Raw genomic sequence first — 56,279 nt, 5'->3', positions numbered from 1 at the left:
CACCAGCACCAGCGCGTGGAACCACTCCACGTTGAGGCCCTTGTCCGCCACCCCGTGGAAGTACGACATGTGCGCCACCCACAGCAGGGCGTCGAACACCATCCACGGCACCAGCACCCTCGCCCGCGGCACCGCGAGCACCGCCAGCGGCACGAGCCACAGCGAGTACTGCGGGCTCCACACCTTGTTGGTGAGCAGGAACACCGCCACCACGAGAAAGGCGAGTTGTGCCACGCGCGGCGTGCGCGGGGCGGTGAGTCCTATGGCGAGGACGGCCAGGCAGCCCGCCGCGAAGAGCGCCAGCGAAACAGCATTGAGCGTGGCCGGCGCCTCGCCCGCCGCCCGGCCGGCGTCGAAGCCGGCCCAGCCGGTGAGGGTCTGCAGGACCGCGTAGATGCTCTCCGGGTTGGCGGGCCGGTCGGTGTTGAGCCGGAAGAACTCGCGCCAGCCCTGCGGGAACGGGATCATCACCGGCAGGTTGATCGCGAGCCACACCAGCACCGCCGCGGCGGCCGCCCTACCCAGCTCCACGAGCCGCCGTCGGCGCAGCGCCACCACGAGCAGGGCGCCGAAGAGGAACAGCGGGTAGAGCTTGGTGGCCACCCCGACGCCCAGCACCACGCCCGCCCACACCGGGCGGCGCCGCGCCCAGAGCAGCAGCGCGACCGACGCCAGCGCTACCGCCAGGGTGTCGTAGTTGGTGAAGGCCTGAAAGACGACGATCGGGCTCGCCGCCATGAACAGCGTGTCCCAGGGTCGGCGCCCGGCCGACCGGTAGGTGGCCCACACCGCGACCATCCACGCGAACGCCAGCACCACCACACCCAGGACGAAGTACTTGCCCACCTCGACGAGGCCGCCCGGGGTGAGGGCGTGCCAGGCCTGCGCGCCCTGCGCCATGACGTACTGGAACATTCCGGAGACCACCGGGTACTCCATGTAACGGACGCCGCCGTCGTCCTCGACCCACAGGTACTTGTACGGCAGCGCCCCCTGCTGCAGCCCCTCGATGCTGTACAGCGGGATCGGGTCGGCGTAGCACGCCTTGAAGTACTGGCGGCCGTCCCACCGCAAGCTCGGCGCCGACCCGTCGGTGGGGTGGGTGGTCTCGAGACACGCGGCCTTGGAGAAGAACCCGAAGGACAGGAAGACGACGGCGAAGAGCATGACGACCCGCAGGGGCGTCCAGAAGCGCTGGCGCCCCACCACCGCGTGCCGCCCGACCGGTCCACCCCAGGCGGCCACCACGTCGGCGCCCGGCCCGGACCCGTCGCCGGGCCGGACCCGCTCCCGCGGCCGCAGGGCGCGCGGGTCGGGGTCGAGAGGCAGCGGGGAGCGGCGGGCGGGGCTCGGCACGCTCACACCCTAGGGGGCCACGCGGGCGTCACCCGCCGTCGGCCCCGCCGGCGCCGTCACCGGCCCCACCGCCACCGTTTCCGCCGCCTCCACCCGGCGCGGGCTGCTCGGGGGGCTGCTGGGCGGGCGGCGCGCCGGCCCCGGGGATGACGATCTCCGGCAGGCCGGGGACGGTGAGCGTGAGCGGGCCCGGTTCCTGGGGCGCCGGGGCGGGCGCCTGCGGGGCCGGAGCGTCCGTCTCCTGCTGCACCGGCGCCTGCTGCTGCGTAATGGCCGTGGAACCGGTGCCGGTGCCCGCGCTCTCCCACTGGCTGGCACCGGCCGAGCCACCGATGTAGCCGGGCGAGGGGAAGCTCTCCCAGTCCGTCCCGCTGAGCGCGGAGTCCATGGCGGATTTCCAGATATCGGCGGGGACCATCGCGCCGTACATCGTTCCGCCCCAGGCGTTGAACAGCGGTTCGTTGTCGTCCGTACCCACCCACACGGCGGTCGCTATGGACGGCGTGTAGCCCACGAACCAGGCGTCCTTGTTGTAGCCGGTGTCGCCGAGCTGGGTGGTGCCGGACTTGGACGCCGACGGCCGGCCGCCGGCCAGGGCGTGGCCGTTGGAGTACGCGGCGATCGGCATCATGGCCGAGGAGAGGTTGTTGGCCACGTCCTCGTCGACGACCTGCTCGCCCTCGACCGAGCTGTTGTCCAGCAGCACCTCGCCTTCGGCCGTCTCGACCTTCTGGATGAAGTGGGTGGGGCGGTGCACGCCCTCCGCGGCGAAGGTCGCCAGGCCGGTGGCCATGTCGCGCACGCGGATCGGGTACTGGCCCAGGATGATGCCGTCGTAGGGGTCCTCGCCGTTCTCCGACAGCGTCTCCACCGGCAGCCCGGGGATCTGCTTGGCGACGCCCACGCGGTGCGCCATGTCCCGGACGTCGTTCGCTCCGTTCTCCAGCATGTTCTGCAGGCGGATGAAGGACGTGTTGAGCGACATCTTGAGCGCGAGCGAGATCGAGCAGGTGCCGCAGCTCTGCCCGCCGACGTTGGTCACCGTGACGTTGCCGGTGGTCACCGGGGCCGACGAGATCTGCGTGCCCAGGCCGATCCCCTGGTCCAGGGCGGCGGCCACGCCGAAGATCTTGAACGTGGAGCCGGTCTGCAGCGGCGCGTTGGCGTAGTCCCAGCCCTCGGCCTCCTCGCCGCCGTAGTAGCCGATCACCCCGCCGGTCTTGGGGTTGATCGACACGACGGCCGCCCGGTTCTTCTCGCTCTCTCCCTGCATGTTGGTGCGGGCGGCGTCCACCACGGCCTGCTGCGTCTTGGGGTCGATGGTCGTGGTGATCTTGAGGCCGCGCGTGTTGAGCATCTGCTCGTCGATGCCCGACTGGGTCAGCTCCGCGAGCACCTGGCGGCGGATGGCGCCGTTGGTCGGGTCGCCCACGTTCTGCTCGACGGCCTGCGGGTCCTCGACGATCTGGGGGAACGTCGCCATGCCGCGCTGCTGGGCGTCGATCGCCCCCATGTCGCGCATGCCGTCCATGACGTAGTTCCAGCGCCCCTCTGAAGCCGGCCGGTTGTTGAGCGGGTCGAGGGCCGAGGGCGACTGGATGATGCCCGCGAGCAGCGCCCCCTCCTCGATGGTCAGCGCCTCGACCGGCTTGTTGAAGTAGGCGTTGGCCGCCGACGAGATGCCGTACGCGCCGCGGCCGAAGTAGATGGTGTTGAGGTACGCCGCGAGGATCTGGTCCTTGGACCAGTCGTTGGTCATCTTGGCGGCGATGAGGATCTCCTTGGCCTTGCGCTCGTAGGTGCGCTCGTCGCCGACCAGCGTGTTCTTGACGTACTGCTGGGTGATCGTGGAGCCGCCGCCCGCGCTGGCCTCACCCGTGACCTGCCCGATCACCGCGCGGGCGATGCCGGTCGGGTCGAAGCCCTCGTTGGTGTAGAAGCTGCGGTCCTCCGCCGCGATGACCGCGTTGCGCACGTGCACCGGGACCGCGTCGAGCTCCACGATGGTGCGGTTGCCCTCCGGCGGGACGATCCGGCCGATCATCGTGGTGCCGTCGCTCTGGTAGATCTCGGAGATCTGCTCGGTCAGCACGTCCTCCGGGCCCGGCACGTCGATGCGGTTGTACCAGATCGCCACCACCGCCAGGGGGATCACGAGCAGGACCACCGCGACCAGGATCACGCCCGTCCAGACCGGGTGCCGACGGAACCAGCCGCGGCCGTCCGCGGCCCCGTCAGCGTCGTCGGTCGACCGTCGCGTCCTGTCGCTGTTCGTCATGCTCTACCCTCCTGCGAGCGGATCCGCGCGTGCGCGGGAGACCCCCGGCCGCGGCGCTCTGGCGTCCATTGTGTACGAAAACGCGCCCGGGCCCGAACCGGCGCCGCCCGCGATCCCCACCACAGCGGGTCTCAGCCGCGCCGACGCAACTCCCGCGCGGCCCGACGGACGCGCCGTCCCGACCCCTCCGGCAGACCCACCTCGTACGACTCCACGAGGTGGTTCCACGAGCAGCTCCGGCACACCTCCACCACGTGGACGGTGAACGCGTCGTGGGTCAGCGCGAGCTGCGTGATCTCCTCCTCGCCGCGCGCCGAGCCGGACGCCGGGCCGAGGTCGTCGCCGAACACCCACGACACCTCGGTGAGGTTCTCCTTGCGGCACACCGGGCACAGCGTCTCGGTGACCACGCCGTGGAAGCCCGCCGCCCGCTGGAGGTAGACGTCGGCGTCGCACACCTCGCGCAACGAGAGCCGGCCGTCACGCAACTCCGCGAGCACGCCGCGCCGGCGCAGCGAGAAGTCCACCACCCGGCGGCGCCGCAACGCCGCACGGCCGGTGGGAGTCTCCGGCCCCGGTGCGGGGCCGGGCCGCGGAGCGCGGAAATCGGCCTGGTCCACGTGTCCAGCGTACGACGCCGGCCTCGGCAGCGGCACGAACCCGGTACCGGCACGTCGACCCGATGCCCCGGGCCGGTATATCGGTCCGATACATCAGAAGGTGTACGATCGGTGACCGCCGCGGAAATCCGCGGGCGGGTCCGCGTGCGCGGGCGCGGAGACGAAGGCGGACACGGCGTGGCACGGGAAGGAGGCACGGTGCTCGATCTGGCGATCCTCGGGCTCCTCGACGAGCGGCCCATGCACGGCTACGAGCTGCGCAAGCGCCTCTCCGAGATGTTCGGCACCGTGCGGACCGTCTCCTTCGGCTCCCTCTACCCCACCCTGCGGCGTCTCCAGCAGGCCGGGCACATCGTCGAGGACGCCTCCGCCGCCACCGCCACGCGCCCCCCGGCCACCGCGCGCCGCGGCCGCAAGACCTACCGGATCACCGACGACGGCCGGACCGCTCTCGCCGAGCTCCTCGACGAGCCGGGCGCCGCCTCGTTCGGCGACGACGGCTTCGGCGTCCACCTGGCCTTCTTCGACCGCACCCCCGGGCCCGCCCGGATCCGCCTCCTCGAGGGCCGCCGCCGCGTCCTCGAGGAACGCCGCGAGGGCCAGCGCGACGCCGCCGGCCGCGCCGGCCCCACCGAACTGCGCTACGCCCGCCAGCTCACCCTGCTGGGCCTCGAGACCAGCGAGCGCGAACTGCGCTGGATCAACGAACTCATCCGGACAGAGAACCCACTACAAGGAGAACCCCACCATGACTGACAAGAAGGTGCGCGTCGCGATCGTCGGAGTCGGCAACTGCGCGTCGGCGCTCGTGCAGGGCGTCGAGTACTACAAGGACGCCCGCATCGAGGACACCGTCCCGGGCCTCATGCACGTCAAGTTCGGCGACTACCACGTGCGCGACGTCGAGTTCGTCGCCGCGTTCGACGTCGACGGCAAGAAGGTCGGCATGGACCTCGCCGAGGCGATCACCGCGTCCGAGAACAACACCCTGACCCTCTGCGAGGTGCCGCCCACCGGCGTCACCGTGCAGCGCGGCCCCACCCTCGACGGCCTGGGCAAGTACTACAAGGAGACCATCGAGGAGTCCGACGCCGCGCCCGTCGACGTTGTGCAGGCGCTGCGCGACGCCGAGGTCGACGTGGTGGTTTCCTACCTCCCCGTGGGTTCCGAGGAGGCCGACAAGTTCTACGCGCAGTGTTGCATCGACGCCGGCGTGGCGTTCGTCAACGCTCTGCCGGTCTTCATCGCCTCCGACCCCGAGTGGGCCGAGAAGTTCCGCGCCGCGGGCGTGGCGATCGTCGGCGACGACATCAAGTCGCAGGTCGGCGCCACCATCACCCACCGCGTCATGGCCAAGCTCTTCGAGGACCGCGGCGTCGCCCTGGACCGCACCTACCAGCTCAACGTGGGCGGCAACATGGACTTCAAGAACATGCTCGAGCGCGAGCGCCTGGAGTCCAAGAAGATCTCCAAGACCCAGGCCGTCACCTCTAACCTCGAGGGCTCACTCAAGGGCAAGATCCACGACCGTAACGTTCACATCGGCCCGTCGGACTACGTCGAGTGGCTCGACGACCGCAAGTGGGCCTACGTCCGGCTCGAGGGCCGCGCCTTCGGCGACGCTCCCCTGAACCTCGAGTATAAGCTCGAGGTGTGGGACTCGCCCAACTCGGCGGGCATCATCATCGACGCCGTCCGCGCCGCCAAGATCGCGAAGGACCGCGGCATCGGCGGACCGATCCTGCCCGCCTCGGCGTACCTCATGAAGTCGCCGCCGGAGCAGATGGCCGACGATACCGCGCGCGCCGAGTTGGAGGCGTTCATCATCGGGGCCTGACGCTCCACCTGTCGTTCCCGGACGGCGGGGACGGTCCCGGCGGACTCTACCGGCGGTAGGCCTCGGGCTGAAGGTCCCACTCGACCTCCAGTGACACGGGACCCCGCAGGGCCGTGCCCACCCGGCTCGTGGGCGCGGCACCGGCGAGGGCCTCCGCGCCGGGACGCAACCTCAGGTTCGGCAGCCGCCCGACCAGCGCCACGAGCGCGGCCTCCATCTCGGCCAGCGCGAGCCAGTTGCCGAGGCAGCTGTGCGCCCCCTGGCCGAAGGAGATCGTGGCCGTGTCCTCTCTGGTGATGTCGAACCTGTCCGGCTCCGGCCACTGCCGCGGGTCGCGGTTTGCGGCGGTGACGGCGAAGACGACGAGAGTCCCCGCCGCCAGGTCGAGCCCCCGCCACGTGGTGGCCTCGGGGCAGATCCGGGGCAGGATGCCGACCGGCGGCTCGTAGCGCAGTCCCTCCCATACGGCGCCGAGCGCGCGACCCTCGAGATCCTCACGCAGCAGTCCGAGCTGCTCCGGGTGTTGCAGCAGGGCCGAGAGGATGTTGCCGGTCCCGAGCATCGTCGTGTCGACCCCCGCCGGGAAGAGGAGCCGGACAAAGGCGAGAACCTCCTCGTCGGTGAGGGCGAAGGGGCCGAGTTCGGGGTCATCGGAGGTCGCGGCGGCGAGTTCGGAGAGCAGGTCGTCGCCGGGGTCGGTGCGGCGCTCGGCCAGCAGCGGGAGGACGAACTCGGTGAGCTCGCGCGAAGCAGTCTTCGCCGCCTCCGGGTCCATCGGGTACGTGAAGAGGTGCTGTGCCCACGCGAACAGACGGTCCTCGTCCCGGTCCGGCAGCCCGAGCAGCCGGCAGATCACGCGCACCGGGTAGCGCTCGGTGAACTCGACGACGAGATCGGCGTGGCCACGGTCGGCGAACTCGTCTACGAGCTCGACCGCGACGGGTTCGAGGATGGCCGAGACGTACTCGGTGATCCGACTACGCCGGAACTTGGGGGCGATGATCGACCTGTTCCTGCGGTGCTCCACCCCGTCCATGCACTGAATCGTGTGGCCGAGGACCGGCCCCGTGGTGTGGGGGTAGATCGCCGAAGCCGGGAAGGTCTCCGCATCCTTGAAGGCGGCGGTGACGAGGTCGTGGGTGAGCAGGACCACAGCGTTCTGGCCGGCGTACGGGACGACCGCGAAGTCCCGCCGGTCGCGCAGATCGGCAAAGACCCGGTGGATGTCGGGTTGATCGTCGAGACCGAAGTCGGGGGCCGGGACATCTAGCGTTCCGGTGTCGACGGGTGTGCCCATTCCCACTCCTCGGTACGAGAATCCGTTCTGTGCGACACGGTTGGTCGTGATACCGAGAACTCTAGCCGGACACCGCCCCCGAGGCGGACCGATCCGAACTCACGGACACACTCGAGCACATCCGCGCCCACGGCTGCGCGGCCCGCCGCTGAGTTACGTACTGGCCCCGGTCGAGTCCGCGGCCTGACGGTGCGGTTCCGGCTTCCCGGCGGGCACGAGCGGGGTCAGCATCAGGGTGAGGACCGCCAACCCGGCCGCCGCGGCGAGCGCGTAGGTGCCACCGCGTCCGAGGTCTGGCGCATCCCCCGCGGCCACGCCCAGAGCCGCCCCCCACGAGAGCACCGAGATCATCGCGGCGGTGCCGGCCGCGCCGCCGACCTGCTGCAGCGTCGCGAGGATGGCCGAACCGTGCGAGTACAGCCCCGGCGGCAGGTCGGACAGGCTCGCGGTGAAGATCGGGGTGAACACCAACGCCAGGCCCACGCCCACGACGCCCACCACGAGCCCGATCGCCCAGATGGGCGCCCACGTGACGGTCCAGGCGAGCCCCGCGATGCCGGCGGCCACGAGCGCCGCGCCGGGCACGATGAGCGGGCGGGCGCCGCGCGCGTCGAACCACGTGCCGACGGTCGGCCCGAGCAGACCCATGAGCAGCCCGGACGGCATGAGCACCAGCCCGGCGACGAGCACCGACGTGCCGCGCACCTGCTGCAGCACGAGCGGCAGGACGATCATCACGCCGAGAAACGCGCCAAAGGCGACGGTCATCACGGTGACGCCGGCGGCGAAGCCGCGATGCCGCAGGGCGGTGACGTCGAGCAGCGGCTCGCGTCCGGCCCGCCGCAGCCGCAGCTGCCGCACCACGAGCAGCGCGATGCCCGCGAGGCCCACGGCGACGGCCACCCACGGCGGCACGATCGGCGAGGCGGACCGGTCGGAGGCGCCCTCACCGATGCCGGCCAGCCCCCACACGAGACCGCCGAAGCCGATCGCCGAGAGCGCCACGCCGAGCACGTCGATGCGCCCGACACCAGCGGCGACGTCGCGCGGCAGCAGCCGCACGCCGACCACGGACACCACCACGGCCACCGGCAGCACGAGACCGAACAGCCAGCGCCACGAGAGGAACTCCAGGATCACACCCGACAGCACAGGCCCGGTCGCGGGCGCCACCGAGATCGCCAGCGTCACCGATCCCATCACGCGACCGCGGAACTGCTCGGGGATGACCGTCATGAGGGTGGTCATGAGCAGCGGCACCATGATCGCGGTGCCCATCGCCTGCACCACCCGTGCGAGCAGGAGCACGGCGAACGTCAGCGCGAGCACCGCGGCGAGCGTGCCGGCGCAGAACAGACCCATCGCCACGATCAGCGTGCTGCGTGTGCCGAGTCGGTTGAGGATCCAGCCGGTCACGGGGATCGTCACGGCCATCGTGAGCAGGAACGCGGTGGAGAGCCACTGCGCGCTGGTGGGTGTCACGTCGAAGACGCGCATCATCACCGGCACGGCGTTGGCCATGATCGTCTCGTTGAGGATCACGATGAACGCCGCCGCCGTGAGGACGCGCACCAGCAGCAGCGCCTGCGGCGGTGGGCCGTCGGCGGGTCCGCGGGTCTGGTTGGTGGGCACGGCAGGAGTCAACATCGTAGCGACGCGGATATTCCCCCGGGGACCGGTTGATCGGTTACCCCTTCCCGGCGACCGATTAGGGTGACCCCCGTCAGGTGAGGCAAGGACGACACAGACCCGCACGGAGGCGAGATGCAGAACGCGTGGCAAGTGTTCCGTCGCGACGTCGGGCGGCTCGCTCGGGTCCGCAAGGCGTGGATCATCCTCATCGGCATGATGATCACGCCCTCGCTCTACGCGTGGCTGAATATCGCGGGTTTCTGGGACCCCTACAGCAGAACCCAGAACATCGACATCGCCGTCGCCAATCTCGACAGGGGCGCCTCGTCCGAGCTGACCGGTGACATCGACGTGGGGGCGCGGATCGTCGACGCACTCCGCGAGAACGACCAGCTCGGCTGGCACTTCGTCGGCCGGGACGAGGCGATGGAGTCCGTCCACTCCGGCACCAGTTTCGCCGCCTTCGTGATCCCACCGGACTTCAGTAGGAGCCTCACGGGCATCACCTCCGGCGAGACCGACGGGCCGAAGCTCGAGTACTACGTCAACGAGAAGATCAACGCAGTCTCGCCGAAGATCACCGACGTGGGCGCCACCACACTCGAGAGGCAGATCAACGACGAGTTCGTCTCCGTCGTCTCCCGGACCGTGGCTGAAGAACTGCGGAGTACGGGCACCGACGCGCGGCGTCGACTGAACAATGCGCAGGGCGAGACGATCGACTCCCTGTCCGAGGCGACCGCCGGCGTCGGGTCCGCGCGGCAGAGCCTCGCCCGGCTGCGGGAATCACTCACCGGAGCCCAGGACCGGGTCGACTCGGCGAAGGGCACCCTCGGGAAGGTCGACGGCACGCTGGGCGAGGTCCGGAGCGCCGTCGACCAGGCCCAGGACATCGCGGACGAGGCCCGGGGGGAACTACTGGCCGTCGCCGATTCGGTGACCGGCGCCTACACCTCGGGAGCCACGCTGATCGCCGAGGCGTCGGCGCGGCTCGGCGGGTCGGTGACCGAGATCTCCTCAGGGGTGCGGCAGGCCTCGGCCGGGGTCGACTCCGGTCTCGCCGACACCGAGGCACTGGTCCGGTCCAGATCGCAGGCCCTCACGGAATTGCGCTCGCTCCGTGACGCCGTCGGCGCGGGATCCGACGTCGGCCGACGCCTCGACAGCGTGATCGGAGCCCTGGAGGCACGCCTGGCAGACGACGGGACGGTGCTGTCCGAACTCCGCCGCCTGGACGGTGACATCGCGGCCACGACCTCGGCCCTCGAACGTTCAGCGAACGCTGTCGACTCCGCGGTACGCCAGGCGTCCGCCTCGACCGGTTCCCTCCGAGGGGCCGTGGACCAGACCGTCCCCGAGCTCAACCGGGGCATGTCGACCCTCTCGGCGAGCGCTGGAGGGCTGAAGGCGGGCCTCGACGCCCAGCGCACCCAGCTGGCGCAGGCCCAGAACCTGCTCACCGGCCTGGGCGAACAACTCCGGGCCACCACCTCCGCGCTCGATGCGTTCGACGGCAACCTCGCCGGCGCCCAGTCCGGCCTCGACGAGGTGCGGACCGACGTCACCGCCCTGGGCACCGCAAACGTCTGGAACCAGCTTCGCACTGTGACCGGACTGCACCCGGACGAGATCGGCGAGTTCCTCGCCTCCCCGATCGAGGTGCGGGACCACCCCGTCTTCCCCGTCGCCTCCTACGGCTCGGCCATGGCACCGCTGTTCGTCAACCTCGCGCTCTGGATTGCCGGATTCGTCCTCGTGGTGCTGCTCAAGCTCGAGGTCGATATCGAGGGGGTCGAACGGGTCACCGCGCGGCAGGCGTACCTCGGGCGCTGGCTGCTCCTGGCGGTGATCAACGTCGTCCAGTCACTTTTCGTGACCATAGGTTCCCTCGCGATCGGGGTGCAGACGGCCGATGCCGTAGCCTTTGTGGGCACCGGCGTACTGCTGGGCCTGGCCTATCTCAGCATCATCTACGCCCTCGCCGTCACCTTCGGCTTCGTCGGCAAGGGGCTGGCCGTCCTGCTGGTGATCATGCAGATCCCCGGGGCGTCCGGGCTCTATCCGATCGAGGTGATGCCCGGCTTCTTCCGAGCTTTCTACCGCGTCCTACCGTTCACGTACGGGATCGACGCGATACGCGAGACGATCGCCGGGTTCTACGGCGGCCGCCTTCTGCAGTGTCTGCTGGTCCTGGCCGTGTACGTCGCCGCGGCGTTCGCGCTCGGCCTGATCCTGCGGCCGCTTCTGGGCAACGTCATCCTGCTGTTCAACCGGCGGCTCGCCGAAACGGGGGTGTTCGTCAGCGAAGACGTCCAGATCGCCGCCGGCCGGCAGCGGTTGACAAGACTCGTTGACGCCCTGGTGGCCCACGACGAGTACCGACACCGGATCGCTCGCCGCAGGGAGTGCCTCACACGTCGCTACCCCACCCTGCTGCGCCTGACAGCGCTCGCCGCCGTGGCGGGTATCGGGGTGATCGCGCTCCTCGGACTCTGGTCCCCGCTCGGCAAGTCCTCGGTACTCGGACTCTCGGTGCTGTGGGCACTCCTGGTCGCGGCAGTCCTCGTCTCGCTCGAGTACGCACGCTGGAGCGTGGAGCGGGCCACCGAGGTGGGACACATGTCCGAGGCCGCGCTGCACCGGGCGCTGGCACAGGCCCGCGCCCACGATGAACGCACGAACGAGCCCGCCGAGACGGAGCCCGAGGAGCGGGGCCTGCGGGGTGGGGACCGATGAGGACCATCTGGCACCTGGCCCGTCACGACCTTCGACGGGCGACCGGAAATGTCATGTCGGTGATCGTCCTGGTCGGCCTCGTCGCCCTCCCGTCGCTGTTCACCTGGTTCAACGTCATCTCCAGCTGGGACCCGTTCGCCAACACGCAGAAGCTCACAGTCGCGGTGGCCAACACCGACGAGGGGTACAAGAGCGACCTGGTACCCCTGCGCGTCAACGTCGGCGAGCAGGTGCTCTCCGAGCTCCGCGCGAACCACCAGCTGGACTGGGTGATCACCTCCGAGGAGGACGCCGTCGACGGGGTGAGATCCGAGGAGTACTACGCCGCGATCGTCCTGCCGCCCACGTTGAGCCGCGACATGATGACGTTCTACTCCGGCGACTCCCCACGGATCGGGATCGACTACTACGTCAACGAGAAGAAGAACGCCCTCTCCCCGAAGATCACCGACCAGGGGGCGGGCCAGCTGGCCACCCGGATCAACAAGACCTTCGCGGCGACCCTCGGCGAGGCCGGGATGAACATCATCACCTCGCTCTCGACGTACCTCGACGACGCCGACACCCAGGTACTCCTGTCCCGGCTGCAGGCACGTGCCGACTCGATGGCGGCGCAGATGCGCGCCGGGGCGGACACCGCGACGATGTTCACCTCTCTGATCGCCTCGAGCAGGCCGTTGGTCTCCGGCGCCTCTGACACCGCGCTCGCGTCGGGCCGGGCGATCGGAGACGCCGGCGAGGCGATCGGCGGCGGTGTACAGGCCGCGTCCTCGCTCAAGGAGACCCTGGATGCTGCGACGACATCGCTGGGCGCCGCCCTCGCCACGAGCACCGAGGCCTACCCGGAGCTGTCGGCGCGAACCGACGAAGTGCTCCGTTCCCTCGACTCCGGGTCCGCGACCACGGCCGAGGCGCTCCGCACCCTCGCCGCCCGGGTGCAGACACAGACCGACCAGTACCGGCAGGTGCGCGACGGCCTGATCCGGACGGTGGGGCCGGTTGCCCCGGAGGCCACCCGGGGCGCTGTCGACCTGGTCGTCTCCAGGCTCGACGCCGCAATCGCCCGGCAGCAGGCTCTGGCCGAGGGCCTGAACTCCGCCGCCACGCGGGTGACCGACGACGCCGCCGACCTAGGGAACACCCGGCGCGAGGTGAGCGACCTGATCGAGCAGGCCAGGGCCGCGGTCCGGGGTGCGCAGGACGCGTACTCCGGCAACCTCAAGCCGAAACTCGATCGGCTCGCCGCGACGCTCTCCTCCGTCGACGACGGCATCTCGGCGATCGGGGCGGACCTGTCCGACGCCACGTCGACCTTGTCCTCGGACACCGATTCCCTGCTCGCGGCCCTCGACCGGGCGGAGTCGACCACCGCCTCCATATCGGATTCGCTCACCGACTCCGCCCGGCGATTCGAGGAGGTCTCCTCCGCGCTGTCCCGTGCTCTCGACTCCGGCGATCTCGACGCGCTCAGCCGCATGATCGGACCGGATCCGCAGGTGCTGGCGGCCACCCTGGCCGCCCCGGTGCACCTCGACCGCAACCCCGTGTATCCGGTCGTGAGCTTCGGCGCGGCGATGGCACCCTTCTATACGGTGCTGGGGCTGTGGGTGGGGGCGCTGCTGATCGTCGTGTCGATCCGCTACGACGTGCCGGAGGGCGCGGTACCCGGGAGCCCGTCGTTCACTCCGACACAGGCCTACCTCGGCCGCTACGGCATCGTCGCCGTGATCGGCTTCCTCCAGAGCTCCCTGGTCAGCCTGGGCAACATAGTCTTCGTCGGAGTCCAGCCCGCCCACCCGTTCCTGCTCATCGTGGCGGCGTGGCTGACCTCGCTGGTGTTCACGCTGCTCATCTACTCGTTCGTCGCGGCGTTCGGAAATGCCGGGAAGGCGCTCGGCGTCCTACTCCTCGTGATCCAGATCTCCGCCTCGGGCGGGTCGTACCCGCTGCCTCTGCTTCCCCAGTGGTTCCAGGACATCAGTTCGTGGTTGCCCGCGACGCACGCCATCAACGCGACGCGCGCGGCCCTCGCCGGGATCCACTCCGGGGACTACTGGTGGGATCTGGCCCACCTGGCGCTGTTCCTCGTGCCCGCGCTCCTGCTCGGGCTGGGGCTCCGCCGGTCGTTGATGGGCTACAACCGCAACCTCATGCAGGCGCTGGAGTCCACCAAGCTCATGTGATCCGGTCCAGCCGCGCGAAGGTCTCGAAGATCCGGGCGCCGTGGATCAGCGCGGCCTCGTCGAGCCGGAACCTCGGGTGGTGCAGGTCGGTCTCCTCGCTCCGGCCGTCCCACACGCCGAGGCGCAGGTAGACGCCGGGGACCTCCTCGGTGTACCAGGCGAAGTCCTCACCGCCGCTGGACTGCTCGGCGGGGCCGACGCCCTCGGGGCCCAGCACGGACTCGACGGCGCGCGCGGCGAGGTCGGCGCACTCGTCGTCGTTGACCACGGGAGGCACCCCCTGCGTGTACTCGAGCTCCACGCCCACGCCGTACGGCGCGGCGAGCTGGTCCACGGCCTCGCGGACCAGCGGCTCGACCTCGGCCCATACGTCACGGTCGGCGCTGCGCAGGGTGCCGAGTAGCTCGCCGGAGTCGGGGATGACGTTGGGGGCCTCGCCGCCGGCGGAGATCGCGCCCCAGGTGAGCACGGTTCCGCTGCGCGGGTCGACGCGGCGGCTGAGCACGGCCGGCAGGCCCGCGGCGACGGTGGCCAGGGCGTGGACGACGTCCTGCGTCTCGTGCGGCCGGGCGGTGTGCCCGCCGGCGCCGGTCAGGCGGAGACGGAGCTTGGCGTTGGACGAGGTGATGCCGCCGGCGGTCACGCCCACCTCGCCGACCTTCCGGTGCGGATCGCAGTGCAGCGCGAGGATCCGGTCCACGCCCTCCACGACGCCCTCGCGCACGCAGTCGAGGGCCCCGCCGGGCATGGTCTCCTCGGCGGGCTGGAAGATCAGGCGCACCGGACGCGGCGGCGGGTCGGCGACCAGCATCTCGGCGGCGCCGAGCAGCATGGCGGTGTGGCCGTCGTGGCCGCAGGTATGGCTCACGCCCTCGACGGTGGAGGCGAAGTCGAGGCCGGAGTCCTCGTCCATGGGCAGCGCGTCGATGTCCGCGCGCAGGCCCACCACGTCGGTGGCGGAGGCCCCCTTCGCGGCCGGGACGTCACACCACAGGCCGGTGCCCAGGTCGAACCGGCGGGGCTTCAGGCCCAGGTCGCGGAGCCGGGCCTCCACGTAGTCGGTGGTCTCGTGCTCCTCGTAGGACAGCTCGGGGTGGGCGTGGAGGTGGCGCCGCCACGCGATGATCCGCCCCTCGAGGTCGCCCGCCTCGTCGTCATTGCGGTTCTTACGTCCCAACACCCAGGACCTCCTGACAGAATTCCACCACCCGGTCCCCGAGCAGCTGCCGGTTGGCCAGTTTCACGAACTCATGACCCTCGTCCTGGAACAGCAGGATGTCCACCGGTACGCCCCGGCGGCGCAGGGCCTCGGCGGCCTGCTCGGTCTCGCTGAGCGGCACGTTGGTGTCGTGCACGCCGTGGACGAACAGCACGGGGACGTCGATGTGGTGGAAGCGGCGCAGCGGCGAGGCCTCGCGGAGCAGCTCGCGCTCCTGGAGGGGGTTGCCGTACTTGGGGTAGGCGGCCGCGGCGATCCACGGCTCGGTGGTGCGGTAGAAGCTCTGCAGGTCGCTCATCCCGCAGGCCGCGATCCCGCCCTGCCACCGGCCGGCGTGGCGGACCAGGCTCGCGTTGACCAGGTAGCCGCCGTAGGACCGGCCGGAGATGATCGCCTGGGCTGGGTCGGTGACCTCCTCCTCGACGAGGTGGAGCAGGGCGTCCTCGACGTCGTCGATCCCGGCGAAGCGGCCGTACCGGTCGTCGGCATGGCTGAAGAACCGCCCGGCGCCGGTGGAACCGCGCACGTTGGGCAGGAAGTAGTTGACGCCCACGTCGAGGCAGCGGCGGGCGATGTCGTCGTAGCCGGGGCGCGACTGGCCCTCCGGGCCGCCGTGGAGGTGGACGACGGTGGGCCCGGGACCGGCGTCGGGGTCGGCGCGGTAGAGCCAGCCGGTCAGCTCGAGCCCGTCGCGGGCCGTGAAGCGCAGGAGCTCGGGGGCCGGGTCGGGCTGGGCGGGCGGCTCGCCGATCCACCGGCGGCGGCGCACGTCGAACACCGCGACACGTGGCGGCTGGTCGAGGCTCTGGACGGTGATCGCGAGCAGGCGACCGTCGGCGGTGAGCGAGGGCGAGGAGGCCACCACCTCGGGCAGCGGCGGCCGGGCGATCACGCGGGGCCGGCGCCGCGTGAGGTCGAGGACCTCGATCTCCGACAGTCCGCCGTGCACGTTCCACAGCAGAACCGCGGTGCGCCGGTCCAGGCTCACCTCCACCTGGTCGAGGTCGGCGTCCGCGCGGTAGGCGAGCTTCCACGACTCGGTGCCGCCCTCGTCGGCCCGCACCTCGAGCAGGCCCATCCGCTCGGCCGAGTGGTCGCTGCGTACCAGCACCCGCATGGGCCGGCCGTCGCCGCCGGCGTCGAGGATCACGCCGGCGTCGGTGGTGGATCCGGTGTCGACGGGCAGCAACGGCCACCAGCGGCCGTCGGGCACGATCCGCAGCAGCTCGCGCTGGCCGCGGGCGCCCACCCGGAACAGCGCGGCGCCGTCGCGGGCATGGACCAGCGCCCCGCCCATCCGGCTGTCGACCACCGTGGACTCGCCGGTCTCCGGGTCCACGAGCCGGCCCTCGGCCAGGCCCTCGGAGTCGAAGGCGGTCACCGCGAGCAGGTCGCCGTCCCAGCACACGATCCGCTCAGTGGCGCCGCGGTTGTTGGGGACCGGGTAGCAGCCTTCGTCCTCGGGGTCGGTGGTGACCAGCCAGATGCGCTCGCGCTCACCGCCGTCGGGAGCCACCTCGCAGGCGAGCCACCTGCCGCTGGGCGAGTAGGCGACGCGGCGGACGGGGCCGTCGACCGGCAGGACCACGTCGCGCTCGGGCCCGGCCCCCTCGAACCCGCCGGGCCCGAGCGGCCGCTGCACGGCGCGCGGGAACCCGGTGCGTTCGGTCACCACGCAGGCGAGCAGCGAGCCGTCCGGGGACAGGCAGGGGGAGGTCGTGTGCCGGACCTCCAGCGGCCCGCCGGCCGCGTCGTCGGGTGGCCCCGCGGTGTCGCGGGATTCGGCCTCCTCGGTGACCTCGGTCGTGTCAGGCACGGTGAATCCAGGTGTCCTTTCCACCGCCTCCGCTCGAGGCGTTGACCACCATGGTGCCCGCCGGGGCCACGCGCGTCAGCGCGACGGGCGGAGCCGAGGCGAGGATCTCCCCGTTGGCGCCGGGCCGGAGCATGACGAAGGCGCGCATGTCGACGTGCCGACGCTGCAGCTCACGGCCGTCGAACGTGGGCAGCGTGGACAGGGGCTGCACCTCCTGCGCCACGAACCGCTCGCCGTGGCGGCGTAGCTCCTCGCGCCGCTGGTCGAGTTCGCGCGGCGAGCACTCGGGCCCCACGGTGATGTCCGAGCCGCCGTAGCCGTCGATCGGCTTGACCACCAGCTCCCCGAGCCGGTCGAGCACCTCCGCGCGCTGCGCGGGGTCCGAGCAGAGGTAGGTGTCGACCTGACCGATGAGCGGCTTCTCGCCCAGGTAGAAGTCGATGATGTCGGGCACGAGCGCGTAGATCGCTTTGTCGTCGGCAGCGCCGTTGCCGGGGGCGTTGACCACGGCCACACCGCCGTCGCGCATCGCGGCGAGCAGGCCGTGCCGCAACCGCGTGCCGTCTGCGCCTTCGGAGGAGAGCAGCATCTCCTCGTCCATACGGACGTAGAGCACGTCGATCGCCTCCCGCTCGCCACCGTCGACGCGCCACAGCCGACCCTCGTCACAGCGCAGCTCGGCCGGGGTGACCAGCGTCCCCCCGATCGCCTGGGTGACCTGGTTGAGGTCGAACGAGGACAGCTCGTCCTCGGCGATCACCACGCCGACGGTCGGCTCGCCGTCGGCCCCCTCCGGGGCGGCGGCACGCAGGGTCGCGCGGAGCATCTCGAACGCGTCCCGCGGGTCGTGGATCTCGCCGCGGGCGGCGAACTCGGGGTAGTTCTCGGCGATCCGGTCACGCAGGGCCGCTGCCATGGCGAGGCCACCGGGCATGCGCAGGTTGTCCTCGAGCACCACCCATTCGCCGGGCGCCGTGGACACGAGGTCCACGCCGGCGATCGGCGTGTGCAGCGCGCCCTCGGGCACGGCGCGGCCGGTGACGGGGCGGAAGCCGGGCGCGCGGTCGAGCGCGTCCTGCGGGACGACGCCGGCGCGGATGATCTCGCCCGGGCCGTAGACGTCGCGCAGGAACAGCTCCATGGCCCGCGCCCGCTGCTCGATGCCCGCGGAGATGCGGCCCCACTGGTCGGCGGGGACGATGCGCGGCACGGCGTCCAGTGGGAACACCTGCGGCTCGTCCTTGCCGTAGACCTTGAGCGTCACCCCGAGTTCGCGGAGCCCGGCGTCCACGCCCTTCTTCCGCTCGCGTAGCTCGTCGGCCCCCAGGTCGGAGACGGCCTTGAGCACGTCCACGTACTCGGGCCGCGGCTCGCCGTCGGTCGTGATGGCCTCGTCGTGCACGTCCTCGGTCACGGCCTCCCCGAGCGGGGAGTAGGCCGAGAGCATGGACCGCATGCCGGTGTCGTCGGCGGTGTCGCGGGGCCGGATGCGCCCGACGGTCTCGGCGAGCAGAACCGCCACCACGTCGTTGCGCCGGCCGCGGCGCCGGTGGGCGGCCCGCTGGCGCGCGGCGGAGGTGCCGGCACCCCGGATGCCGTCGAGCAGGTCCTCGACGAGCTCCCGCTCCCCCGAGGCGTCGAGCCTGTCGGACACCAGTGCGACGAGCGCGGAGAGCACCTCGGGGGCGGGGCGCGGCCGGCCGGTGTCAACGTCCACGAGGTCCCCCTCGAGGCCGGAGCGGGCGGCCCGCCAGAACGCCGCGGCGAGCAGCGTGGGTGACGGATCCTCCCAGTCCCCGCCCCCGTCCCGCCCGGCGAGGAGGGTGTCAACGAGGGCACGGAACAGCCCGGCGACGACGACGAGAGTGTCCACCGTGCTGCACGAGTCGCAGAGCCGGAGTTCCACCCCCGCCCCGTCCCGCGCGGGCCGGACGTCGATGTCGACGAGCTCCCGATCCGCCACCACTCCCGTGGCGACGAGCTCGTCCTCGGCCTCGAGGACGCCCTCGGCCGTGTCGGTGCGGACGGCGGAGAAGTGCGACGGCGACCAGCGCGCCTCGAACGCGCGCGTGGAGGCGTAGCCGGAATCCCGGCCGTCGGCCCAGTAGGGCGAGCCCGCCGACAGGGCGAGGAGCACGGGGGCGTGCGGGGCGACGCGGCGGGCCACCCACTGCGCCTCGTCGGCGTCGGCCGTCTCCACGGTCACGCGGAAGCGGGCGGCCGCGCGGGTACGGGACTCGTGGCCGGGCGCGGTGTCCGGCTCGTCCGGGTCGGTGTCGAACTCGACGCCCGGAGAGGCGAGCGCTCCGGCCGCGACGAGCCCGGTGCGGATGCCGTTGGCGGCCTCGGCGAGCCGGTCACGGCGCTCACGCACGGTCTCAGCCAGGCTGCCGAGCCGGGTGTGCTCCCCGTGGTCGACCACGACGAGCGCCCCATGGCGGGCGGCGTGGACGCAGTCGTCCCCCACGGCGGCGAGGACCTCCGCGGCCCGGCGCACGGGCCGCCGGGTCCGCAGGTCCACGAGATGCAGTTCCTCTTCGAGCCTGATCCATCGCTGTCCGGCGGTCATGCGGCCACGCTAGGGCAGCGCCGCCGCGCCCGCACCCGCAGCGTTCAGCGCCGGTTCAGTGCAGGGTCCACGTGTCCTTGCCGCCGCCCCCGTCGGAGGAGTTGACGATCATGACCCCGTCGGCGCAACCCGCGGGCGGTGTGCTACCGGGCGCGCCACACCGGCTCGCGCTTCTCGGCGAAGGCGCGCGGCCCCTCGGCGGCGTCCTCGGAGCCCATCACGGCCATCATCTCGGCGTCGCTGCGGCGCCACGCCTCGTCCTCGCCGGGCCGGGCGCCGTCCGTGATCCCCAGGGCCACGCGCTTGGTGGCCTGCACCGACAGCGGGGCGTTGGCCGCGATCACCTCGGCCAGCCCAAGCGCGGTGTCGAGCAGCTCCGCGGCGGGAACCACCCGGTTGACCAGGTGCAGCTCGTGCGCCCGGGCGGCGGTGATCGGCTCGCCGGTGAGCATCATCTCCAGGGCCACCCGGTGCGGCACCTGCTCCATGAGCCGGAACGCCCCGCCGGCGGCCGCGATGAGCCCCCGCTTGACCTCGGGCAACCCGAAGCGCGCGTGGTCGGCCGCCACCACGAGGTCGCAGGCCAGGGCGATCTCGGTGCCGCCGCCCAACGCCACTCCGTTGACGGCCGCGATCACCGGCACGGACACCGGGTGCTGGATGATCCCGCCGAATCCCCATTGCCGGTTCTCGGACGGGAAGATGTCCTCGCCGCGCATGATCGCCTTGAGGTCGGCGCCCGCGCAGAACGACTGCTCGCCGGCGCCGGTGAGCACCACCACCCGGATCTCCGGATCGGTGTCGGCCTCGTGGAGCGCCCGGCCGAGCAGGGTGCTCAGCTCGCCGTTGACGGCATTGCGGGCCTCCGGGCGGTCGAGGGTCACGAGCAGCACGTGGTCGCGGCGCTCGGTGCGGACGGCGGGGCGGTTCTCGGTGTGGGTCATGCGGACAGTGTGCCCCCGACCCACCTGCGCAACGGCGTGATCGGCGGGACGAAGGCGCAGCCGACCTCCCGCGGCGACTCCGAGCACGAGGCCGGGACGGGTGGGGGCCGCCGGGCGCGGCCCCGGGGACGGGTCGGTCGCCGCTACGGTGGGGACCACGACGAGGGCGGTGACCGCCAGGGCCAGGGTGGACAGCAGTGTTCTCACCCGGTACTCCCCCGATGTCGGGAGAACGCGACCCTTTCGGATATATTTGATTTCGGCCATCGGCCGGGGGCACCCGCCGCGGTCACGTTCTGCCGGAAAGACAGTCACGGAAATGAGGTGGCGGACATGGTCCCGACCCGTCTCGCACAGCGGCCCCAGCTCTCCGAGGAGGTGGCGGACCACGTCCGTGCCCGCATCATGAGCGGCGAGGTCCGGCCCGGGGAGTTCATCCGCCTGGACGAGACCGCGGCCACCCTCGGCGTGAGCGTGACCCCCGTGCGCGAGGCCCTGCTCACTCTGCGCGGCGAGGGCCTGGTGGACCTCGTCCCGCGCCGCGGCTACCTCGTCTCCCCGATGAGCCGCGAGGACGTCGAGGACATCTTCTGGCACCTCACGACTCTGGCCACCCGGATCGCCGACCGCGCCATCGAGCGCTTCACCCCCGAGGAACTGGACCACCACGCGCGCCTGGTGGAGGACTTCGAGGCCGCCGTGCGAACCGGGGACGCCGACGGCGTCGTCGGCGCCCAGTACGCCATCCACCGCTCGATCAACCGGGCGTCGCGCTCGGACAAGCTCGCCCGCTTCCTGTCCACTGCGGCCCGGTACCTGCCGTACCGGCTCTACGCCGAGGACGAGCAGTGGCGCACGACCGCGCTCGAGGACAACCGGCGCATGCTCACGGCGCTCCGCGACCGCGACGTCGCCACCGCCCACGCCGTGATCGAGACCGAGTACGCCAACGGCGCCCGGCTGCTCATCGACCACCTCGAGCAGGCCGGTGTGTGGGACGACGCCGAGGCCGGGGCCGAACCCGGAACCTAGTCCGCCGCGCTCACATTAGCCCGCGGCCCGTCCGGGGCGAGCTCGCCCACCGAGACGGCCACGAGTACGCCGACCGGCAGCATGAGCAGCAGCGCCGGCACCGAGCTCACGCGCGCGATGAACAGCGCCTGGTCCCGGGTCTCGGCCAGCGAGAGCCGCCCCCTAAGCACGGTGCGCACGCAGCTGAAGAGCGTGAACACCGAGAGGCCGACGAGCGAGCCGACCTGACCGGACAGGTCGACGACGGGGCTCTTCGCCTTGGGGAGGTGGAAGACCATGGGCCTGCTCGGACCGGATCAGACGCCGACGGAGCCGTGCTCGGAGCGCAGCGTGCCCTTGACGACCTTGCCGCTGGCGTTGCGCGGCAGCTCTTCCACGTGGACGAGGTCCTTGGGCAACTTGAAGCCGGCGAGCCGCTCGCGCAGCCACTCGGTGAGCTCGTCGAGCGTGAGGTCGGGCCCGTCGGCCTCATTCTGGGCGACGACGGCGACGGGGACCTCGCCCCATTTGTCGTCCTTACGCCCGATCACGGCGACCTCGCGGACGCGCGGGTGGCCGGCGATGGTGTTCTCCACCTCGGTGCAGTAGATGTTCTCACCGCCGGAGATGATCATGTCCTTCTTGCGGTCCACCACGTAGACGAAGCCCTCCTCGTCCATGCGGACCAGGTCGCCGGAGTGGAACCAGCCGCCCTCGAAGGCCTCGGCGGTCTCCTCGGGCTTGTTCCAGTAGCCCTTCATCATGGTGGGGCCGCGGTAGACGATCTCGCCGACCTCGCCCTGCGGAACGGGCTCGCCGAACGGGTCCACGACGCGGGCCTGAACGGTGGGGATGACCTTGCCCACCGAGCCGAGCTTGCGGATCGCGTCGTCGCCGTCGAGGGCGCACGTGATGGGGCTCATCTCCGTCTGGCCGAACACCGCGCAGTTGAGCGCGTCCGGGAACGTCTCGGCCATGGCGCGCAGAATGGTGTCCGTGGACGGGGCGGCGCCCCAGGAGATGTTGCGGAGCGAGAGGTTCCGCGGGTTGGCCTGCTGCTCGGCGCACACGGCCTGCCACTGGACGGGCACGAGAAAGATGCTCGTGATCTCCTCGGCCTCGAGGGTGTCGAGCAGGCCCGCCGGGTCGAAGGCCTGGAGCGGGTGGATCACGGTGACACCGCCGAGCTGGAGGCTCGGAGCGATCGAGCCGAGCGCGGCGATGTGGAACATCGGGGCGGCGCACAGGGCGCGGCCCTCCTCGTCGAACAGGCGGAACACCCGGATGCAGGTGAGCGACTGGGCCGTGAGGTTCTCGTACGAGAGCATGGCGCCCTTGGGGCGGCCCGTGGTGCCGGAGGTGTACATGATGAGCGCGGTGGCGTCCTCGGGGACGTCGACCCGCGCGTGCGGCTCGCCGGCCTCGGCGAGCGCGTCGGCGTAGGTGGTCTGTTCGGGCGTGCCCGACTCGCCGCCGATGACGATGTGGTCGCCCGGCTCCTCGCCCTGCGCGCGGATGGCGCCGACCAGCGGGGCCAACATGGCGTCGGTGACGACGACCTTGGGTGCGCAGTCGCTCACGAGGTAGGCCAGCTCCGGCGGCGTGAGCCGGAAGTTGACCGGTACCGCGATCGCGCCGAGCAGGTTGATGCCGAGGACAGCCTCGATGAACTCGGGGGTGTTGAGCGTGATGAGCATGACCCGGTCGCCCTCGCCCACGCCGCGGCGCGCGAGCGCGGCGGCGAACTTCCCGCTGCGCTCGTGAAGCTGCGACCAGGTGGTGGTCTGGCCGAGGTAACGCAGAGCCTCGCCGTCGGGGTTCATCTCGGCGTGGGTCGCCACCCAGGTGTTCCAGTTGTTGCGCCGGGCGGCGTGGAGGTCGGCGATGGGGTCGGGGGCGGCGGTGGTCATGGCTACGGCCTTTCGTGAGGTGGGTACCGGCAGGCGGGTCGGTGGGGTGGCGAGACTCTCGGCTCAGGCGAAGTCGGGACGGCGTTTCTCGAGGATCGAGGCCACGCCCTCGGCGAAGTCGGGCGAGACGAGCAGTTCGCACTGCCCCTCGTGCTCACGGCCGAGCGTCGCCTCGAGCTCGGTGAGCGCGGCCAGGGTGACGGCCCGCTTGGTCAGTTCCAGCGCGCGACGCGGGCCGCGGGCCAGGCGCCGCGCGAGCTTGGCGGCAGCCGCGTGCAACTCCGCTGCGGGCAGGACGTCCACCACGAGGCCCACCTCGCTGGCCTCGGCGGCCGAGACGGCATCGCCGCACAGCAGCATCCGCGAGGCCACGGCGCGACCCACCGACGCCGGCAGCAGGACGCTGGCACCACCATCGGGCATGAGGCCGATGTTGGTGAATGCGAACAGCAGGTAGGCGTCGTCCGACATGACCATCAGGTCGGCGGACAGAGCCAGCGAGACGCCGACCCCGGCAGCCGGGCCGTTGACCGCGGCGATCACCGGCACGGGTGCGGTGAGCACGGCCCGGACCAGGGTGTTGGCGGCGTCCATCGTGGCCTCGACCGGCGGCGCCGTCCCCGCCTCGGCCTGCTCACGGGCGGCCTGGAGGTCGGCGCCGGTGGTGAAGGCGCCGCCCTCGCCGGCGAGGAGGATCACGCGGGTGCCGGGGTCGGCGGCCACCTCGGTGATCGTCTCGCCGAGCGCGCAGAGCGTCGCGTAGTCGACCGCGTTCATCCGGTCGGGCCGGTCGATGGTCACGGTCACCACGCCGAGGTCGTCGCGTTCGACGCGGAGTGCCTCGCATCCGGAAGCGGTCATCGGACGGACCCCGTCGCCGTCACCATGCCGCCCAGGCGTGCGGTGATGATCTCCTCGGCCTCGGCCATCATGCGGTCCACGAGCTCGCCGCACGTGGGCACGTCGTCGATGAGGCCCTGGCACTGCCCGGCGGTCCAGATGCCGGCGTCGAGGTCGCCGTCCTCGAAGACCTTTCGACCGCGGGCGCCGGCCACGAGGTGCTGGATGTCGGAGAACTCGCAGCCCTCCGCCTCCTTGGCCACGACCTCGGCCGAGATGGCGTTGGCGGCCACCCGGGCGGTGTTGTGCAGGGTGCGGAAGATGAGCGTGGTGTCCAGCTCGGTGTTGGCCACGATCTGCTGTTTGACCTGCTCGGCGACCGGCGACTCGGCGGTGCACATGAAGCGGGTGCCCATGTTGGCGCCGTCGGCGCCGAGGGCGAGCGCGGCCACGAGCCCGCGGGCGTCGGCGATACCGCCGGAGGCCAGTACAGGGATCGTGAGCCTGGCCGTCGCGGCCGGGATGAGCACGAGCCCGGGGACGTCGTCCTCTCCGGGATGGCCGGCGCACTCGAAGCCGTCGATCGACACGGCGTCCACGCCGAGCTGCTCGGCCTTGATCGCGTGCCGCACCGAGGTGCACTTGTGGATCACCTTGATGCCGGCCTCGTGGAACACCGGTAGGTGATCCTTGGGATTCGACCCGGCGGTCTCGACGATCTTCACGCCGGACTCGACGATCGCCTGCCGGTACTCGGCGTACGGCGGCGGGGAGATCGCGGGCAGGATCGTGAGGTTGACACCGAAGGGCTGGTCGGTCATCTCCCGGCAGCGGGCGATCTCCTTGACCAGGTCCTCGGGGGTCGGCTGGGTGAGCCCGGTGATGATGCCCAGGGCGCCGGCCTCGGAGACGGCGGCGGCGAGCTCGGCGCGGCCGACCCACATCATGCCGCCCTGGACGATGGGGTGGCGGACCCCGAATTCCTCGGTGAAGCGGGTACGGATCATGGCTGGACCTCCTCGTAGGTGCCGCCCGAGGCGGCCTTCCCGCGTCCCCGCGGCGTCCGCACCGCGTCGTAGATATAGGCCCCGGGCACTGACATGGGCGAGGGGTTCCTTTCCGGGATCTCGTGGATTCGATCACATATATCTGTGAATCACGGTTTACTATGGCCACTGTAGCGGCTGTTGTCAAGATCACACCGCGTTACGACGAGGCCCACGAGACAGCCGAGAGGTGGTGACCGTGACGACACTCCCCGCGCACCGCGGCCCCCTCGACGGTTCGCTCCCCGCGCCCGAACCGGGCTCCCGACGTGCGGAGATCGCCCTCGCGGCGGCCGAGGAGTTCACCCTGCGCGGCTACCACTCGACGCGGGTCGAGCACATCGCCGAACGCCTCGCCGTGACGCCCGGCGCGCTGTACCGGCACGTCCAGGGCAAGTACGAGATGTTCCGCGACGCGGTCTTCACCCTCGTCGTCGAGCTCGACGCCGCCGCGGGCACCGGCGACCTCGAGGCGCTCGTCGACGCCGTCACCCGCGCCACCCTCGTCCACCGCTCCCGCGGCGCCCTCTACCGCTGGCACGGCCGCTACCTCAGCCCCGAGGACCGGGCCGCGGTCACCGCGGTCTTCGAGCAGATCCGGTCCCGCGTCACCGACGCCGTCCGGGCTCACCGGACCGGGCTCGACGTAGACCCCCGGGGCTCCGGCTCGGCCGCCGGCGCGATCCTCGCCGCCGTCGCCTCCCTCGGCGACCACCGCGTCGCCGTCGAGCCCGACGACGCCGTGGCCCTCATGACCGCGATCGCCCGCGACCTCGCCGCCTGGACGCCGGGTCCGCCGCCCGCGCCGGCCGCCGACACCTCCTCCGCCCGCTTCTCCGCCGCCCCGAGCCCCGCCGTACCGCGCCTGCGCGGCGGTGCGGCCACCCGGGAGGCCGCGCTCTCGGCCGCGATCGCCCGCTTCCACCTGTCCGGCTACGACGACGTGACGATGGAGGACATCGGCGCCGACGTCGGCGTCAACGCCTCCGCGCTGTACCGTCACTTCCCCGGCAAGTCGGCGCTGCTCGCCGCCGCGGTGTCCCGCACCGCCGCGTTCGTCGAACGGATCCTCGACGAGCACGCCGCCCTGCACGCCCCGGGCGACGACCCCGCGGAGGTCCTCGACGACCTCCTGGGCGGGTACGTCACGGTGGCGCTCTCCCACGGACCCGAGCTCATGCTCTACCACTCCGAACTCGGCACGCTCGAGCCCGACGACCGCCGCCGCCTGCGCCGATCCCAGCGCGCGCAGCTCGACCGCTGGGCCGGTCTGCTGCGCGAGGCGGTGCCGGGCACGAGCGACGAAACCGCGCGGATCCGCGTGCACGCGGCGCTGGCGATCGTCCTCGACGGTGGCCGCATGGTCGGCTACCACCCCGCCGCCGGGGGCCGGTTCGGAGAGCTCGCACGGATCCCGCTCCGGCCGGGCGACTGAGTTAGATTCGAACACTTGCGCTACCTCTGGGGCGTCGGTTAGAGTCGTACACAGATTCGAACCAGGGGGGTTCGGCGGTCTGCCCGAGGGGGGTGGGTGCGATGACGGTCCTGTCCATGCCCGCGGCCTCGCCGTTGGCGTCGATGTCGCTGACCGAGCTCGTCGAGGCGTCCCGGGAGTTCACGCTGGACCAGAACCTGGCCGCGGTGGACCGCATCGACGCGGTGTTCGCGATGGTCTGTGCCGTCACCGCCCGCACCGAGGCCGAGGACATCCGGCGTGACGACGAGGATGCCGCCGCCGGCCGCCCGCAGCGACCCGGGTACGCCCGACTGGCCCCCACCCGCCTGGCCCGTTCGCACGTGTCCACCGCGATGGGCCTGCCGACCTGGCACGCCGACCGCATGATCACCGCCGCCGTCCAACTCCACACCCGCCTGCCCCTGCTGTCGCAGCACGCCCGCGACGGGGTATTCGACGAGGCCCTGCTCGTGGACCTGGCCTGCCGATTGGCCGGCGTACCCGACGATCTCGTCGGCGACGTCGAACGGCAGGTCGTCACCGGACTGCGGACCCAGATCGACGACGGCGACCCGCCCACCCGCAGCTCCCTGGGCGGACGCATCGACCGCGCCATCGAGAGCTGCGACCCGGACGAGGTGGACCGCCGCAACGAAGCCGCCCGCGACAAGCGCCGGGTCACCTTCCGCCCGCAGGGCGAGGGCCTGACCTCGATGTGGGCCCTGCTACCCGACCAGGACGCCGCCACCCTCGAAGCCCGGCTGCGTGACACCGCCGCCACCGATGCCGAGGCCGACCCCGGCGACGAGCGCACCACCGCCCAGCGCCTCGCCGACGCCCTGACCGACCTCGGCACCCGGTCGCCCGCCGGCGACTACCACGACGGCGACTGCGACTGCGGCGACGCCGCCGCTTCCGGCGACCACTCCCCGTCCGGCGACGGCCCCGCCCGACCGGCCCGCGGAGCCCGCTCGGGCCGACTGCAGGTCACCGTCATCGCCGCCGCAGCCCAGGGCCTGCCCCAGCGCGTGGAGTTCGTCCGCGGGGCCTACGCCAGCTTCGACTGGCTGTGCAACCAGGTCCTGGCAGAGGAGAACGGCGCCACCCGCTTCGACCTCATCGACCCCGCCATCGGCGCCCAGGACGACTCACTGGACGCCCTCAAGTACTTCATCTCCGACGCCCTCAAACGCCGCATCCGCCAGCGGGACGGCACCTGCCGCCACCCCGGATGCACCGTCAGAGCCGAGGACTGTGAGGTCGACCATGTCCTGGCCTTCCACCACGCCGACCCCGCCGAGGGCGGGCCCACCGCCGAGTGGAACCTGGTCTGCCTGTGCAAGATGCACCACCAGGAGAAGACCTTCGGCCCCTGGAGCTACCTACCCGGACCCCGCGGGGACGGCGAGCTGATCATCCGCACCGACACCGGCCACGAGTACCGAACACAACCCGGCGGCATGCTCGCCCTGGCCCGCGAGCAACTCCGCGAGGCCACGCTCAGACGCCTGGCCGAACGGCCCCACCGCCGCCACTACCCACCACACGACACCGCCGGCTAGTGGCTGGGCGTGTGTGCCACCGGGCAGCCGCCGAGACGCTCGCGCGGCATGATCGGGTGCGCTCCGAGGTCCGCCGGCCGGTAGCCGGTCGGATAGCCCGGGTATGTGCGGTTCTCCGTGCCCGTGGTGCCGTACTCCTCGCGGCGGACCGGCAACCACCGCACGACCTTCGACCGGGCGCGCAACGCGGCGTGCCCCGCCCGTCGCAGCGCGGCCGGCTGACGCGGGAAGCCGAAGGCGCGGGTCATGTCGTCGTCCACCAGGGCGAGCACGGCTCTGCGGACCGCCGGCCGCAGCGGCGTGGGGTACCACGAGCACATGAGGTCGAGCGTGTCCGTGCCGATCTTCTCGTTGTCCGGGTCGTAGCGGAAGGTCTGCTCCTCGTAGTCGTCGCGCCACCGCCGGAAATCGCCCATGTCCTCGGGGATGTCGGCGATGTTCATCCTCTGGCCCACCCCGCGGTAGAAGTGGAACGCGGCCAGCCGCTCGTGCGGGTGCAGGCGCCGCCAGCCGAAGGAGTCGATCCACTCGAGCGGCTCGTAGATGAACGTCGAGAGCACGTACAGCATGTCGTCGCCCGAGATCTCGTACCGCGCGTGCTGCCGGTTGATCACCCGCAGCGACTCCCTCCCGCGCGCCGAGTCGTAGCCGTGCTCCACGAGTTCGGCCATGAGCAGCGCCGTGTCGTCGTAGCGCTTCTGCGGCGCGTCGCGGAACTGGCCGGCCTCCTCGAGCACCCGGGACACGCTCGGCACGCAGAAGGTGCGGTACAGCGCGAACTCCAGCGAGCGCTGGTAGTCCCACGGGAACTCGTAGGCGGCGGTGATCCGGTGGATCTCCGGGGCGTCGGCCACGGGGTCGAGCGAGGCGATGAGGTCACGCCAGTACCAGCGGCCGGGCCGGCGCGGCACGTCGGCCGTGAGCGGGTGATCCGCCGTCGCGTCGGCGAGCAGCTCGGCCGGGATCGGACCGAAGACGCCCGGGGCGGCCTCCGTCGCAGGCCTCTCGGCTGTCGTCGTCATGTGCCGTCACCGCTTCCCGTGCACGTTGGCCAGCATCCACTTGACCACCTTCATGTCGCGCGGCTTGCGCGTCATGGTCATGAGGTTCATGGGCGCCTGGAACTTCTGGACCGTGATGGCCTTGGGCCGCGAGAACTCGCGCAGGCCGTCGGCCCCGTGGATGCGGCCGAAGCCCGAGTCGCCCGAGCCGCCGAACGGCAGGGTGGGGATGGCGGCAAAGGCGAGAAAGGCGTTCACCGAGACGCCGCCCGCGTTGAGCTTCTCCGCCAGCGCCAGGCCCCGCTTGCGGTTCTTGGTGAAGATCGCGCCGCCGAGGCCGTAGGTGGTGGCGTTGGCCTTCTGCACGCCCTCCTCGAGGTCGGCGACGGAGTTGATGACGACGGTGGGGCCGAACGTCTCCTCCGTGACGGCCAAGGAGTCCTCCGGGACGTCCACGAGCACGACCGGCTCGACGACCCGCTCGCCCACCGAGTCCGCGCCGCCGACGACGGCCGTGCCGCCCCTGGCCAGCGCGTCGTCGACGTGGCGACGGACGATGTCGACCTGCCCGGGCAGCGTCATGGGGCCGTAGCTCGAGGTCGAGCTCGTGCCGGGGATGAGTGCCGTGACCTTGCCCGTGACACGGCGGACGAAGTCGTCCCGGACCTCCTTGTGCACGTAGATCCGCTCGACGCCCGCGCAGGTCTGGCCGGCATTGCCCATCGCGCCGAACACGGCCTGGTCGGCCGCAGCCTCGAGGTCGGCGTCGCGGTCCACGAGCATCGCGTCCTTGCCGCCGGCCTCGATGACGACCGGGGTGAGCGTCTCGGCGCACGCGGCCATGACCTTGCGTCCGGTCGCGGCCGAGCCCGTGAAGGCCAGCTTGTCGACGCCCGCGGTGCACAGCGCCGCGCCGGTGGAGCCGTCGCCGGTGATCGTCTGGAACAGCGGCTGGGAGGCGCCGAGCGAGTTCCACACGTCGGCCAGCCAGACGCCGACGCCCGGCGTGTGCTCACTGGGCTTGAAGATCACCGCGTTGCCCGCGGCCATGGCGTAGGTGAGCGTGCCCATGGGCGTGAAGACCGGGTAGTTCCACGGCCCGATCGCGCCCACGACCCCGTACGGCTGGTACTCGACGTACGCGGCGTGATTGCTCATGAGCAGGCCGGCCGAGACCGAGCGACGGCGCAGCACCTTGTCGGCGTTCTTGGCGGCCCAGTCCAGGTGGCTGATCGCGAGCATCACCTCGAGGGTGGCGTCCTCCTCCGGCTTGCCCGTCTCCACGGAGATGAGCGTGGCCAGCTCCTCGGCGCGAGACGCGATGGCCCGCTTGTACTCGAGCAGCCACTCTCGGCGGCCGCGCGGGCCCTGGTTGGCCCACCACCGCGCGGCACCCCTGGCCCGTTCGACCGCGAGCGCCACCTCCTCCGGACCGGCGATCGGGTACTCGGCCAGGGGCGCGCCGTCGCGCGGGTCGACCTTGGCGAACGTGCGGTCGGCGGTGCTGTTGGTGGGCTCGGTGGTCGTCATCAGTGGTCCTCCCGTTTCAGATCACATATATTTGATGTAGCGTACCGTGATACGGGCCACAGTAGTCCACCGGAGACCGTTCCGACCACCCCCAACCCAGACCCCCGACACGAGAAGACGAGGCGAGACGTGTTCGACATCTTCACCGACGAGCAGAAGGACTTCGCGAAGTCGATCGACGACTTCTGTGCCCGCGAGATCGGCGACCCCGAGAAGCGGCGCGAGCTGCTCGGCGAGGGCGGCACCCACTCGCCCGAGATCTACGCGAAGATGGCTGAGCTCGGCTGGCTCGGCCTCACCGTCCCCGAGGAGTACGGCGGCTCGGACGCCGGCGCCGTCGAGATGTGCGTGTTCCTCGAGCGCGCCATGCGCGGCCTCGCTCCCATCGGCGGTATCGGCCCCACGCTCATCACCGCCGCCGCTTACCAGAAGTTCGGCAGCGAGGAGCAGCGCAGGCGCGCCCTCGAGCTGGTCGTGAACGGCGGAACGCTCTCCATCTCCATGTCCGAGCCCGGCGCCGGTTCCGACGTCGCGGCCCTGCGCTGCAAGGCCGAGCGCGACGACTCAGGAGACTGGGTGATCAACGGCCAGAAGACCTGGTGCTCCAACGCCCACTTCGCCGATCGCATCCTCCTGGTCGCCCGTACCTCATCCGCCGGCGCCAAACACGAGGGCATCACCATGTTCGACGTGCCCGCCGACGCCCCGGGCCTACAGATCACCGGCATCGAGACCATGGGCGGTAAAGAGGTCAACGACCTGTACTTCACCGACGTCCGACTCCCCGCCGACGCCGTGGTCGGCGAGGTCGACGGCGGCTGGGCGCAGTTGATCACCGGTCTCAATACCGAACGCCTCATCCTGGCCGCCATGCAGCTCGGCTTGTCCCAGCGCGCGTTCGACGACTGCCTCGCCTTTGTCCGCGAACGCGAACAGTTCGGCCGCCCCATCGGCTCCTTCCAGGTGTTGCGCCACCGACTCGCCGACCTCGCCACCGAGATCGAGGCCACCCGCCTGCTCGTCTACGCGGTGGCCAGGAAGGTCGACGCCGACCCCACGGCGCTCTTCCCGCGCGAGGCATCCATGGCCAAGCTCAAGGCCACCGAGTTGAGCAAGCGCGTCACCCTCGAGTGCATGCAGTCCATGGGCGGCTACGGCTACGCCACCGAGTACGGCATGGAGCGCATGGTCCGCCAGGCCGTGGTGTCCACCATCTACGGCGGCACCAACGAGATCCAGCGCGACATCATCGGAAAGACCTACGGCCTGTGAGCCCCGACGAGCTGGCCGCGATCCGGGCGCTCGAGACCGTGCCGCCCGCCCGGATCTCCGCGCTCTGGGACGCATGCGCGCCCGCGTCGATCCAGGACATCGCCGGCAGCCGCTGGCGGGGCACCGGCCTGGACACCGGCCACCCCATGTTCGGGATGCTCGGGAAGATGCGCTGGTGGGGCAAGGACTTCACCGACCCCCGGAAGGTGGACCCGATCCTCGTCACCGACGACTCCGGCGCGATCGTCCCCGACACCTCCGCGACCGGCGGCGGAGGGGCGGCGCTGTGGGAGGTGACGTTCCGGGGACGCCCGTGCGCGTCCATGGTGTACGACCGGCTGCCGGTGATCGATCACTTCGTCGTCGCCACCACCGACGACACCGGGCGCGCCACCACCCTCCTGGCCGTGATGAACGGCCGGGGCACCGTCCACGAGGGCGAGCATTTCTGGTTTGTGCTCGAGCGCGTGGGGTAGCCGGCCGGGCGGGGCGCCCGGGTGCGGGGGACGACGACGAGGCCCACACTGGGGGCATGAATCCGACCGCCCCGTACCCCGCCCGTATCGCCGTCCAACTCCAGCCGCAACACGCGCCCGACTACCAGATGCTGCGCGACGCCGTCCGACGCTGCGAGGACGCCGGCGTCGACGTGGTGTTCAACTGGGACCATTTCTTCCCGCTCTACGGCGACCCCGACGGCGCGCACTTCGAGTGCTGGACCATGCTCGCCGCGTGGGCCGAGCAGACCGAGCGCGTGGAGATCGGTGCCCTGGTCACGTGCAACACCTACCGCAACCCCGACCTGCTCGCCGACATGGCCCGGACAGTGGACCACATCTCCGGCGGTCGCCTCATCCTGGGGCTGGGCGGGGGCTGGTTCGACCGCGACTACACCGAGTACGGCTACCCCTTCGGCACCAGGCGCTCCCGGCTCGACGCGCTGGGTGAGTCGCTCGAGCGGATCGAGGCGCGGTTCGCCCGACTCACCCCGCCGCCCACGCGCGACATCCCGGTGCTCGTCGGCGGAGGCGGCGAGAAGCGCACCCTGCGGCATGTGGCCCGGCACGCCGACATCTGGCACTCGTTCGTGGACGTGGAGACCTACCGGCACAAGGCGTCGGTGCTCGCGCGGCACTGCGATGAGGTCGGCCGCGACCCGGGCACGATCGAGCGGTCCACCGAGCTGGGCCGCGCGGAGTCCGCGCACGAGGCGCGGCGCCTGGCGGACGCGCTGTACGCGGAGGGGGTCTCGTTGTTCACGGTAGGCGTCAGCGGCCCCGACTACGACCTGTCGCTCGCCGAGGCACTCGTGGCCTGGCGCGACGGCCGCTGAACCTGGCTGCGCGAGAGGTGTGGTCCCGGCTCAGCCGCCCTTGACCGCGCGGTCGGCGCGGCGCCAGCTGCGGTAGGTGACCGCCGACACCGCGAGCATGAGCGCCAGCACGAGCGAGGCCCAGACCGACGGCCGGCCGCTCACGATGAGGCCGACGGCGTTGACCAGCGCGATGAGGGTGAAGAAGCCGACGAAGCCGCCCACGAGCTCGATTCGCTGGCGTGTGGCGATCGCGTCGGCGCCGCGGCGGGGTCCGCCGCCACCCGTCCGGGCCACGGCGGTCAGCTCTTGAGGCCGCCGGCGGTGAGGCCGGAGACGATGCGGCGCTGGAAGATGAGCACCATCACGACGAGCGGGACGGTCACCAGCGCGCCGGCCGCCATGATCGCCGAGTGCGGCGGCATGTACGGGTTGTCGCCCGCGAACCGTGCGATGGCGACCGTCACCGGCTCGGTGGCACGGGTCGAGAGCTGGCTCGAGAGCATGAACTCGTTCCAGGTGAGGATAAACGCGAGGATCGCGGTGGTGAAGATCGCGGGCGCGGCCAGCGGGAAGATGATCTTGAGGAAGGCCTGGCTGCGGGTGGCGCCGTCCACACGCGCGGCCTCCTCGAGCTCCCACGGCAGGTCGTTGAAGAACGAGGTGAGGGTGTAGATCGTCAGCGGCAGCGCGAACGAGACGTTGGGGATGATGAGCGCCTGGTAGGTGCCCATCCAGCCGATGTTCGTGAAGAGCTGGAACAGGGGCGTGACGAGCGCGACGCCGGGGAACATCGACGCGGCCAGGATGAGGCCCGTGACCGCGAACTTGCCGCGGAAGTCGATCCTCGCCAGCGCGTAGGCGGTGAAGATGCCCGCGGTGATGGCGATGGCGGTGGTCACGGCGCCGATGAGGACCGAGTTGACGATCGCCGAGAGGAAGTCGTTGCCCGCGTGAGTCGACAGCGCGTCCTTGAAGTTGTCGAGAGTCACATGGGTGGGCAGCGGGTTGGTGGAGTAGACGTACGCCTTGTCCCGCAGGGCCGTGATGACCATCCAGTAGAACGGCGCGAGCCCCCAGACCAGGATGAGCAGCGCGCCGAGGTAGAGGCGCACCTGCGGCAGGATCGGTCGGCGCGGCGGCCGGACGGGCTCGGTGCGCTGCGCCTCCGCCGTCTCGGCCGGCCGGTTCTCCGGCGTGCTCATCGGATCTCCTCCTTCTTGCCGGTGCGGTCCTCGACGACGTTGGCGCCGAGCCATTTGACCATGACGAAGGCGACGACAAAGACGAGGAGGAAGACAAGCGTCGACACCGCCGAGGCACTGTTGAAATTGCCGGTCCGCATCTCGTTGACCACGAGCATGGACACCACGGCGGTGTCCGAGGCCGAGTTCGGGGAGACCATGATCACCGGCAGGTCGTACATGCGGAGCGCGTCGAGGGTGCGGAACAGGATCGCCACCATGAGCGCGGGCTTGACCAGCGGCAGGGTGATGCGGGTGAGCTGCTGCCAACGGGAGGCGCCGTCGACCCGCGCGGCCTCATACACGTCCCCGGGGATCATCTGCAGGCCCGCCAGGATGAGCAGCGCCATGAAGGGCGCGGTCTTCCACACGTCGGCGGCGATGATCGCCACGCGCGACCAGAAGGGGTCGGTGGTCCACGAGATGCTCGCGCCGGTGAGCGAGTTGACGATGCCCCGGTCGGCGAACATGAACGCCCAGAGCTTGGCGGTGACCGCGGTGGGGATGGCCCAGGGGACGAGGACGGCCGCGCGCAGCAGCGAGCGGCCCCAGATGCTCTTGCCCATGACCACGGCCATGGCGAACCCGAGCAGCGTCTCCAGCGAGACGGTGGTGACGGTGAAGATGACGGTGTTCTGGAGCGCCGGCCAGAAGTCCATCGCGGAGGTGCCCGGCGGGCAGGTGCGGGGCTCCCCCGTCGCGGTGGTGCCGCAGGTCTGGGTGAGCCAGTAGAGGTAGTGCTGGAACCCGGCCCAGCCCCCGTCGGTGAACATGCCGGTGGACGGGTCGATCCCCCGATCCGCCCGGAACGACAGGTACAGGGCGCGCAGGATCGGGTAGCCGATGATCACCGCCAGGAGCAGCAGCGCAGGCCCGACCATCCAGATCGGGCGCCAGTCGAACTTCTTGACCGGAGCCGGGACCGACTCTCTGTCGTCATCGATCGAGAGGACGTTGGCCGTCATCCACGACTCCTCCGTTTGGGTCACCACGACGGCGGCGGACCGCCGGTGAAGAGACTAGCGGCCGGTCCGGGCCCCGTGAGGCCCGGACCGGCCGACAGACCGGACGCGGTCGATTCCTTCCGGACTAGCCGCTGGCCTGCTCGATGGCCGCGGACATGTCCTGGAGCGCCTGCTCGACGTCCTTGTCGCCCTGGATGGCGGCGTAGGCGTTGTCCTGGATCGCCTTGGTGACACCCGGGTAGAACGGCGTGACCGGACGCGGCTCGGCGTTCTCCAGCGCCTGCTTGAGCGCCTCCATGTAGCCGAACTGCTCCTGCAGGCCCTCGTCGTCGTAGATCGAGGAGAGGACCGGCGGGAAGGAGTTCTGGGCGAACTCCATCTGCGTCTCTTCGCTGATGATGAACTCGAGGAACGCCTTGGCGGTGGCCTTGTTCTCCGAGTTGACGTTGATGGCGTTGTTGTAGCCGCCGAGGGTCGACTTGCCGGTGCCGTCCTTGCCGAGGATCGGCGCGACGTCGAAGCGGTCGGCGACCTCGGTGGTCTCGCCCGTCATGCCCTGCTCGTACATGTACGGCCAGTTGTAGGCGTACATCGAGTCACCGGCGAGGAACGCCTGGGCGGTCTCCTCCTCGGTGAAGCCGTTGGCGGCCGGGTTGATGGTGCCGTCCTCGTAGGCGGTGACCAGGGCCTGCAGGCCCTCGCGGGTCTCCTCGGAGTCCAGCTCCGGGGTCGCGCCGTCGTCGCCGACGACCTTCCCGCCCCAGCTGTTGATGAACTGGGTCGTGGCGACCGAGAGTCCCTCGTACTGGCTCAGCTGCGTGTCGAGGCAGGGGATGCCCTCCTCCTCGGCGCGACTGCACGAGTCGACGAGTTCCTGCCAGTTGGCGGGCGCCTCGGGCTGGAGGTCGGTGCGGTAGTAGAGCAGTTGCGCGTTGGTGTTCTGCGGGACGGCGTACAGCGTGCCGTTGTAGGTGGCCGAGTCGACGGTGGCCTCGAGGAGTCCGGAGGTGTCGATCTCGGTCTCGCCCTCGATCGGCTGCAGCCAGCCGTTGGCGGCGAAGTAGGCGGTGTCGGTGACGTCGAGCGCAAAGACGTCGTACTCGGTGCCGCCGGCCTGCAGCGACTGCGTGAGCGTGTCGCGCTGCTGGTCCTGCTCGGCGGGGAGCTCGACGAAGTTCACCTGCTGGTCGGGGTTCTGCTCGTTCCACCGGTCGATCACCGGGCGGAGGGTCTCGGCGTCGTTGCTGCCCATCGCGAAGGTGATGGGGCCGACGCCGTCGGTGCCCTGCGACGCCTGGCCGGAATCCGCGCCACCGTTGCCGTTGTCGGTGCTGCCGTCGTCACCGCCACACGCCGCCACGGAGAGCGCGACGATCGACGCGACCGCGGCCCCCTTGAAGATCCTGCCGAATCCGGCCATGAAACCACTCCTGTTCGTCGGCTGATGTGAGACGGGACCTGTGTCCACGCTCACAACGTCCTGAGGGACTCTAGCGCAGCCGACCACCCGTGGCGTCACACTCGCCACATCTGTACCAGGTCGCGACCGAATCGTGACCTCCGGGCCGGGCCGCTCCCGGCGCCGCGCTCAGCGCAGGCGCTCGCCCGTCTCGGCGTCGAAGAAGCGGACCCGGCCCTCCTCCGCCCGGAACCGCACCCGGTCGCCCTTGACGGGGTGGTCGGCGGACTCGGCGCGGTAGACCAGCGGGTGCCCGTCGGGCGCGGAGCAGTGCAGGTAGCTGTCGGCACCGAGCTCCTCCACCAGGTCGACGGTGGCGTGCATGCCCTCGTCGTCACCCGACACCAGCCGCAGGTGCTCAGGGCGGACGCCGATCGTCACCCGCTCGCGGGCACCGGAGGGCACGGGGACTCGGATGCCGTCGAGGTCCACGGCCCCGTCGACCACGCGGGCGTCGAAGAGGTTCATGGCCGGGGAGCCGATGAACCCGGCGACGAAGGCATTGGTCGGGTTGTCGTACAGCTCGCGCGGCGAGTCCACCTGCTGGAGCCGCCCGTCCTTGAGGACGGCCACACGGTCGCCCATCGTCATGGCCTCGACCTGGTCGTGGGTCACGTAGATCATCGTGGTGCCGAGCTCGCGCTGCAGCTTCGCGATCTGCGCTCGGGTGGCCACGCGGAGCTTGGCGTCGAGGTTGGACAACGGCTCGTCCATGAGGAAGACCTGCGGGTTGCGGACGATCGCCCGGCCCATCGCGACGCGCTGGCGCTGGCCGCCGGAGAGCTCCTTGGGCTTGCGGTCCAGGTACGCGGTGAGGTCGAGCATCTCAGCGGCCTTCTCCACCCGCTCGGCGATCTCCGCCTTGGGCTTCTTGGCCAGCTTGAGCGCGAAGCCCATGTTCTCCCGCACGGTGTAATGCGGATAGAGCGCGTAGTTCTGGAACACCATCGCGATGTCGCGCTCCTTGGGTTCCCTACCGGTGACGTCGTCGCCGCCGATACGGATCCGGCCGGCCGCGACCGGCTCGAGACCGGCCAGCGAGCGCAGGATGGTGGACTTGCCGCAGCCCGAGGGACCGACCAGGACCAGGAACTCGCCGTCGGCGATCTCCAGGTCGAGGCCGTCGACGCTCGGGCGCGTCGCGCCCGGATAGACGATGGACACGTTCTCGAAGCTGACTCCGGACACGATCGAGCACTTCCCTTCACCGGCAGGAACGTGCCGGACGATCCGAGATAGAGGGTTCGCAGGACACGGTAGCCGTACTCACCACGGTTCACCCTGACACCCCGCAGAGTTCACCGGGCCGTGCGGTTTACGCGGTCCGAGCGTCGACGGGCGCCCTTAGCGTCGGTGCGTCCACGCACGCCGTCCGTGCGCACCGCCGCTTCTCAAGGGGGAACCTTGTCCGTCCGTCGCCCGCTGCCGCTCGCCATGCCCGGTATCTCCGCCCGCCAGCACCTCACGTGCGAGTACAAGTGCGGCGACCAGTGTTCGTCCCCGGTCCCCAACACCTCGGACAACCCGTACTTCGGGGACATCGCCCGCGAGATCAGCCGGCGCGGGGCGCTCAAGGCGGCCGGTGTCGTGGCGCTCGCGGTGGGCGCGTCGCAGGCGCTGCCGCAGCTCGCGGCCGCCCAGTCCGTGCCGGCCGGTTCGCTCGGGGCGGACGGCGTCGGCGGCGGGGCCGGCACGCTGGACACCGGGTTCACGCCGGTGGCACCCAACACCGACGACGCCGTGCGGGTCCCCGCCGGCCACTCGAGCGACGTGGTGATCCGCTGGGGCGACCCGGTGGTCCCCGGCGCGCCCGAGTTCGACTTCGAGAACCAGACGGCTGCCGCGCAGGCCCGCCAGTACGGCTTCAACTGCGACCTTGCGGTGCTGTTCCCCATGGACGATCGCGACGAGCGGTTCCTGCTCACCGTCAACCACGAGTACACCACCGAGCCCATGATGTTCCGGGGATACGACGACGAGGAGCCCACCCGCGAGCAGGTGGAGATCGCGTGGGCCGCCCACGGGCTGTCCGTGGTGGAGCTGTCGAGCCGGGCGGGCGATGGCGGGCTCGACCCGGTCATGGGGTCCTATAACCGGCGGATCACCGCCCTCACGCCGTTCGAGCTGCGCGGCCCCGCCGTCGGCCCCCTCACGCGGACCGTCGCCGACCCGACGGGCGCGCGGGTCCTGGGCACGCTCAACAACTGCGCGGGCGGCCACACCCCGTGGGGCACCGTGCTCTCCGGCGAGGAGAACTTCAACCAGTACTTCGGCACCGCCGGCAGCGTCACCGACCCCGACCGGCTCGCGGCCCTCAAGCGCTACGGCATCACGGTCGGCGAGTCGGGCCGCAAGTGGGAGCGCTTCGACAACCGCTTCGACCTGGCCGCCGAGCCCAACGAGGTCAACCGCTTCGGCTACGTGGTCGAGGTGGACCCGTGGGATCCGGACTCCACGCCCGTCAAGCACTCGGCGCTGGGCCGCTTCAAGCACGAGGGCGGCACGATCCACGTGACCGCCGACGGCACCGTCGTGGCCTACTCGGGCGACGACGAGCGCTTCGACTACCTCTACAAGTTCGTCTCCAGCCGGAAGATCGTCCCGGGCAGGACCGCGGCCGCGCGCCGGGAGAACATGCGGATCCTCGACGAGGGGACGCTCTACGTGGCGACCTTCACGGGCAACTCGCCGGCCTCGGAAATCGACGGCTCGGGCGCGCTGCCCTCGGACGGCGCGTTCGACGGCACCGGCACGTGGATCCCGCTCATGACCGTGGGTGCCGACGGCGGGGCGGTCTCCCACGTCGAGGGCATGTCTCCCGAGCAGGTCGCGGTGCACACCCGCATGGCCGGTGACGCGGTGGGCGCCACCAAGATGGACCGCCCGGAGGACGTGGAGCCCAACCCCACGACCGGCAAGGTGTACATGGCGCTGACCAACAACACCCGCCGCACGGTCGAGCAGGTGAACGAGCCGAACCCGCGGCACGACAACAAGCACGGGCAGGTCGTGGAGATCACCGACGACCACGCCGGGACGACGTTCGGCTGGAACCTCCTGCTCGTCTGCGGCGACCCGGCCGCGGCCGACACCTACTACGGCGGGTTCGACAAGTCCAAGGTCAGCCCCATCTCGTGCCCGGACAACGTGGCGTTCGACCCGACCGGCGGCCTGTGGGTCTCGACCGACGGCAACGCCCTCGGCTTCAACGACGGCCTCTACTCCGTGGCCACCGAGGGGCCGAACCGCGGCGAGACCAAGTTGTTCCTCACGGTGCCGGTCGGGGCCGAGACCTGCGGTCCGCTCGTCTTTGCCGACCGCGCGATCGTCAACGTCCAGCACCCGGGCGAGAAGGACGGCGCCACCCCGGAGAACCCGGCCTCGCACTGGCCCGACGGCGGCACCTCGCAGCCCCGCCCGTCCACCGTGGTGGCGTGGAAAGACGGCTTCCGCGGCGGCTCGGGCTCGCTGGGAGGCTCGCTCGGCGGCGGCTCGCTGGGCTCCTGACCCGTCACCGTGCGGCGCGGGCGTGCTCCCGCCCGCGCCGCACGGTCTCGGCGATCGCGGCGGCCACGCCGGCCGGGTCGTCGGTCATGGGCACGTGGCCGTCGCGGGTGATCTCGACGCGGGCGCGCGGGAACACCCGCGGGACCTGCCGCGCCTGGCCCACGGGTAGCACCCAGTCGTAGCGCCCCCAACGCACGGTGACGGGCAGGTCCTCGTCCACGGGGACCGAGGAAAGGAAGTCGGCGTCGAGGGCCCGGTTCACCACGCGGTTGCTGACGATCCCGGCGCCGTCGATCGCCATCGCCTCCGGCGCGTACCGCCACGGCCGGGCGCAGAACACGCCCATGAACACCGAGCGGCCCACGGCTGTGCGGGACAGCGCGGGCACGAGCGGCGCCGTCACCCGGGCCAGGGTGCGGAGGGTGGTGAACACGCGCTGCGCGTAGTGCTGCTCGGCCGCGGTGCGGAAGAACCCGGCGGGCGAGAGGGCGGTGACGCTCTCCGCGAGGCCGCGGGCGCCCATCTCGAGCGCGAGGAAGCCGCCGAGGGAGTTGCCGGCGACGTGCGGGCGCTCGCCGTCGGGGGTGACCTCGGCGAGCAGCTCCGCGAGGCGGTCAACCATGAACGGCAGGGGGTCACCGTCGCCGGGGACCTCCATCGACTCCCCGTGACCGGGGAGGTCCACGACGACGACGCGGTGGCGGTCGGCGAGCAGGGGGACGACCGCGTCCCAGGCGTGTCCGCGATGGCACACCCCGTGGACGAGGACGACGGTCGGTCCGCTGCCGGTGATCCGGTGATGCAGGCTCATGGGGACAGTCTCCCCCGCCCGCCCGCGACGTGGGGCCCCACCGCGGGTCCGGGGCGTGGTTTCATGGCAGCGTTCGCGACCGGGGGGAGCACGCGATGACCATGACGACCGGCGGGCTGAGCAGCAGAATCGCGGCCGAGTACCGGCCCCTGCTCATGCGGTTCGACCTGGTGGTGCGGCGCCAGAACACGCGGTTCACGCTGAGCCGCGCGCAGACCTCGATCCTCGAGACACTGTGCCGGCACGGCGCGCTCCGGATGAGCGACCTGGCACGGCTGGAGAACGTGCGCGTGCCCACGATGAGCAACTCCGTGACCGTGATCGAGGCGATGGGCCTGGTCGAGCGCGTCCCGGACGCCGTGGACGGTCGCGGGGTCTGCGTGCGCGTCACCGACGAGGGGCGCGACCGGGTCCGCCGGAACCTCGAGGAGCGCAACCTCGACCTCGCGCGGCGGATCGCCGCCCTCCCCGAGGCCCAGCAGGACGCGCTGGCCGCCGCGGCGCCAGCACTGGCCGCGCTGCTCGACACGTACGACGAGCCGGACGAGGAGGTCTACCCTTCGGGGGCATGAGCACCGCCCAGGCGCGGCCCGATCACGCGCGCACCGTCCTCGTCACCGGGGCCTCCCGCGGCATCGGGGCCGCCCTGTGTCGGGCCCTCGCCGCCGACCACCGCCTCGTCGCGGTGGGCCGCGACGCCGCCGCGCTCAGGGCCGTGGTCCGCGACTGCCCGTCGGCCCGTGTCGTGGAGGCCGACCTCACCACCGGGGAAGGGGTGGCGCGCGCGGCGGCCGACCTGCCCGCGCTCCACGGGCTCGTGCACTGCGCCGGCGTGGCCGACCTGGGGCGCATCGACGGGTCGACCCCGGACGAGTGGCGCCGCGCGTTCGAGGTCAACGTGCTGGCGGTGGTCGAGCTCACCCGGGCACTGCTCCCGGCGCTGCGCGCGGCGGGCGGCCACGTCGTCGTCATCAACTCCGGCGCGGGGATCACCGCCAAGCCGGGCTGGGGCTCCTACAGCGCGTCCAAGTTCGCCCTCCGCGCCGTCACCGACACCCTCCGGGCCGAGGAGCCGGACCTCCGCGTGACGTCGATCCACCCCGGCCGGGTGGATACCGACATGCAGCGGGCGATCGTCGCCGCCGAGGGCGGGCGGTACGACCCGGCGGCGTTCCTCACTCCCGGGTCGGTGGCCGCGGCCGTCCGACAGGCCCTGCTCGCCGCCCCGGACGCGCACCCCACCGAGGTGATTCTCCGGCCCCGCCCCACCGAGCCCGCGGGACCGCCTGATCCGGTGTGCCCGCCCCCCGGAGTGTCGTAACCTCGGCAGCACCATGACCAGCCCGGAGACGCCTATACGCATCACCGTGATCGGGGCGGGCGTGGTCGGCTGCTACCTGGGCGGCCGGCTCGCCCGTCGGGCCGACGTCACGCTCGTCGGTCGCCCCCACGTGCTCGACCCGATCCGGGCAGTGGGGCTGACCGTGGAGTCGGGCGACGGCGAGGGCGACCGCATCCACGTGCCGGCCGAGCAGCTCACGCTGGCCGAGACCCCCGAGTCCGTCCGGCACGCGGACGTGGTACTGGTGTGCACCAAGGCCCGGTCGACGGCGGCCGCCACCGCCGGGTTCGTGCCCCACCTGCGGCCCGAGGCGGTGGTGGTGGGTCTGCAGAACGGGCTGCACTCCACCGACACGATCCGGGACGGCGTGGACGTGGCGCCGGTCCTTGCCGGCATCGTGCCGTTCAACGTGGCGCGGACCGGGCCCGCCACCTACCGACGGGCCAGCGCGGGCGAGATCGTCATGGACGCCCACCCGCGCGCGGTCGCGCTGGTCGACGTGCTGCGGGCCGCGGAGGTGCCCGTGCGCACGACCCGCGACATGCAGGCGGTGCTGCACGGCAAGGTGCTCATGAACCTCAACAACGCCGTGCAGGCGCTGTCGGGGCTGCCGCTGCGAAGTGAACTGCTCGACCGCGACCTGCGGCGCTGCGTGGCCCTGTGCCAGGCCGAGGCCAACCGCGTCTTCTGGGCCGTGGGGGTGGTGCCCAAGGTGCCGGTCACCGCGCCCGCGCGGCTCCTGCCGACCATCATGCGGCTGCCCACGCCGGTCTTCCGCATTCTTGCCGCGCGGGTGTTGCGGGTGGACGCGGACGGAACGTCGTCGATGTACGACGACCTGGTGCGCGGTCGCCCCACCGAGATCGACGTCCTCCAGGGCGAGATCGCCGAGATGGCCTCGCGGCTCGGGCTGCCCGCGCCCGCCTGCGCGCGCGTCGTGGAGCTCATCCGCGAGGCGGAGGCCGCGGGGGAGGCGAGGCGGCGCTGGACGGGCCGGGCGCTGTACGCCGAGCTCACGCGGGCGCGGCGCCGGGCGCGCGTGCCGGCCTGAGGACCGCGCCCCGGGACCCGCCGGGCGGGCCCTCCGGCTCAGTCGTCGTAGCCGAGGGAGAACGCAGCCTCGAGGTCGTGCTTGGACAGCGTGCGGAACGCGATGTGCGTCTCGGTGTCCACCACGCCCGGCACCTTGTTGAGCTTGTCCGCGACGATCTCCGCGACGTCATCGTTGCGGCGCGCGCGGACCAGGACGATGAGGTCGATCGTCCCGGTGACCGAATACACCTCGGAGACGCCGTCGATCGCCGCGATGGCCTCGGCCACCTCGGGGATGCGCGGGGTCTCGGCGTGGACGAACACGATGGCGGTGATCATGGGGCCAGGTTACGTCCCCCTGAGCTCACGTGACCGGCGTGGTGGTCCGCCCCATGATCGACGGTGGCCTCGTCGAGGCGGCCGCGCGTCAGCTCATGTTCTCCGGGGTCCAGTAGGCGCGCATCGAGGAGACCTTGCCCTCCTCGTTGTGGGTCATGAGGTCCCACACGTCGATCGTGGCGCTGGAGGTCTCGTCGAAGTGGGTCGTGATCTCGAAGTGGAACAGCAGGTCGTTGCCGCACACACGGGCCTCGTGCAGGGTGGCGTCGATCTTCAGCGCGGTGACGGTGGCGTAGAACTCGCGGACCGCGGCCTTGCCCTCGTGCACGGTGCCGCCGCCCACCGGGTCCTCCACGGTGGCGTCCTCGGCGTAGAGGTCCATGATCGTCTCGAGGTCGCCGGCAGCGAGCCCGGCGATGTAGGCGTCGGCGGTGGCGCGGATCTGCTCGGGGGTGGGGCTCATTGGCGGGGTCCTTCCGGGGAGGTCGGCTCGGGTGTGACGACGAGGTGACCCCGATTCTAGAACGCGTTCTCGTTCCGCCGGGACCGGATGAGTATTGTGAGTTGCGCCACCTCACGCACGGGCCTACGCTCCCCTCACCACGTGTAGTGGGCCCGACGGGCCGGAGGGACGGGGAGCGCCATGTCCGACGCGAACACCGCGGAACGACCGACTGACGAGGAGGAGTCGTTCCACACCGGGCGCGTCGTCGTGCTGGCGGCGGTGGCCGCCCTCGGCGGCTTCCTCTTCGGATTCGACACCAGCGTCATCAACGGCGGCGTGGGCGCCATCCAGGAATCCTTCGGGATGGGGGCCGCGCTCACCGGCTTCACCGTCTCCTCGGCGCTGCTCGGCTGCATGGTCGGCGCCTACGCCGCCGGGCGCCTGGCCGACCGGTGGGGGCGGACGCGGGTCATGGTGCTCGCGTCGGCGCTCTTCACCGTGAGCGCCCTGGGCTCCGGCTTCGCGTTCGGTGCGTGGGACCTCATTCTCTGGCGCGTGGTCGGCGGCCTCGGCGTGGGCGCGGCGTCCGTCATCGCGCCCGCCTACATCGCCGAGGTGGCGCCGCCCGGGATCCGTGGCCGGCTCGGCTCCCTACAGCAGCTGGCGATCGTCTCCGGCATCTTTGTGGCCCTGCTCTCCGACGCCTGGCTCGCGGGCGCGGCGGGCGGAGCGATCGAGGACCTGTGGCTGGGCGCCGCCGCCTGGCGGTGGATGTTCTGGGCCGAGCTCGTCCCGGCCGTGGCGTACGGCGTGCTCGCGCTCATGATCCCCGAGTCGCCCCGCTACCTCGTGGCCAACGGGCTCATCGACGAGGCCAAGAAGGTCCTGCGGTCCATCCAGGACCGCGGCGTGGACTCGCGCATCGCCGAAATCCGCAGGACCGTGCGCCAGGACGAGAAGCGCTCCGTCCGCGACATCGTCCGGCCCGGCGGCACCACCCTCCTGCCGATCGTCTGGGTGGGCATCGCCCTGTCGGTGTTCCAGCAGCTCGTCGGCATCAACGTCATCTTCTACTACTCCACCACGCTGTGGCAGGCCGTCGGGTTCTCCGAGGAGGACGCGCTCACCCAGTCCGTCATCACCTCGGTGACCAACATCGTCGTCACCCTCGTGGCGATCGCGCTCATCGACCGGATCGGTCGGCGCCGGCTGCTCATCACCGGCTCGGCGGGCATGACGATCTCGCTCGGCGTCATGGCGCTCATGTTCAGCCAGGCCACCATGGCGCCCGGCCCCGACGGCGAACTCGCCCCGCAGCTCGGCGACACCCAGGGGCTCGTCGCGCTCGTCGCGGCCAACGCCTTCGTCGTGTTCTTCGGCATGTCCTGGGGCCCGGGCGTGTGGGTGCTGCTCGGCGAGATGTTCAACAACCGCATCCGCTCCACCGCGCTCGGGGTGGCCGCGGCCGCCCAGTGGCTGGCCAACTTCGCCGTCTCCACCACGTTCCCGTCGATGGCCGAGCTGAGCCTGTGGTTCACGTACGGCTTCTACGCCGTGGCCGCGCTGCTCTCGCTGCTGTTCGTGGCGAAGTTCGTCCCGGAGACCACGGGCCGGTCGCTCGAGGACATGGAGTAGGGCCCGGCCGGGCACCTCACGCCGCGTCGTCGGGCTGCCTCGTGGGGCAGTAGAGGTCGGTCCGCAGGGTGGCCGGGTCCATGTCGGGCCGGGGTTCGGTGACGTAGCACTCCCAGAACGGCATCCCCGGCGCGCGGCCACTCCCGCCGATACCGGCCATGAGCCGTCCCCAGGCCTCGCCGAGGGCGTCGTACCCACCCACGTGGCTCATCACCGCGATGTCGCCGGCCGGCAGCTCGGACGGCACGATCCGCAGCCCGTCCCCCGCCGGGCCGTCGCCCGCGCCCGGAGCGTCGCCCGCCCCCGGCTCGTCGTGCGCGGGGACCGCCGCGAGCGGGGCGGCGAGGCGCTCGCCCAGCGGGAAGCCGATTTCCACGTCCGCCACCGCGTCCGGCCCCTCGGTGAGCCGGGTGTACAGGGCGAACGGCGGCCCGGCCGGCGTGATGCCGCGCGCGAACAGCTCCGGGAAGGCCTGTCCGAAGGCGGCGTCGAAGAGTCCGGCGATCGAGGACATCCGCACGCCCGCCGCGCGCACCACCGCGGTCGGCACCGCCGGGGCCGCGATGATCCGCACCTCGGTGACCGGCTCCGGCCCCAGGTCGGGGTAGCCGGGCGGGGGCGGGGTGGGGCCGGGTGACGACGAGGACGACATGGCGTCCAGTCTGCTCCGCAGAAGGGGCGTACACGGGGAGAACTGACGCATCCGCGCGGGCGTGCCAGGCTGGGGTCATGACGGCACCGGCACTCACCCTGACCAAACTCGAGCACGCCTCGGTGGTGCTCGCCTCCGACCGCGCGCGGATCCTCGTGGACCCCGGGAACCTGGGCACGCCCAACGACCCCGGGGCCTTCGACGCGATCCTGCTCACCCACCACCACCCCGACCACGCGGCACCGGAATTCCTCCGCGACGCGCTCACCGCCGGGGTCGACGTGTACGGACCGGCCGACGCCGGCGACGAACTCGGCCTGGCGACCGCCGACCGGGGCGGCGCGCACTGGCACCCCGTCGAGCCGGGCGCGACCTTCTCGGTGGGCGACGTCCCCGTCGTCGTGGCCGGGTCGATCCACGCCGAGATCCACCCCGACGTCCCCGGCCCGCAGAACCGGGCGTTCCTCGTGGGCGACGGCGTCTTCGTCACCGGCGACGAGCACCCGCTGCCGCCCGCGCCCGCGAGCGTGCTGGTCACGCCCATGAACGCGCCGTGGCTCGCCGCGCCCGCGCTCATCAGATACGTGCGGCAGGTGCGGCCGCGGCTCGTGCTGGGTGTGCACGAGGGCTTCCTCAACCCCGCCGGGCTGCGCGTGGCCGACCGGCTGCTCGGCATGCTCACCTCCGAGGGCGCCGACGAGGCGCGGCGGCTCGAGGTGGGCGAGGAGATCAGCCTCTGACGACGGCGTTGCGCCTACCCCGGCGGCCCTGCCCCTCTCGCCTTGCCCCGGTCGCCCTGCCCCGGCCGCTTCGTACACATAACCGTACGAGGCGTAGCCGATCCGCCGACTCTCCTACGGATATGTGCACGAAGCGAAGCGCGGGCCCAGTGTGCCGAGCGATGCGCCCCGTGGGTGGGCGGCGAGTACGACCACCTCACCTGAGCCGTCCGTGCGCCCCCGCCGCTTCGTTCCTACTCACATGCGTACGAGAAACAGCTGATTCAGCGAAATGACTGCGGATATGTGGTCGAAGCGTGAGCGGCGCGGGCGGCATCACCCGCGGCGTTCCAGGACGAGCACGGTGAAGTCCACGATGTCATCGAGCTGATCCCGACGGGCCACGCGCAGCGCGCCGCTGACGAGAGCTCGATCCCGTGCGCGTGGCAAGCCCCCGCGTCGAGCAGGGTGCGCAGCCCCACTCCCCCGCCGAATCCGACGTCAACCGTCGTCGCACCCTGCCGCGGAGCAGCGGCCTCTACGCATGCCGAGATACGGCCGGCGTTGCTCCGGCGGCATGTCACTCACCGCCGATCCGCGCGGTCTCGCGCTCGGCGAGCTCCCACAGCCGTTCGGCCACCTCGGGGTCGGCGGCCTCGGCGCTGCGCCCGATGAGCGTGGGCATGCCCCGCAGGTGCCGCATCGCGTCGGGGCCCACGTAGCTGCACGCCGGCAGCGGTCGCGTGGCGGCGTACATCGTGGTGAGGGCCGCCTGCGCGGCGGGTTGGGCGAAGACGCCGCACACGCCGGTCACGACGCGGTCGATGAACGCGTTGCCGGAGGCGTTGGAGATGTTGGTGGCCGCCCAGCCGGGGTGAGTGAGCTGCACGTCGACGCCCGGGGCGCCGGCGGCCGCGCGGCCGTCGCGCAGGCGACGGTCCAGCGCGAGGCCCCACAGCATGTCGCCGAGCTTGGAGCGCGCGTACGCGGACGCCGGGTTCCAGCGGCCGCGGCGGACGTGCGGGTCGTCGAAGTCGAACGACGCGCCCCGGTGCGAGTTGGAGCCCACGATCACCACGCGCCGGCGCACGAGCGGCAGCAGCAGGTTCGTCAGCAGGAACGGTCCGAGCAGATTGACGCCGAGCAGCATCTCGAAGCCGTCGGCCGTCTCGCGGCGGGTCGGGGTGACGGCCCCGGCGTTGTTCACCAGGACGTCGATCACCTCGTCGTCGTCACCGAGCTCCGCCGCCGCCCGCCGCACGCTGTCCAGGGACGCCAGGTCCACCGCCACCACGCGCGCCTCGCCGGGGAGCACGGCCGCCACCTCGCCGCCACGTGCGGTGTCGCGGACGGCGAGGATCACCCGCGCGCCGTGCGCCGACGCCGCGCGCGCGGTCTCGAGGCCGACGCCGCTGGTGGCGCCGGTGACGAGCCACGTCTCGCCGGTGAGGTCGGGGATGTCGATCGTCCTGCGGGCCATGCGCACAGGCTACGGCCGCGCGGCCCGCCGGCGCGGCACTCTCCGGGCCCGGATCGGCGGGTCAGGGAACCAATCGGGCCGGCCGGGGCGTCGTAGAGGGTGACGACGAGGACTGCGATCGAAAAGGGGGAGCCGATGCCTGAGGGCACGATCCGGGCGGATGCACAGAAGATCGCCACGGCGGTGTCGGTGTTCCGCGCCGCCGGGGACACCACCGGGGGCGTGTCCTTCGAGGGCGTGGCGGCGGGTCTGGGCCGGGCGCTGCCGGGGGGGTCGGCGATCGCGTCGGCGCTGGACCGGGCGTGCGGCGCGGCCGCGGTGGCCGCATCGCGGTGCTCCGGCCGGGCCGCGGGGTTGGCGGACTTCGCGGCCGAGGCGCACCGCTTCCTCGAGGCCACCGACGCCGATTTCGCCGGCCAGCTCGGGAAGGTGGCGCCGCGGTGAGCTACGCGATCGGCGAATTGCGCCGCTGGGATGCGGGTGGAGTGGGGGTCGCGGGCTCGGCTGTCGTTACCCGTGCCGGCGACGCCGAGGACGCGCGCCGGATCCTGTCCGGTGGCCGCGAGGCCCTGGCCGACGGCTGGGAGGGCGTGGCCGCCGAGGCGGTCCTCGACGCCGCGGACACGGAGAAAGTGCACGTGACGACCCTCGCCGAAGGACTGCACGATCTCGCCGAGGCGCTCGGCCGCGCCGGCGCGGCACTGGCCCCGGCGGTGCAGGCCGTACGGGACCGGATCGCCGAGGCCGAGGCGGCCGGGCTGCTGGTCGGTGACACCTCGGTGGCCCCGGCGCCGGGCCACACCGACATCGAGCAGGACACCGTCGACCACCACGCCGACGCGATCCGGGGTGCGATTGACACCGTCGCGTCCCTCGACGAGCACTACGGCCGTGAGATCGACACGATCGCGCAGATGCTCCACGCGGCGGTCCCCGCAGAGGTCGACCGCACTCCGATACCGGGGCCCGACGCCCCCTGGCGGGGACGGGCTGTGGATGCCGTGACGGCTGCGATGTCCGTGGGGCTCCCGTATCGCGCTGACGATATCGATCCGAGAACTCGGGGGCGACATGCAGCGATAACAATTCCGGATGACGTCGGGCGCGCGGCGGGAACCGGGATGCGGGCCATCGGCAGAGCCGCCGGCCCGCTTGGAGTAGGGCTTACCGTATACGGGGGTATCGATGACTACGCGTCCGGTCGATCCACCGCGTCGCAAGCGGCCTGGGAGACCAGCGGCTCGGTCGTCGGCGGGATGGCGGGCGGTGCCGGTGCGGGAGCAGTCGCAGGGTCGTTCCTCGGTCCCGCCGGAGTGATCATTGGTGCAGGAATCGGCGCGGTCGTGGGTAGTTGGCTCGGTAAACAGGGCGGAACCGCGATTCACGATGCCGTAGACGCGAACTGACCGAACCCGAGATGGGAGGACGCTGGCATGTACGACGAGCACCCTCACGGCGATCCGGATCGCGCGCCCGTGCGATCCCGTGCCCTGTTCCAACCCCAAAAGCCCACCTGGGCCGAGTTCCGCCGGATCTTCCTCCAGCTCACGGACAACTGGTCCTTCAAGATCCGCTTCGGCTTCGGTGTTGCGCTCATGGTTCTCGGACTTATTTTGTCGTTGTCCGAGCGGTTCCTGTGACCGACTGGAGGGGCATCCGATGAGCCGCCACAGCGCGGTGTGAAGCGGCCACTTCGCGAGTACCTCGCCTGGTATCTCCGTGAGGCCAACTCCGACTTCCGCCTGTGGGTGGGAACCTACGTCGGGGTCGGCGGCCTGCTCCTTCTCCTCCTCTAACTCCGACCACTAACTCCGACCACGTGGCTCTACAGAGATTGCGGCGCAACAAGCAGCTCACCGAGGCGGACCTGACCTCGCTCGAGGAGATGCTCGCCACCTCGGGCGCGGGCGGCCCGGAGGACCTGGCCCGTGCCCGCGAGGAGGCGCAGGGGCTCGGGCTGTTCATCCGCTCCCTGGTGGGGATGAACCGGCAGGCCGCCACCGAGGCGTTCGCCGAGTTCCTCACTGACACCACGCACTCGGCCACCGCGATCCGCTTCATCGAGCTGATCATCGACGAGCCCACCGCGAACGGCGTGGTCCCGGCGTCGCGACTGTACGAGCCGCCGTTCACCGATCACGCCCCCACCTGGCCAGACATGCTCTTCCCCGGAGCCGCCGGCGACCGCATCTTCGTGATCCTCGACGAGGTGCGCGAACACGCACGCGTCACCGGCGAGGGCGTGGCCTGAGCTCAGGGCTCCTGCGCTGCCGCGTCGGAGTTCTGTTGCCCGGACGCCTCGTTCTCCGGCCGCCGAGCCCGTCGCGCCTTCTTCTGCCGCCGCCACGCGACGAGTCCCACCAGCAGACCGAGGAGAATCGGCAACCAGATCTTCTGGTAGTCCATCACCACCTCGACCCAGGCCGGGAGCATGACGTCCGGCAGGTCGATGTCCGGCCACGGGATCGACGGCAGGTTCCAGTCCGGCCACGGGATGCGTGGCAGTCGCACGTCCGGCCACGGGATCGCGGGCAGGTACGGCTCGACCAGCCCCCAGAGCCATCCGACGAGCCGCCCGATGAGCGGCAGCAGTACCAGCATCGCCAACGCCCAGCCGGCCTTACCGAAGCCGCCGGCCAGTGGATAGACGACCCGCTTCCACGGTGACGCCTCCATCGCCTCGGCGCGCCGCTCACCCCGCGATCCGGGCGGCGGCGCCAGCGCCACGATGTCCTGGCCGGAGCCGGTCTTGCGGTGCACGTACACCTCGAGGACCTCGTGGGTCAGCCCGTTGGCCCTGATCTGTACGCGGTCGGCCGAGGGCGCCGGGTAGTCGCTGAACTTGCCGTCCCTGACCTCTCCGTCGAGGGCCGCACGGTGCGACGTGACCGTGCGGCACCGGGCCACGGTCGTACCCCCGACGGTGACGAGCATGCCCTTCTCGCCGTTCTCGGCCATCGTCCGCGCGCGAGACGCGAGGCCGGGTATCCGGGCCAACGACCTGGCTGCCCACTGCCCGGCCAGGTCACCCGGCTGACGGTTCCACGCGGAGGTCCCGCCCGTCCCCGCCCCGGCCGGGTCCTGAGAGTTCTTCGCCTCCGGCCAGCCCGGATCGATGCTCCGCAGGGCACCATAGAAACCGATGACCACCTCGATGCGGCCGAGCTCGTCGTCGTCATACACCCACCGCTCGACCTGTGCCTCCACGTCCGTCACCGCGCCACCGTAACAACACGTGTCGCCTACTGTTCGCCCTCAGATCCGCGGTCACGTCAAGGATCCGGGTCCATGTCGGGCGCCACTGGCCACCCGAGCCCCGTCGGTGCACCCGCTAGGTTGGGCGGATGAGCTTCGTCACCGTCTCCCACCCCGTGCCCGAGGTCGCGGTGGTCACGCTGAACCGCCCCGAGCGCATGAACTCCATGGCGTTCGACATGATGGTGCCGCTGCGCCGCACCCTCGAGGAGGTCGGCTACTCCAACGAGGTCCGCGCGATCGTCCTCACCGGCGCCGGCGCGGGCTTCTGCTCGGGCGCCGACCAGAAGTCGGTGGGAAAGCCGCCGGGCGTGGAGGGCGTCACGCGGCCGACATACGGGCTGCGCACCATGGAGCTCATGGACGACGTCGTCCTCACGTTGCGCAAGCTGCACCAGCCGGTGATCGCGGCGGTCAACGGCGCCGCGATCGGCGGCGGCCTCTGCCTGGCCCTGGCCTGCGACCTGCGCATCTGCTCGCCCAACGCCTACTTCCGCGCCGCCGGCATCAACAACGGCCTCACCGCGTCCGAGCTGGGCCTGAGCTACCTCCTCCCCCGCGCGATCGGCTCCACGCGCGCGGCCGACCTCATGTTCACCGGCCGCGACATGGAGGCCGCGGAGGCCCGCGAGGCCGGGCTGGTGTCGGAGGTCGCGGCGCATCATGACGACGACGAGGACACCGACACCGCCGCACTCGCCCGCCCGGTGGTCCGACGCGCGATCGAGATCGGGCAGCGGGTCGCCGGTTTCTCCCAACCCGGGATCGAACTGACCAAGCGGACGCTGTGGTCGGGGATGGCCGCCTCGTCGCTGGAGGCGCATATGCAGACCGAGGGCATCGGCCAGCTCTACGTCCGTCTACTCACCAACAACTTCGACGAGGCGATCGCCGCACGCAAGGAGGGCCGCCCCGCGCGGTTCACGGACACGCTGTAGACGGGTGGCGCGCCTGGCCGCCATCCGCGGGCGGGCGGCCGCCGGTATGCACAACATCTCCTCGGGCCGGCCGGTTTGCACAACACCTCCTCGGGGTGCACTCGACCGATGCCCGGCTGGCGTTGTGCAAACCGGGATGTTGTGCATTCTGCGCGTTGTGCAAACCGGGGCCGGTCGTGTGTCGGCGGGGCTATCCTCCGGCCATGAAGCCCCTCGTCCGGTCGGCCCTCGCCGTCGTCACCTCCCTCGCCCTCACCGCCACGCCGGCGGTCCTCGTCCCCGCCACCTCGGCCGCCGGTCCGGCACCGATCTGGTCGGGCCTCGACACCAGGACATGGGACCGGCCGATCCCGGCGCCGGGCGCCCCGGCGGGAACGGTGCCGCTGGATCCGCGGCTCTCGCTGCCGGACGCCGGACACGCGGTGCGACAGGTGTATGGATCGACCGACCAGCACGGGCGGCCGGCCGTCACGACGTCGGCCGTGTTCCTGCCGCACGGCACTCCCCCGCCGGGCGGCTGGCCGGTGGTGGCGTGGGCGCACGGCACGGTGGGGCTCGGCGACGACTGCGCGCCCTCCACACAGCCCCGCTCGGACCGGGACGCCGAGTACCTGGGCCACTGGCTCCGCGAGGGGTACGCGGTGGTGGCGTCCGACTACGCGGGGCTCGGCACGCCGGGACTGCACAGTTACCTCAACGGCGAGGCGGCGGCGCGGGGCGTCGTCGATGCCGTGGTGGCCGCCCGCGCGGAGGGGCTGCCGCTCGCCGAGCGATGGGCGCTCGTCGGGCAGTCGCAGGGGGCGGGCGCGGCGCTGTCGACGGCCGTGCGCGCCACCGCCCTCGGCGCGCCGGCGGGCCTGGACTACCGCGGTGTCGTGGCCACCGGAGCCCCGGCCAACATCGAGCACCTCTTCCAGTGGGCCGGGCCCGGATTCCCGCCCGTGTCACTGCCCACCGGGCTCAACCTCTACGCGCTGTACATCCTCGCCGGGTTCCGCGAGCAGCACCCCGAGCACCGGATCGACGACCTGCTCACGCCGCGCGGACGCGAGCTCGTCGACGCCGCGGAGCACCTCTGCTACTGGGACATGCGCGAGGCCGTGGGCGACTTCCAGATCTCGCAGGCGCTCGCGCGGCCGCTCAGGGACGTCCCCGACGTGTACGGGCTCCTGCACCGCTACATGGGAACGCCGGCGGTGGGCTACGACCGACCGGTGTTCCTCGGCCAGGGCCTGCTCGACCTGGACGTCCCGGCGCCGTCGGCCCTCTCGCTGGCCGCCGAGATGGCGGCCCATCGCCAGCCGCTCGAGCTGCGCGTGTATCCGGATCAGGACCACAGTGGAACGGTCCACGCCGCCACGCCGGATGCCACCGCGTTCCTCGCCCGAATCATGGGTTGACCTGCACATTTCTGACTGTGGTCAACACCACACCGTGACGCTTTTGTGACCTGAACGCGTTCTAGTAATGTCCTGTGTATCGCCGCGCGGGGATGCCGAAGGGTTCCCCGCGCGGCTGAATCTCTTTTCCGGGTCGTCCGGACGGAGTGCGGGCCGCCAGGCCCCCTCCGCGGCGGGCCTGCGGGTTCCACCCCCGGAACAGCAGCGCCAGAAAGACCAGGTCGACGGCCTCCCCGCCGTAGAACATGAGCTGGGCGCCCGCCCGCGCGGCGTCGGGATCCACGCCGGCCGGCGGGTGACCGTACAGCCACCTGCCGAGCACGGAGTGGGCGGCGATGAAGCACACCAGGACGACCACGCGCGTGCGCAGACCCGCCCGGTCGGGATTGGGATCCGGACCGATGACCGAGACCGTGAACGCGACGCCGGCGAGGAACACGTGCAGGTGCACGAGGGTGTGCACGAGCACAGACTGTGCATGGCCGCGTAGAGATCGGTCGCGTAGAGGACCCACAGGCCGCCGGCGTTGAGCGTCGCCGCGACGACCGGATGCGTGACCACCCTGGGTAGCGGCGAGCGCAACACCCGGGCGAGCCCGCGGGCGCGGCGGGTCGACAGCGCCCGCAGCACGAGCGTCACCGGCGCCGCCAGCACCAGGAGCAGCGGGCCCACCATCCCCAGGAGCAGATGGCCCGCCATGTGGACGGTGAAGTCGGTGTGCGCGGCGGCGGGCAGGGGCCCACCCAGGCGATGCCGACGCACAGCGACCCGCCGACCCACAGCGCGGTCCGATGGCGTGGCCACGGCGACCGCGTGCGGACGCGACGGGCGGCGGCCAGGTAGAGCGCGAGGGCGAGGAGGAGCGCCACCGCCCCGAACGCCTCGGGGATCCACCATCCGCCGGCCGCGAGTCCGGGCTCGTGTGTGCCGTGGTCCGGATGCACGGCCGGTCAGCCCCGGCGGTCCGCGTCCGGGGGCGCCACCGCGGCGAGGCGCGGGGTGCGCCACAGTACGACCAGGCCCACGACCAGCATGAGGATCGCCGAGCCGATCCACACGAGGTCGTAGACGAACAGATCGACCCCGTAGCGGATCTGGTGGATGCCGAGGATCTTGTGGTGCACCACTCCGTCGAAGAGCTGGAAGACGCCGACCCCGACGAGGACCGCCCCGGCCCAGCGCCCCCACGGGATGGCGGTCGCGCGGCGGACGGCGGCGAACATGAACAGACCCCACACGGTGAGCAGCCAGGTCACGCCGTGGAACAGCCCGTCCGTAACGAGAGCGACGGTCGGGGTGGACAGGTCGTAGAGGTGGTGCCACTGCAGCAGGAGGTGGAAGACGAACAGGTCGATCACCGACCCGGCGATCCCACAACCGAACAGGACGCCGGAGAGCACGAGGCGGCGGTCGTACGCGGGAGCGGTCGCCGCCACGGGAACGGTGGAGGCCACGGCGGACTCCTCTCGTCGGGAGCGGTTCTGGCCGACCCTACGACCCACCCCGGGCCCCGACCAACGCTCGCCGTCCGCCGCAGCGGGCCCGTGCTAGATGTACTGCCCAGGGAGGTTGTTTGATCTGGCTTCCCTGATGTGACGAGAACCTCCCGGCAGAGTGGAGCTGCTACCA

Annotated in this window: 49 protein-coding genes and 1 pseudogene (1 of these 50 running past the window's edge); 22 read left to right on the top strand and 28 right to left on the bottom strand. The window is 71.6% G+C overall.

What is annotated here, in order from left to right; genetic code table 11:
- The 3 genes from ACH0BZ_RS14705 to ACH0BZ_RS14695 form a co-directional block, all read right to left on the bottom strand.
- A protein-coding gene (locus ACH0BZ_RS14705; RefSeq protein WP_406899381.1) for a glycosyltransferase family 87 protein crosses the window boundary here: on the bottom strand, positions 1-1,356 show its 5' portion. It extends 201 nt beyond the left edge of the window; the window shows 1,356 of its 1,557 coding nt (coding positions 1-1,356); its start codon is at positions 1,354-1,356; the stop codon falls past the left edge of the window.
- A gap of 28 nt (positions 1,357-1,384) precedes the next feature.
- Positions 1,385-3,634, bottom strand: coding sequence for a transglycosylase domain-containing protein (locus ACH0BZ_RS14700; RefSeq protein ID WP_406899380.1), 2,250 nt, complete (start codon positions 3,632-3,634; stop codon positions 1,385-1,387).
- 131 nt (positions 3,635-3,765) lie between these two features.
- Positions 3,766-4,179 carry a DUF5318 family protein gene (locus ACH0BZ_RS14695; protein ID WP_406899399.1) on the bottom strand — a complete coding sequence of 138 codons (414 nt, stop codon included), beginning with the start codon at positions 4,177-4,179 and terminating at the stop codon, positions 3,766-3,768.
- A 273-nt stretch (positions 4,180-4,452) separates the two neighbouring features.
- On the opposite strand from ACH0BZ_RS14695, the gene ACH0BZ_RS14690 reads away from it, so the two are divergent.
- Entirely contained in the window at positions 4,453-5,010 is a 558-nt protein-coding gene (locus tag ACH0BZ_RS14690) for a PadR family transcriptional regulator (RefSeq protein WP_406899398.1), read from the top strand.
- Positions 5,003-6,091, top strand: coding sequence for an inositol-3-phosphate synthase (locus ACH0BZ_RS14685; RefSeq protein ID WP_406899379.1), 1,089 nt, complete (start codon positions 5,003-5,005; stop codon positions 6,089-6,091). The genes ACH0BZ_RS14690 and ACH0BZ_RS14685 overlap by 8 nt, the downstream gene beginning before the upstream one ends.
- Before the next feature lie 46 nt (positions 6,092-6,137).
- Here the strand turns inward: ACH0BZ_RS14685 and ACH0BZ_RS14680 are convergent, their stop codons facing one another.
- A complete protein-coding gene (locus tag ACH0BZ_RS14680) occupies positions 6,138-7,388 on the bottom strand; it encodes a cytochrome P450 (RefSeq protein WP_406899378.1) in 1,251 nt (416 codons plus the stop codon).
- Between the two features lie 153 nt (positions 7,389-7,541).
- Entirely contained in the window at positions 7,542-9,020 is a 1,479-nt protein-coding gene (locus tag ACH0BZ_RS14675; protein WP_406899376.1) for a DHA2 family efflux MFS transporter permease subunit, read from the bottom strand.
- Positions 9,021-9,152: 132 nt separating this feature from the next.
- Between ACH0BZ_RS14675 and ACH0BZ_RS14670 the strand changes: the two genes are divergently transcribed.
- Positions 9,153-11,756 carry a YhgE/Pip family protein gene (locus ACH0BZ_RS14670; RefSeq protein WP_406899375.1) on the top strand — a complete coding sequence of 868 codons (2,604 nt, stop codon included), beginning with the start codon at positions 9,153-9,155 and terminating at the stop codon, positions 11,754-11,756.
- Positions 11,753-13,939 (top strand): YhgE/Pip family protein, encoded by a 2,187-nt coding sequence (locus tag ACH0BZ_RS14665; protein ID WP_406899374.1) that lies wholly within the window; start codon positions 11,753-11,755, stop codon positions 13,937-13,939. The genes ACH0BZ_RS14670 and ACH0BZ_RS14665 overlap by 4 nt, the downstream gene beginning before the upstream one ends.
- Here the strand turns inward: ACH0BZ_RS14665 and ACH0BZ_RS14660 are convergent.
- From ACH0BZ_RS14660 to ACH0BZ_RS14645, 4 genes are all read right to left on the bottom strand, one after another.
- The gene (locus tag ACH0BZ_RS14660) at positions 13,932-15,119 is read right to left on the bottom strand and encodes a M20 family metallopeptidase (protein WP_406899373.1); all 1,188 of its coding nucleotides are present in this window, start codon (positions 15,117-15,119) and stop codon (positions 13,932-13,934) included. The two genes, ACH0BZ_RS14665 and ACH0BZ_RS14660, sit on opposite strands and share 8 nt — an antisense overlap.
- Complete coding sequence (locus tag ACH0BZ_RS14655; RefSeq protein WP_406899372.1) at positions 15,106-16,974, bottom strand: alpha/beta hydrolase family protein; 1,869 nt, start codon at positions 16,972-16,974, stop codon at positions 15,106-15,108. The genes ACH0BZ_RS14660 and ACH0BZ_RS14655 overlap by 14 nt, the downstream gene beginning before the upstream one ends.
- The gene (locus ACH0BZ_RS14650) at positions 16,967-19,543 is read right to left on the bottom strand and encodes a glutamate-cysteine ligase family protein (protein WP_406899371.1); all 2,577 of its coding nucleotides are present in this window, start codon (positions 19,541-19,543) and stop codon (positions 16,967-16,969) included. The genes ACH0BZ_RS14655 and ACH0BZ_RS14650 overlap by 8 nt, the downstream gene beginning before the upstream one ends.
- Before the next feature lie 143 nt (positions 19,544-19,686).
- Complete coding sequence (locus ACH0BZ_RS14645; protein ID WP_406899369.1) at positions 19,687-20,487, bottom strand: crotonase/enoyl-CoA hydratase family protein; 801 nt, start codon at positions 20,485-20,487, stop codon at positions 19,687-19,689.
- A gap of 333 nt (positions 20,488-20,820) precedes the next feature.
- Here ACH0BZ_RS14645 and ACH0BZ_RS14640 point away from each other — a divergent pair, with 333 nt between their 5' ends.
- Positions 20,821-21,519: a GntR family transcriptional regulator gene (locus tag ACH0BZ_RS14640; protein WP_406899367.1), complete on the top strand. Its 699-nt coding sequence runs from the start codon at positions 20,821-20,823 to the stop codon at positions 21,517-21,519.
- On the opposite strand, the gene ACH0BZ_RS14635 is transcribed toward ACH0BZ_RS14640, so the two are convergent.
- The 4 genes from ACH0BZ_RS14635 to ACH0BZ_RS14620 form a co-directional block, all read right to left on the bottom strand.
- The gene (locus ACH0BZ_RS14635; protein WP_406899366.1) at positions 21,516-21,797 is read right to left on the bottom strand and encodes a hypothetical protein; all 282 of its coding nucleotides are present in this window, start codon (positions 21,795-21,797) and stop codon (positions 21,516-21,518) included. The genes ACH0BZ_RS14640 and ACH0BZ_RS14635 overlap by 4 nt on opposite strands.
- Positions 21,798-21,815: 18 nt before the next feature.
- Complete coding sequence (gene fadD5 / locus ACH0BZ_RS14630) at positions 21,816-23,408, bottom strand: fatty-acid--CoA ligase FadD5 (RefSeq protein WP_406899365.1); 1,593 nt, start codon at positions 23,406-23,408, stop codon at positions 21,816-21,818.
- Between the two features lie 63 nt (positions 23,409-23,471).
- Entirely contained in the window at positions 23,472-24,269 is a 798-nt protein-coding gene (locus tag ACH0BZ_RS14625; protein WP_406899364.1) for an enoyl-CoA hydratase-related protein, read from the bottom strand.
- Positions 24,266-25,255, bottom strand: a complete 990-nt coding sequence (locus ACH0BZ_RS14620; protein WP_406899363.1) for an NAD(P)H-dependent flavin oxidoreductase — start codon at positions 25,253-25,255, stop codon at positions 24,266-24,268. The genes ACH0BZ_RS14625 and ACH0BZ_RS14620 overlap by 4 nt, the downstream gene beginning before the upstream one ends.
- A 238-nt stretch (positions 25,256-25,493) precedes the next feature.
- On the opposite strand from ACH0BZ_RS14620, the gene ACH0BZ_RS14615 reads away from it, so the two are divergent.
- Positions 25,494-26,729, top strand: coding sequence for a TetR/AcrR family transcriptional regulator (locus ACH0BZ_RS14615; RefSeq protein ID WP_406899362.1), 1,236 nt, complete (start codon positions 25,494-25,496; stop codon positions 26,727-26,729).
- A gap of 101 nt (positions 26,730-26,830) precedes the next feature.
- Entirely contained in the window at positions 26,831-28,312 is a 1,482-nt protein-coding gene (locus ACH0BZ_RS14610; protein ID WP_406899361.1) for a DUF222 domain-containing protein, read from the top strand.
- On the opposite strand, the gene ACH0BZ_RS14605 is transcribed toward ACH0BZ_RS14610, so the two are convergent.
- Both ACH0BZ_RS14605 and ACH0BZ_RS14600 read right to left on the bottom strand, forming a co-directional pair.
- Complete coding sequence (locus tag ACH0BZ_RS14605) at positions 28,309-29,334, bottom strand: oxygenase MpaB family protein (RefSeq protein ID WP_406899360.1); 1,026 nt, start codon at positions 29,332-29,334, stop codon at positions 28,309-28,311. The genes ACH0BZ_RS14610 and ACH0BZ_RS14605 overlap by 4 nt on opposite strands.
- A gap of 6 nt (positions 29,335-29,340) precedes the next feature.
- Positions 29,341-30,843, bottom strand: coding sequence for an aldehyde dehydrogenase family protein (locus tag ACH0BZ_RS14600; RefSeq protein ID WP_406899358.1), 1,503 nt, complete (start codon positions 30,841-30,843; stop codon positions 29,341-29,343).
- Between the two features lie 129 nt (positions 30,844-30,972).
- On the opposite strand from ACH0BZ_RS14600, the gene ACH0BZ_RS14595 reads away from it, so the two are divergent.
- Genes ACH0BZ_RS14595 through ACH0BZ_RS14585 form a run of 3 tightly spaced genes read left to right on the top strand, consistent with a single transcriptional unit; the run spans position 30,973 to position 33,448 of the window.
- Positions 30,973-32,115: an acyl-CoA dehydrogenase family protein gene (locus ACH0BZ_RS14595; protein WP_406899357.1), complete on the top strand. Its 1,143-nt coding sequence runs from the start codon at positions 30,973-30,975 to the stop codon at positions 32,113-32,115.
- Complete coding sequence (locus ACH0BZ_RS14590; protein WP_406899355.1) at positions 32,112-32,591, top strand: GXWXG domain-containing protein; 480 nt, start codon at positions 32,112-32,114, stop codon at positions 32,589-32,591. Before ACH0BZ_RS14595 ends, ACH0BZ_RS14590 begins: the two co-directional genes overlap by 4 nt.
- Positions 32,592-32,647: 56 nt before the next feature.
- Positions 32,648-33,448, top strand: a complete 801-nt coding sequence (locus tag ACH0BZ_RS14585; protein ID WP_406899354.1) for an LLM class F420-dependent oxidoreductase — start codon at positions 32,648-32,650, stop codon at positions 33,446-33,448.
- A gap of 30 nt (positions 33,449-33,478) precedes the next feature.
- Here the strand turns inward: ACH0BZ_RS14585 and ACH0BZ_RS14580 are convergent, their stop codons facing one another.
- The 5 genes from ACH0BZ_RS14580 to ACH0BZ_RS14560 all read right to left on the bottom strand — a co-directional run bounded on the left by ACH0BZ_RS14580 (position 33,479) and on the right by ACH0BZ_RS14560 (position 38,283).
- A complete protein-coding gene (locus ACH0BZ_RS14580) occupies positions 33,479-33,724 on the bottom strand; it encodes a hypothetical protein (RefSeq protein WP_406899352.1) in 246 nt (81 codons plus the stop codon).
- Between the two features lie 5 nt (positions 33,725-33,729).
- Positions 33,730-34,632, bottom strand: a complete 903-nt coding sequence (locus ACH0BZ_RS14575) for a carbohydrate ABC transporter permease (RefSeq protein ID WP_406899351.1) — start codon at positions 34,630-34,632, stop codon at positions 33,730-33,732.
- Positions 34,629-35,552 carry a carbohydrate ABC transporter permease gene (locus ACH0BZ_RS14570; RefSeq protein ID WP_406899397.1) on the bottom strand — a complete coding sequence of 308 codons (924 nt, stop codon included), beginning with the start codon at positions 35,550-35,552 and terminating at the stop codon, positions 34,629-34,631. Before ACH0BZ_RS14570 ends, ACH0BZ_RS14575 begins: the two co-directional genes overlap by 4 nt.
- A gap of 208 nt (positions 35,553-35,760) precedes the next feature.
- Positions 35,761-37,056: an ABC transporter substrate-binding protein gene (locus tag ACH0BZ_RS14565; RefSeq protein WP_406899350.1), complete on the bottom strand. Its 1,296-nt coding sequence runs from the start codon at positions 37,054-37,056 to the stop codon at positions 35,761-35,763.
- A gap of 168 nt (positions 37,057-37,224) precedes the next feature.
- Positions 37,225-38,283 carry an ABC transporter ATP-binding protein gene (locus ACH0BZ_RS14560; RefSeq protein WP_406899348.1) on the bottom strand — a complete coding sequence of 353 codons (1,059 nt, stop codon included), beginning with the start codon at positions 38,281-38,283 and terminating at the stop codon, positions 37,225-37,227.
- 246 nt (positions 38,284-38,529) lie between these two features.
- Between ACH0BZ_RS14560 and ACH0BZ_RS14555 the strand changes: the two genes are divergently transcribed.
- Positions 38,530-40,602 carry a PhoX family protein gene (locus ACH0BZ_RS14555; protein WP_406899396.1) on the top strand — a complete coding sequence of 691 codons (2,073 nt, stop codon included), beginning with the start codon at positions 38,530-38,532 and terminating at the stop codon, positions 40,600-40,602.
- A gap of 4 nt (positions 40,603-40,606) precedes the next feature.
- On the opposite strand, the gene ACH0BZ_RS14550 is transcribed toward ACH0BZ_RS14555, so the two are convergent.
- Complete coding sequence (locus ACH0BZ_RS14550; protein WP_406899346.1) at positions 40,607-41,413, bottom strand: alpha/beta fold hydrolase; 807 nt, start codon at positions 41,411-41,413, stop codon at positions 40,607-40,609.
- Positions 41,414-41,508: 95 nt separating this feature from the next.
- On the opposite strand from ACH0BZ_RS14550, the gene ACH0BZ_RS14545 reads away from it, so the two are divergent.
- The 3 genes from ACH0BZ_RS14545 to ACH0BZ_RS14535 are packed head-to-tail and all read left to right on the top strand — an operon-like array spanning position 41,509 to position 43,806.
- Complete coding sequence (locus ACH0BZ_RS14545; RefSeq protein ID WP_406899345.1) at positions 41,509-41,985, top strand: MarR family winged helix-turn-helix transcriptional regulator; 477 nt, start codon at positions 41,509-41,511, stop codon at positions 41,983-41,985.
- Complete coding sequence (locus tag ACH0BZ_RS14540; protein ID WP_406899343.1) at positions 41,982-42,734, top strand: SDR family oxidoreductase; 753 nt, start codon at positions 41,982-41,984, stop codon at positions 42,732-42,734. The genes ACH0BZ_RS14545 and ACH0BZ_RS14540 overlap by 4 nt, the downstream gene beginning before the upstream one ends.
- A 13-nt stretch (positions 42,735-42,747) precedes the next feature.
- On the top strand, positions 42,748-43,806 hold the full coding sequence (locus tag ACH0BZ_RS14535) for a 2-dehydropantoate 2-reductase (RefSeq protein WP_406899342.1): 1,059 nt from the start codon (positions 42,748-42,750) through the stop codon (positions 43,804-43,806).
- 38 nt (positions 43,807-43,844) lie between these two features.
- On the opposite strand, the gene ACH0BZ_RS14530 is transcribed toward ACH0BZ_RS14535, so the two are convergent.
- Positions 43,845-44,126, bottom strand: coding sequence for an Lrp/AsnC family transcriptional regulator (locus ACH0BZ_RS14530; protein ID WP_406899340.1), 282 nt, complete (start codon positions 44,124-44,126; stop codon positions 43,845-43,847).
- A gap of 88 nt (positions 44,127-44,214) precedes the next feature.
- Positions 44,215-44,589: a nuclear transport factor 2 family protein gene (locus ACH0BZ_RS14525; protein WP_406899339.1), complete on the bottom strand. Its 375-nt coding sequence runs from the start codon at positions 44,587-44,589 to the stop codon at positions 44,215-44,217.
- A 180-nt stretch (positions 44,590-44,769) separates the two neighbouring features.
- Here ACH0BZ_RS14525 and ACH0BZ_RS14520 point away from each other — a divergent pair, with 180 nt between their 5' ends.
- Positions 44,770-46,206 carry a sugar porter family MFS transporter gene (locus ACH0BZ_RS14520; protein WP_406899338.1) on the top strand — a complete coding sequence of 479 codons (1,437 nt, stop codon included), beginning with the start codon at positions 44,770-44,772 and terminating at the stop codon, positions 46,204-46,206.
- Positions 46,207-46,222: 16 nt separating this feature from the next.
- Here the strand turns inward: ACH0BZ_RS14520 and ACH0BZ_RS14515 are convergent, their stop codons facing one another.
- Complete coding sequence (locus ACH0BZ_RS14515) at positions 46,223-46,858, bottom strand: GyrI-like domain-containing protein (RefSeq protein WP_406899337.1); 636 nt, start codon at positions 46,856-46,858, stop codon at positions 46,223-46,225.
- 77 nt (positions 46,859-46,935) lie between these two features.
- Here ACH0BZ_RS14515 and ACH0BZ_RS14510 point away from each other — a divergent pair, with 77 nt between their 5' ends.
- The gene (locus ACH0BZ_RS14510; RefSeq protein WP_406899335.1) at positions 46,936-47,598 is read left to right on the top strand and encodes an MBL fold metallo-hydrolase; all 663 of its coding nucleotides are present in this window, start codon (positions 46,936-46,938) and stop codon (positions 47,596-47,598) included.
- A 559-nt stretch (positions 47,599-48,157) separates the two neighbouring features.
- Here the strand turns inward: ACH0BZ_RS14510 and ACH0BZ_RS14505 are convergent.
- Positions 48,158-49,057, bottom strand: a complete 900-nt coding sequence (locus tag ACH0BZ_RS14505; RefSeq protein WP_406899334.1) for an SDR family NAD(P)-dependent oxidoreductase — start codon at positions 49,055-49,057, stop codon at positions 48,158-48,160.
- A gap of 135 nt (positions 49,058-49,192) precedes the next feature.
- Between ACH0BZ_RS14505 and ACH0BZ_RS14500 the strand changes: the two genes are divergently transcribed.
- The 4 genes from ACH0BZ_RS14500 (at position 49,193) to ACH0BZ_RS14485 (ending at position 51,308) form a co-directional block, all read left to right on the top strand.
- On the top strand, positions 49,193-49,501 hold the full coding sequence (locus tag ACH0BZ_RS14500; protein ID WP_406899332.1) for a hypothetical protein: 309 nt from the start codon (positions 49,193-49,195) through the stop codon (positions 49,499-49,501).
- Entirely contained in the window at positions 49,498-50,463 is a 966-nt protein-coding gene (locus ACH0BZ_RS14495) for a hypothetical protein (protein ID WP_406899331.1), read from the top strand. Before ACH0BZ_RS14500 ends, ACH0BZ_RS14495 begins: the two co-directional genes overlap by 4 nt.
- Before the next feature lie 27 nt (positions 50,464-50,490).
- Entirely contained in the window at positions 50,491-50,697 is a 207-nt protein-coding gene (locus ACH0BZ_RS14490) for a hypothetical protein (RefSeq protein ID WP_406899330.1), read from the top strand.
- A gap of 179 nt (positions 50,698-50,876) precedes the next feature.
- Positions 50,877-51,308, top strand: coding sequence for a type I restriction-modification enzyme R subunit C-terminal domain-containing protein (locus ACH0BZ_RS14485; protein WP_406899329.1), 432 nt, complete (start codon positions 50,877-50,879; stop codon positions 51,306-51,308).
- Positions 51,309-51,310: 2 nt separating this feature from the next.
- Here the strand turns inward: ACH0BZ_RS14485 and ACH0BZ_RS14480 are convergent, their stop codons facing one another.
- Complete coding sequence (locus ACH0BZ_RS14480; RefSeq protein ID WP_406899327.1) at positions 51,311-52,273, bottom strand: hypothetical protein; 963 nt, start codon at positions 52,271-52,273, stop codon at positions 51,311-51,313.
- 128 nt (positions 52,274-52,401) lie between these two features.
- Here ACH0BZ_RS14480 and ACH0BZ_RS14475 point away from each other — a divergent pair, with 128 nt between their 5' ends.
- Together ACH0BZ_RS14475 and ACH0BZ_RS14470 are read left to right on the top strand one after the other, a co-directional pair.
- Positions 52,402-53,250, top strand: a complete 849-nt coding sequence (locus ACH0BZ_RS14475) for an enoyl-CoA hydratase (protein WP_406899325.1) — start codon at positions 52,402-52,404, stop codon at positions 53,248-53,250.
- A 203-nt stretch (positions 53,251-53,453) separates the two neighbouring features.
- Entirely contained in the window at positions 53,454-54,650 is a 1,197-nt protein-coding gene (locus ACH0BZ_RS14470) for a prolyl oligopeptidase family serine peptidase (protein ID WP_406899324.1), read from the top strand.
- 61 nt (positions 54,651-54,711) lie between these two features.
- Here the strand turns inward: ACH0BZ_RS14470 and ACH0BZ_RS14465 are convergent.
- Together ACH0BZ_RS14465 and ACH0BZ_RS14460 are read right to left on the bottom strand one after the other, a co-directional pair.
- A pseudogene (locus ACH0BZ_RS14465) lies at positions 54,712-55,519 on the bottom strand (cytochrome c oxidase assembly protein).
- A gap of 81 nt (positions 55,520-55,600) precedes the next feature.
- Positions 55,601-56,104, bottom strand: a complete 504-nt coding sequence (locus ACH0BZ_RS14460) for a DUF2243 domain-containing protein (RefSeq protein WP_406899322.1) — start codon at positions 56,102-56,104, stop codon at positions 55,601-55,603.
- Positions 56,105-56,279: the final 175 nt, after the last annotated feature.

This window comes from Dietzia sp. 179-F 9C3 NHS, from assembly GCF_045369825.1.
Classification (GTDB): Bacteria; Actinomycetota; Actinomycetes; order Mycobacteriales; family Mycobacteriaceae; genus Dietzia.
This window is presented reverse-complemented; position numbering and strand designations above follow the sequence as displayed.

Excerpts from the sequence above, each read along its gene's own strand:
- ACH0BZ_RS14610 (WP_406899361.1), top strand. The coding sequence starts at position 26,831 with ATGACGGTCCTGTCCATGCCCGCGGCCTCGCCGTTGGCGTCGATGTCG.
- fadD5 (WP_406899365.1), bottom strand. The coding sequence starts at position 23,408 with ATGACCACCGCCGCCCCCGACCCCATCGCCGACCTCCACGCCGCCCGG.
- ACH0BZ_RS14570 (WP_406899397.1), bottom strand. The coding sequence starts at position 35,552 with ATGGTCGGGCCTGCGCTGCTGCTCCTGGCGGTGATCATCGGCTACCCG.
- ACH0BZ_RS14600 (WP_406899358.1), bottom strand. The coding sequence starts at position 30,843 with ATGACGACCACCGAGCCCACCAACAGCACCGCCGACCGCACGTTCGCC.
- ACH0BZ_RS14520 (WP_406899338.1), top strand. The coding sequence starts at position 44,770 with ATGTCCGACGCGAACACCGCGGAACGACCGACTGACGAGGAGGAGTCG.
- ACH0BZ_RS14565 (WP_406899350.1), bottom strand. The coding sequence starts at position 37,056 with ATGGCCGGATTCGGCAGGATCTTCAAGGGGGCCGCGGTCGCGTCGATC.
- ACH0BZ_RS14625 (WP_406899364.1), bottom strand. The coding sequence starts at position 24,269 with ATGACCGCTTCCGGATGCGAGGCACTCCGCGTCGAACGCGACGACCTC.
- ACH0BZ_RS14555 (WP_406899396.1), top strand. The coding sequence starts at position 38,530 with ATGCCCGGTATCTCCGCCCGCCAGCACCTCACGTGCGAGTACAAGTGC.
- ACH0BZ_RS14620 (WP_406899363.1), bottom strand. The coding sequence starts at position 25,255 with ATGATCCGTACCCGCTTCACCGAGGAATTCGGGGTCCGCCACCCCATC.
- ACH0BZ_RS14650 (WP_406899371.1), bottom strand. The coding sequence starts at position 19,543 with ATGACCGCCGGACAGCGATGGATCAGGCTCGAAGAGGAACTGCATCTC.
- ACH0BZ_RS14525 (WP_406899339.1), bottom strand. The coding sequence starts at position 44,589 with ATGAGCCCCACCCCCGAGCAGATCCGCGCCACCGCCGACGCCTACATC.
- ACH0BZ_RS14530 (WP_406899340.1), bottom strand. The coding sequence starts at position 44,126 with ATGATCACCGCCATCGTGTTCGTCCACGCCGAGACCCCGCGCATCCCC.
- ACH0BZ_RS14680 (WP_406899378.1), bottom strand. The coding sequence starts at position 7,388 with ATGGGCACACCCGTCGACACCGGAACGCTAGATGTCCCGGCCCCCGAC.
- ACH0BZ_RS14665 (WP_406899374.1), top strand. The coding sequence starts at position 11,753 with ATGAGGACCATCTGGCACCTGGCCCGTCACGACCTTCGACGGGCGACC.
- ACH0BZ_RS14640 (WP_406899367.1), top strand. The coding sequence starts at position 20,821 with ATGGTCCCGACCCGTCTCGCACAGCGGCCCCAGCTCTCCGAGGAGGTG.
- ACH0BZ_RS14510 (WP_406899335.1), top strand. The coding sequence starts at position 46,936 with ATGACGGCACCGGCACTCACCCTGACCAAACTCGAGCACGCCTCGGTG.
- ACH0BZ_RS14490 (WP_406899330.1), top strand. The coding sequence starts at position 50,491 with ATGTACGACGAGCACCCTCACGGCGATCCGGATCGCGCGCCCGTGCGA.
- ACH0BZ_RS14700 (WP_406899380.1), bottom strand. The coding sequence starts at position 3,634 with ATGACGAACAGCGACAGGACGCGACGGTCGACCGACGACGCTGACGGG.
- ACH0BZ_RS14540 (WP_406899343.1), top strand. The coding sequence starts at position 41,982 with ATGAGCACCGCCCAGGCGCGGCCCGATCACGCGCGCACCGTCCTCGTC.
- ACH0BZ_RS14475 (WP_406899325.1), top strand. The coding sequence starts at position 52,402 with ATGAGCTTCGTCACCGTCTCCCACCCCGTGCCCGAGGTCGCGGTGGTC.
- ACH0BZ_RS14550 (WP_406899346.1), bottom strand. The coding sequence starts at position 41,413 with ATGAGCCTGCATCACCGGATCACCGGCAGCGGACCGACCGTCGTCCTC.
- ACH0BZ_RS14500 (WP_406899332.1), top strand. The coding sequence starts at position 49,193 with ATGCCTGAGGGCACGATCCGGGCGGATGCACAGAAGATCGCCACGGCG.
- ACH0BZ_RS14505 (WP_406899334.1), bottom strand. The coding sequence starts at position 49,057 with ATGGCCCGCAGGACGATCGACATCCCCGACCTCACCGGCGAGACGTGG.
- ACH0BZ_RS14575 (WP_406899351.1), bottom strand. The coding sequence starts at position 34,632 with ATGAGCACGCCGGAGAACCGGCCGGCCGAGACGGCGGAGGCGCAGCGC.
- ACH0BZ_RS14470 (WP_406899324.1), top strand. The coding sequence starts at position 53,454 with ATGAAGCCCCTCGTCCGGTCGGCCCTCGCCGTCGTCACCTCCCTCGCC.
- ACH0BZ_RS14605 (WP_406899360.1), bottom strand. The coding sequence starts at position 29,334 with ATGACGACGACAGCCGAGAGGCCTGCGACGGAGGCCGCCCCGGGCGTC.
- ACH0BZ_RS14515 (WP_406899337.1), bottom strand. The coding sequence starts at position 46,858 with ATGTCGTCCTCGTCGTCACCCGGCCCCACCCCGCCCCCGCCCGGCTAC.
- ACH0BZ_RS14685 (WP_406899379.1), top strand. The coding sequence starts at position 5,003 with ATGACTGACAAGAAGGTGCGCGTCGCGATCGTCGGAGTCGGCAACTGC.
- ACH0BZ_RS14645 (WP_406899369.1), bottom strand. The coding sequence starts at position 20,487 with ATGACCCACACCGAGAACCGCCCCGCCGTCCGCACCGAGCGCCGCGAC.
- ACH0BZ_RS14635 (WP_406899366.1), bottom strand. The coding sequence starts at position 21,797 with ATGGTCTTCCACCTCCCCAAGGCGAAGAGCCCCGTCGTCGACCTGTCC.
- ACH0BZ_RS14585 (WP_406899354.1), top strand. The coding sequence starts at position 32,648 with ATGAATCCGACCGCCCCGTACCCCGCCCGTATCGCCGTCCAACTCCAG.
- ACH0BZ_RS14535 (WP_406899342.1), top strand. The coding sequence starts at position 42,748 with ATGACCAGCCCGGAGACGCCTATACGCATCACCGTGATCGGGGCGGGC.
- ACH0BZ_RS14670 (WP_406899375.1), top strand. The coding sequence starts at position 9,153 with ATGCAGAACGCGTGGCAAGTGTTCCGTCGCGACGTCGGGCGGCTCGCT.
- ACH0BZ_RS14545 (WP_406899345.1), top strand. The coding sequence starts at position 41,509 with ATGACCATGACGACCGGCGGGCTGAGCAGCAGAATCGCGGCCGAGTAC.